58 protein-coding genes (2 of these 58 cut by a window edge) are annotated in these 56,149 nt (G+C 59.3%); 34 read left to right on the top strand and 24 right to left on the bottom strand.

All coding sequences use genetic code 11. The annotated features are described in order from the left end of the window. The 7 genes from GQR96_RS03205 to GQR96_RS03175 all read right to left on the bottom strand — a co-directional run. Positions 1-336 carry the 5' portion of an SIS domain-containing protein gene (locus tag GQR96_RS03205; RefSeq protein ID WP_065903204.1) on the bottom strand. 726 nt of this gene lie to the left of the window's left edge, so only the first 336 of its 1,062 coding nucleotides appear in the window; its start codon is at positions 334-336; its stop codon lies off the left edge, out of view. 12 nt (positions 337-348) lie between these two features. After that, complete coding sequence (locus tag GQR96_RS03200; protein WP_017899109.1) at positions 349-1,200, bottom strand: PTS system mannose/fructose/sorbose family transporter subunit IID; 852 nt, start codon at positions 1,198-1,200, stop codon at positions 349-351. Further along, positions 1,178-1,957, bottom strand: coding sequence for a PTS mannose/fructose/sorbose/N-acetylgalactosamine transporter subunit IIC (locus tag GQR96_RS03195; RefSeq protein ID WP_004886445.1), 780 nt, complete (start codon positions 1,955-1,957; stop codon positions 1,178-1,180). Before GQR96_RS03195 ends, GQR96_RS03200 begins: the two co-directional genes overlap by 23 nt. Positions 1,958-1,973: 16 nt before the next feature. Beyond that, positions 1,974-2,444 carry a PTS sugar transporter subunit IIB gene (locus GQR96_RS03190; RefSeq protein WP_023319678.1) on the bottom strand — a complete coding sequence of 157 codons (471 nt, stop codon included), beginning with the start codon at positions 2,442-2,444 and terminating at the stop codon, positions 1,974-1,976. Between the two features lie 14 nt (positions 2,445-2,458). Beyond that, positions 2,459-2,881 carry a PTS sugar transporter subunit IIA gene (locus tag GQR96_RS03185; protein ID WP_004886440.1) on the bottom strand — a complete coding sequence of 141 codons (423 nt, stop codon included), beginning with the start codon at positions 2,879-2,881 and terminating at the stop codon, positions 2,459-2,461. A 99-nt stretch (positions 2,882-2,980) separates the two neighbouring features. Next, positions 2,981-5,746, bottom strand: coding sequence for a sigma 54-interacting transcriptional regulator (locus GQR96_RS03180; protein ID WP_004886438.1), 2,766 nt, complete (start codon positions 5,744-5,746; stop codon positions 2,981-2,983). A 99-nt stretch (positions 5,747-5,845) separates the two neighbouring features. Further along, positions 5,846-6,676, bottom strand: a complete 831-nt coding sequence (locus GQR96_RS03175; RefSeq protein WP_065903202.1) for a GNAT family N-acetyltransferase — start codon at positions 6,674-6,676, stop codon at positions 5,846-5,848. A gap of 32 nt (positions 6,677-6,708) precedes the next feature. Between GQR96_RS03175 and GQR96_RS03170 the strand changes: the two genes are divergently transcribed. Further along, positions 6,709-7,242 (top strand): GNAT family N-acetyltransferase, encoded by a 534-nt coding sequence (locus GQR96_RS03170; protein WP_049004614.1) that lies wholly within the window; start codon positions 6,709-6,711, stop codon positions 7,240-7,242. A 70-nt stretch (positions 7,243-7,312) separates the two neighbouring features. Then, positions 7,313-8,176: a MurR/RpiR family transcriptional regulator gene (locus GQR96_RS03165; RefSeq protein WP_032455510.1), complete on the top strand. Its 864-nt coding sequence runs from the start codon at positions 7,313-7,315 to the stop codon at positions 8,174-8,176. Here GQR96_RS03165 and GQR96_RS03160 read toward each other — a convergent pair. The 5 genes from GQR96_RS03160 to GQR96_RS03140 all read right to left on the bottom strand — a co-directional run bounded on the left by GQR96_RS03160 (position 8,173) and on the right by GQR96_RS03140 (position 13,057). Beyond that, on the bottom strand, positions 8,173-8,772 hold the full coding sequence (locus tag GQR96_RS03160; protein ID WP_023291861.1) for a 2-dehydro-3-deoxy-6-phosphogalactonate aldolase: 600 nt from the start codon (positions 8,770-8,772) through the stop codon (positions 8,173-8,175). The two genes, GQR96_RS03165 and GQR96_RS03160, sit on opposite strands and share 4 nt — an antisense overlap. Further along, positions 8,759-9,631 (bottom strand): 2-dehydro-3-deoxygalactonokinase, encoded by an 873-nt coding sequence (locus GQR96_RS03155; RefSeq protein WP_065903200.1) that lies wholly within the window; start codon positions 9,629-9,631, stop codon positions 8,759-8,761. Before GQR96_RS03155 ends, GQR96_RS03160 begins: the two co-directional genes overlap by 14 nt. Continuing rightward, complete coding sequence (locus tag GQR96_RS03150; RefSeq protein WP_032455507.1) at positions 9,628-11,112, bottom strand: sodium:solute symporter family protein; 1,485 nt, start codon at positions 11,110-11,112, stop codon at positions 9,628-9,630. The genes GQR96_RS03155 and GQR96_RS03150 overlap by 4 nt, the downstream gene beginning before the upstream one ends. Before the next feature lie 102 nt (positions 11,113-11,214). After that, on the bottom strand, positions 11,215-11,607 hold the full coding sequence (locus GQR96_RS03145) for a RidA family protein (RefSeq protein ID WP_004204205.1): 393 nt from the start codon (positions 11,605-11,607) through the stop codon (positions 11,215-11,217). Positions 11,608-11,617: 10 nt separating this feature from the next. After that, positions 11,618-13,057 (bottom strand): N-acyl-D-amino-acid deacylase family protein, encoded by a 1,440-nt coding sequence (locus GQR96_RS03140; protein WP_048294130.1) that lies wholly within the window; start codon positions 13,055-13,057, stop codon positions 11,618-11,620. Between GQR96_RS03140 and GQR96_RS03135 the strand changes: the two genes are divergently transcribed. Then, positions 13,035-13,181: a hypothetical protein gene (locus GQR96_RS03135; protein WP_032426003.1), complete on the top strand. Its 147-nt coding sequence runs from the start codon at positions 13,035-13,037 to the stop codon at positions 13,179-13,181. The two genes, GQR96_RS03140 and GQR96_RS03135, sit on opposite strands and share 23 nt — an antisense overlap. A gap of 76 nt (positions 13,182-13,257) precedes the next feature. Continuing rightward, a complete protein-coding gene (locus GQR96_RS03130) occupies positions 13,258-14,478 on the top strand; it encodes an amino acid deaminase (protein WP_065903195.1) in 1,221 nt (406 codons plus the stop codon). A gap of 184 nt (positions 14,479-14,662) precedes the next feature. On the opposite strand, the gene GQR96_RS03125 is transcribed toward GQR96_RS03130, so the two are convergent. From GQR96_RS03125 to GQR96_RS03105, 5 genes are all read right to left on the bottom strand, one after another. Continuing rightward, positions 14,663-15,679: an Ldh family oxidoreductase gene (locus GQR96_RS03125; protein WP_065903193.1), complete on the bottom strand. Its 1,017-nt coding sequence runs from the start codon at positions 15,677-15,679 to the stop codon at positions 14,663-14,665. Between the two features lie 11 nt (positions 15,680-15,690). Continuing rightward, positions 15,691-17,292 (bottom strand): APC family permease, encoded by a 1,602-nt coding sequence (locus GQR96_RS03120; RefSeq protein ID WP_065903190.1) that lies wholly within the window; start codon positions 17,290-17,292, stop codon positions 15,691-15,693. Positions 17,293-17,307: 15 nt separating this feature from the next. Beyond that, positions 17,308-18,912, bottom strand: coding sequence for an aldehyde dehydrogenase (NADP(+)) (locus GQR96_RS03115; RefSeq protein WP_065903187.1), 1,605 nt, complete (start codon positions 18,910-18,912; stop codon positions 17,308-17,310). Positions 18,913-18,926: 14 nt separating this feature from the next. Next, the gene (locus tag GQR96_RS03110) at positions 18,927-19,847 is read right to left on the bottom strand and encodes a dihydrodipicolinate synthase family protein (protein ID WP_004204197.1); all 921 of its coding nucleotides are present in this window, start codon (positions 19,845-19,847) and stop codon (positions 18,927-18,929) included. 151 nt (positions 19,848-19,998) lie between these two features. Then, positions 19,999-20,823, bottom strand: coding sequence for an AraC family transcriptional regulator (locus GQR96_RS03105; protein WP_017899117.1), 825 nt, complete (start codon positions 20,821-20,823; stop codon positions 19,999-20,001). Positions 20,824-21,133: 310 nt separating this feature from the next. On the opposite strand from GQR96_RS03105, the gene GQR96_RS03100 reads away from it, so the two are divergent. The 4 genes from GQR96_RS03100 to GQR96_RS03085 are packed head-to-tail and all read left to right on the top strand — an operon-like array spanning position 21,134 to position 24,690. Further along, complete coding sequence (locus GQR96_RS03100) at positions 21,134-22,081, top strand: 4-hydroxyproline epimerase (protein ID WP_069734370.1); 948 nt, start codon at positions 21,134-21,136, stop codon at positions 22,079-22,081. Further along, positions 22,078-23,187: an NAD(P)/FAD-dependent oxidoreductase gene (locus GQR96_RS03095; RefSeq protein ID WP_069734369.1), complete on the top strand. Its 1,110-nt coding sequence runs from the start codon at positions 22,078-22,080 to the stop codon at positions 23,185-23,187. Before GQR96_RS03100 ends, GQR96_RS03095 begins: the two co-directional genes overlap by 4 nt. Further along, a complete protein-coding gene (locus tag GQR96_RS03090) occupies positions 23,184-23,447 on the top strand; it encodes a (2Fe-2S)-binding protein (protein ID WP_004204189.1) in 264 nt (87 codons plus the stop codon). Before GQR96_RS03095 ends, GQR96_RS03090 begins: the two co-directional genes overlap by 4 nt. Continuing rightward, positions 23,428-24,690: an FAD-dependent oxidoreductase gene (locus GQR96_RS03085; protein WP_101839057.1), complete on the top strand. Its 1,263-nt coding sequence runs from the start codon at positions 23,428-23,430 to the stop codon at positions 24,688-24,690. Before GQR96_RS03090 ends, GQR96_RS03085 begins: the two co-directional genes overlap by 20 nt. Before the next feature lie 3 nt (positions 24,691-24,693). Here GQR96_RS03085 and hpaR read toward each other — a convergent pair whose 3' ends face one another. Next, positions 24,694-25,134: a homoprotocatechuate degradation operon regulator HpaR gene (gene hpaR / locus GQR96_RS03080; RefSeq protein ID WP_015704296.1), complete on the bottom strand. Its 441-nt coding sequence runs from the start codon at positions 25,132-25,134 to the stop codon at positions 24,694-24,696. Between the two features lie 287 nt (positions 25,135-25,421). On the opposite strand from hpaR, the gene GQR96_RS03075 reads away from it, so the two are divergent. The 16 genes from GQR96_RS03075 (at position 25,422) to GQR96_RS03000 (ending at position 40,839) form a co-directional block, all read left to right on the top strand. After that, on the top strand, positions 25,422-26,054 hold the full coding sequence (locus tag GQR96_RS03075) for a fumarylacetoacetate hydrolase family protein (protein ID WP_064795081.1): 633 nt from the start codon (positions 25,422-25,424) through the stop codon (positions 26,052-26,054). Next, complete coding sequence (locus GQR96_RS03070; RefSeq protein ID WP_048294123.1) at positions 26,051-26,815, top strand: fumarylacetoacetate hydrolase family protein; 765 nt, start codon at positions 26,051-26,053, stop codon at positions 26,813-26,815. Before GQR96_RS03075 ends, GQR96_RS03070 begins: the two co-directional genes overlap by 4 nt. Then, on the top strand, positions 26,812-28,278 hold the full coding sequence (gene hpaE / locus GQR96_RS03065; RefSeq protein ID WP_002887494.1) for a 5-carboxymethyl-2-hydroxymuconate semialdehyde dehydrogenase: 1,467 nt from the start codon (positions 26,812-26,814) through the stop codon (positions 28,276-28,278). The genes GQR96_RS03070 and hpaE overlap by 4 nt, the downstream gene beginning before the upstream one ends. Position 28,279: 1 nt before the next feature. Next, positions 28,280-29,137 (top strand): 3,4-dihydroxyphenylacetate 2,3-dioxygenase, encoded by an 858-nt coding sequence (hpaD, locus tag GQR96_RS03060; RefSeq protein WP_002887492.1) that lies wholly within the window; start codon positions 28,280-28,282, stop codon positions 29,135-29,137. 9 nt (positions 29,138-29,146) lie between these two features. Beyond that, on the top strand, positions 29,147-29,527 hold the full coding sequence (locus GQR96_RS03055; RefSeq protein ID WP_017899124.1) for a 5-carboxymethyl-2-hydroxymuconate Delta-isomerase: 381 nt from the start codon (positions 29,147-29,149) through the stop codon (positions 29,525-29,527). 108 nt (positions 29,528-29,635) lie between these two features. Then, positions 29,636-30,439 (top strand): 2-oxo-hept-4-ene-1,7-dioate hydratase, encoded by an 804-nt coding sequence (gene hpaH, locus GQR96_RS03050; RefSeq protein WP_004204180.1) that lies wholly within the window; start codon positions 29,636-29,638, stop codon positions 30,437-30,439. 10 nt (positions 30,440-30,449) lie between these two features. Then, positions 30,450-31,247, top strand: coding sequence for a 4-hydroxy-2-oxoheptanedioate aldolase (hpaI, locus tag GQR96_RS03045; RefSeq protein ID WP_053810798.1), 798 nt, complete (start codon positions 30,450-30,452; stop codon positions 31,245-31,247). 21 nt (positions 31,248-31,268) lie between these two features. After that, entirely contained in the window at positions 31,269-32,627 is a 1,359-nt protein-coding gene (hpaX, locus tag GQR96_RS03040; RefSeq protein WP_002887477.1) for a 4-hydroxyphenylacetate permease, read from the top strand. Between the two features lie 9 nt (positions 32,628-32,636). Then, a complete protein-coding gene (hpaA, locus tag GQR96_RS03035; RefSeq protein ID WP_004204176.1) occupies positions 32,637-33,527 on the top strand; it encodes a 4-hydroxyphenylacetate catabolism regulatory protein HpaA in 891 nt (296 codons plus the stop codon). 223 nt (positions 33,528-33,750) lie between these two features. Then, the gene (gene hpaB, locus GQR96_RS03030; protein WP_002887473.1) at positions 33,751-35,313 is read left to right on the top strand and encodes a 4-hydroxyphenylacetate 3-monooxygenase, oxygenase component; all 1,563 of its coding nucleotides are present in this window, start codon (positions 33,751-33,753) and stop codon (positions 35,311-35,313) included. A 19-nt stretch (positions 35,314-35,332) separates the two neighbouring features. After that, a complete protein-coding gene (locus GQR96_RS03025) occupies positions 35,333-35,845 on the top strand; it encodes a 4-hydroxyphenylacetate 3-monooxygenase reductase subunit (protein WP_017899127.1) in 513 nt (170 codons plus the stop codon). Positions 35,846-36,140: 295 nt separating this feature from the next. Next, positions 36,141-38,291, top strand: a complete 2,151-nt coding sequence (locus GQR96_RS03020) for a carbon starvation CstA family protein (RefSeq protein WP_004204173.1) — start codon at positions 36,141-36,143, stop codon at positions 38,289-38,291. A gap of 110 nt (positions 38,292-38,401) precedes the next feature. Continuing rightward, the gene (locus GQR96_RS03015) at positions 38,402-38,605 is read left to right on the top strand and encodes a YbdD/YjiX family protein (RefSeq protein ID WP_002887451.1); all 204 of its coding nucleotides are present in this window, start codon (positions 38,402-38,404) and stop codon (positions 38,603-38,605) included. 11 nt (positions 38,606-38,616) lie between these two features. Further along, positions 38,617-39,573 (top strand): GTPase, encoded by a 957-nt coding sequence (yjiA, locus tag GQR96_RS03010; protein WP_017899128.1) that lies wholly within the window; start codon positions 38,617-38,619, stop codon positions 39,571-39,573. A 400-nt stretch (positions 39,574-39,973) separates the two neighbouring features. After that, positions 39,974-40,519, top strand: coding sequence for a YfaZ family outer membrane protein (locus tag GQR96_RS03005; RefSeq protein ID WP_004204167.1), 546 nt, complete (start codon positions 39,974-39,976; stop codon positions 40,517-40,519). Next, positions 40,519-40,839 (top strand): hypothetical protein, encoded by a 321-nt coding sequence (locus tag GQR96_RS03000; RefSeq protein ID WP_004204165.1) that lies wholly within the window; start codon positions 40,519-40,521, stop codon positions 40,837-40,839. Before GQR96_RS03005 ends, GQR96_RS03000 begins: the two co-directional genes overlap by 1 nt. A 48-nt stretch (positions 40,840-40,887) precedes the next feature. Here the strand turns inward: GQR96_RS03000 and GQR96_RS02995 are convergent, their stop codons facing one another. Together GQR96_RS02995 and GQR96_RS02990 are read right to left on the bottom strand one after the other, a co-directional pair. After that, on the bottom strand, positions 40,888-42,258 hold the full coding sequence (locus tag GQR96_RS02995) for an NAD-dependent succinate-semialdehyde dehydrogenase (RefSeq protein WP_032455494.1): 1,371 nt from the start codon (positions 42,256-42,258) through the stop codon (positions 40,888-40,890). Between the two features lie 159 nt (positions 42,259-42,417). Further along, on the bottom strand, positions 42,418-43,320 hold the full coding sequence (locus GQR96_RS02990) for an Rpn family recombination-promoting nuclease/putative transposase (protein ID WP_017899130.1): 903 nt from the start codon (positions 43,318-43,320) through the stop codon (positions 42,418-42,420). A gap of 215 nt (positions 43,321-43,535) precedes the next feature. Between GQR96_RS02990 and GQR96_RS02985 the strand changes: the two genes are divergently transcribed. The 8 genes from GQR96_RS02985 to GQR96_RS02950 all read left to right on the top strand — a co-directional run bounded on the left by GQR96_RS02985 (position 43,536) and on the right by GQR96_RS02950 (position 50,189). Beyond that, entirely contained in the window at positions 43,536-44,351 is an 816-nt protein-coding gene (locus tag GQR96_RS02985) for an AraC family transcriptional regulator (RefSeq protein WP_065903224.1), read from the top strand. A gap of 47 nt (positions 44,352-44,398) precedes the next feature. Then, positions 44,399-45,061: a LysE family translocator gene (locus GQR96_RS02980; protein WP_023319662.1), complete on the top strand. Its 663-nt coding sequence runs from the start codon at positions 44,399-44,401 to the stop codon at positions 45,059-45,061. Continuing rightward, positions 45,054-46,346, top strand: a complete 1,293-nt coding sequence (locus GQR96_RS02975; RefSeq protein WP_023319661.1) for a DUF445 domain-containing protein — start codon at positions 45,054-45,056, stop codon at positions 46,344-46,346. The genes GQR96_RS02980 and GQR96_RS02975 overlap by 8 nt, the downstream gene beginning before the upstream one ends. 53 nt (positions 46,347-46,399) lie before the next feature. Next, complete coding sequence (mdtM, locus tag GQR96_RS02970; RefSeq protein ID WP_065903178.1) at positions 46,400-47,647, top strand: multidrug efflux MFS transporter MdtM; 1,248 nt, start codon at positions 46,400-46,402, stop codon at positions 47,645-47,647. 25 nt (positions 47,648-47,672) lie between these two features. Beyond that, complete coding sequence (locus GQR96_RS02965) at positions 47,673-47,912, top strand: DUF2164 domain-containing protein (RefSeq protein WP_004204157.1); 240 nt, start codon at positions 47,673-47,675, stop codon at positions 47,910-47,912. A gap of 97 nt (positions 47,913-48,009) precedes the next feature. Next, a complete protein-coding gene (locus GQR96_RS02960; RefSeq protein ID WP_065903175.1) occupies positions 48,010-49,161 on the top strand; it encodes a double-cubane-cluster-containing anaerobic reductase in 1,152 nt (383 codons plus the stop codon). A 9-nt stretch (positions 49,162-49,170) separates the two neighbouring features. Beyond that, positions 49,171-49,938, top strand: coding sequence for a putative 2-hydroxyacyl-CoA dehydratase activator YjiL (yjiL, locus tag GQR96_RS02955; RefSeq protein ID WP_065903173.1), 768 nt, complete (start codon positions 49,171-49,173; stop codon positions 49,936-49,938). Then, on the top strand, positions 49,935-50,189 hold the full coding sequence (locus tag GQR96_RS02950) for a putative Se/S carrier protein (RefSeq protein ID WP_065903171.1): 255 nt from the start codon (positions 49,935-49,937) through the stop codon (positions 50,187-50,189). The genes yjiL and GQR96_RS02950 overlap by 4 nt, the downstream gene beginning before the upstream one ends. Here GQR96_RS02950 and GQR96_RS02945 read toward each other — a convergent pair. The 4 genes from GQR96_RS02945 to GQR96_RS02930 all read right to left on the bottom strand — a co-directional run bounded on the left by GQR96_RS02945 (position 50,186) and on the right by GQR96_RS02930 (position 53,106). Beyond that, a complete protein-coding gene (locus GQR96_RS02945) occupies positions 50,186-51,250 on the bottom strand; it encodes a DUF2955 domain-containing protein (protein WP_004204153.1) in 1,065 nt (354 codons plus the stop codon). The genes GQR96_RS02950 and GQR96_RS02945 overlap by 4 nt on opposite strands. Beyond that, entirely contained in the window at positions 51,240-52,307 is a 1,068-nt protein-coding gene (locus GQR96_RS02940) for an HlyD family secretion protein (protein ID WP_004204152.1), read from the bottom strand. The genes GQR96_RS02945 and GQR96_RS02940 overlap by 11 nt, the downstream gene beginning before the upstream one ends. Positions 52,308-52,313: 6 nt before the next feature. After that, on the bottom strand, positions 52,314-52,778 hold the full coding sequence (locus tag GQR96_RS02935) for a MarR family winged helix-turn-helix transcriptional regulator (RefSeq protein WP_004204151.1): 465 nt from the start codon (positions 52,776-52,778) through the stop codon (positions 52,314-52,316). Positions 52,779-52,941: 163 nt separating this feature from the next. Then, positions 52,942-53,106: a DUF1127 domain-containing protein gene (locus tag GQR96_RS02930; protein WP_004204150.1), complete on the bottom strand. Its 165-nt coding sequence runs from the start codon at positions 53,104-53,106 to the stop codon at positions 52,942-52,944. 177 nt (positions 53,107-53,283) lie between these two features. On the opposite strand from GQR96_RS02930, the gene GQR96_RS02925 reads away from it, so the two are divergent. Both GQR96_RS02925 and GQR96_RS02920 read left to right on the top strand, forming a co-directional pair. Next, positions 53,284-54,696: an aminotransferase-like domain-containing protein gene (locus GQR96_RS02925; RefSeq protein ID WP_004204148.1), complete on the top strand. Its 1,413-nt coding sequence runs from the start codon at positions 53,284-53,286 to the stop codon at positions 54,694-54,696. A 304-nt stretch (positions 54,697-55,000) separates the two neighbouring features. Next, positions 55,001-56,149 carry the 5' portion of a UvrD-helicase domain-containing protein gene (locus tag GQR96_RS02920; RefSeq protein WP_069734368.1) on the top strand. It continues 702 nt past the right edge of the window, so the window shows 1,149 of its 1,851 coding nt (coding positions 1-1,149); it begins with the start codon at positions 55,001-55,003; its stop codon lies off the right edge, out of view.

Genomic DNA, 56,149 nt, shown 5'->3' with positions numbered 1-56,149 from the left:
TGAGGACTGTACCTTACGCATCGCCTCCAGCGTCGACGCGCTTTTTCCGCTCTGTGAAATCGCCACCACCAGATCGGTATGCGGGTCGATAGCTTCGTAATGGGTAAAGTTGTACGGCTCTTTAATGTCAACCAGCACGCCGAAGCGTTGTTCAAAGAAATAGCGCGCGCACAGCGCAGCGTTCAACGACGATCCGGTCGCCAGCAGCAAAATTCGGCGTACCGGGTGCTGGCGGGCAAAGGTCTCAATCGCCGCCAGCTTTTGCCGGTAGTCGCGCAGGATCTGCGCCAGACAGGCCGGCTCTTCGCTGATATAGGTCATCATTGTTGGTTGCATAGCTCACTCCCGTTAAAACAATCCGATCCACGAACCCAGAATGCCCACCAGCGCCATTCCGCCGATAATAGAGAGCGGTTTAACCTTGCGCCCAAGCAGCCAGTAGACGATGCCGAAACTCACCAGCGGCAGCATGCAGGGCAGAATGTCGTTGATGATGTCCTGCACCTGGGTTTTGGCTTCCCCGGTCCCGAAGGAGACAGGGATGGTGATATCGATCATTGAGGCGGTCATCGCCCCGACCACCATCAGGCCGATAATCGATGCCCCGTAGGTCAGGCTCTCCATCATTCCGCTCTTCTGGATCCGCTGCAGGACGCCGGTGCCCAGCACGTAGCCCCAGCGGGTAAAGCACCAGCGCGCCAGAATGTGCGGCACGTTAAATACCAGCAGAAACAGGATTGGCCCGAGAATATTGCCTTTTAGCGCCAGGCTGGTGCCGATACCGGTGGCGATCAGGCGCAGCGTGCCCCAGAAGAAGGAATCACCCAGCCCGGCCAGCGGCCCCATCAGCGACGCTTTGACGTTATCAATGGCATTGGCATCCATATTTTTCTGCTGGCTATTTTTCTCCTCCATCGCCGTGGTGATTCCCAGCAGCAGGGTGACGATATGCGGCGTGGTATTGAAGAACACCAGATGGCGTTTCAGCGCCCCGGCCAGCTCCTCTTTGCGCGGATAGAGCTTCTTCAGCACCGGGATCAGCGCGTAAACAAAGGCGAGATTCATCTGTCGCTCATAGTTCCACGAGAACTCCATCTGGAAGGAGCGCCAGAACACCCGGCGTAAATCACGCGGCGTAATTCGCGTTTCTTCCTGCTCCTGCGGCTGCAGGGTCTCTTCAGAAATCATCTTCGTCGTCATCGCTGACTCCTTGTTCTGTCGTGGTACGAGGTGCGCTAAATGCGGTGACGTTAACCATCACCACCGCCACGATGGCGCCGAGAATGGCGATACCGGTCACCGGGATTTTCAAATAGGCCATCAATACAAAGCCGAGGAAAAAGTACGGCGCCACTTTCTTGTTAATCAGCAACCTGGCGAGCATCGCGAAGCCGAGAGCCGGAATGATCCCGGTGGCTACGCTAAGCCCGTGTTTGATAAATTCCGGGATCGCATCGAGCAGAGATTTCACCGCGTTGCTGCCCACCAGGAATGAGACGGTCACCACCGTGGCAAGCATTAGCGACAGGCCGAATCCGGCGATCAAATGCATCCGCTCAATGCCGCGCGTATCCGCCCGTTCCGCATAGCCGTCCGCTTTCTGGCTGAGCAACGGAATGAACATCCCCAGATAAACGTTTTTCAGGATCAGGGTCAGGGTGGCGATAGGCAGGCCGAGCAACAGCGCCGTTTCCGTGCCCGCGCCGGAGGTGATAGCGAACGCCACGCCGAGAATACCGCCGGTCACCACGTCGGGCGGGATCGAGGCGCCAACGGAGAACGAGCCGATAAACGCCAGCTCTAGCGTCGCGCCCATGATGACGCCGGTCTGCACATCCCCCAGCACCAGACCGGTCAGCAGCCCGGTGACGATAGGCCGGGAAATCAGCGACGTCCCTAAGGCATATTCCGATTGCGCGATAAACGCCACCAGACCCAGTAAGAGAGCCTCTACCATAATCTGTCCTCCGGAATTACACGCATTCCGTAAAAAGCTGTTTGCGATCGTTCGGGACCTGGCGAATTTCCACCTCGACGCCTTTGCCCACCAGTTGTTGCAACTGCTCTATTTCCTCCGGCAGTAAATTAATCGCCTTAGAAATATTTTTACTGCCCTCTTTGGCCTTAATCCCACCGAGATTAATACTTTTTATTTCCTCAACGGCGCTGGCAATACGCCAGGCGTCATTGACCGATTCCACAACAATAAATAAATTATATTTATCGGTAACCCCGCTTTTTATCGCTTCAATAGAATCATTTATATTTTTAATCACCAGCTTTACCGAGGGTGGTTTAGCAAGCTTAATGGTGGTTTTCCGAAGTTCATCCTCAGGGACACTGTCGTTGGCGATTAAAATACAATCGGCACCGACATATTGGGTCCAGGAAAAGGCTACCTGGCCGTGAAGTAATCGATGGTCAACCCTTAATAACGTAATCATCATGCATCCTCATTTCAGAAGTCTTTATCCATAGTCATCGCCCCGGCAATACTCTGATTGCAGTACTGAATGCTCTCTTTGGCGTTGATTAATGCTTCAGAAATTAATTTTTCGGTATTCTCTTCCGCTGCAGAAATAAGCAGGTCAATAATTAACGGTAGATTTAACCCAGATAATAAATGGAAGTGCGGGCGCGATAAAAAACGCACAAACTCATTATTGACGCTACCGGCGAAAATATCCGTAATCACTATCAGCTCATCCTGCGCCGGGAAACGCGCCAGCAGCGCCTCCACCTGCTGCGTCAGATCGACCTCCTCTTCTACATAGGCGCACAGAGTATGAATATCCGGCTGTTTACCGAGGATCAGCTCCACAGAGTTCAACAAACCGTTAGCAAAGGTGCCGTGGCTGGCAAAAATATAGTGTCGTTTCATCCTTACCTCGAAAGCGCATTCCACTGCTTTCTTAATTGCAACCGACGTGCCAGAAACAGTGGCGCGTCGGCTAACGTAAGGATAAAAGGGGGAGAAGCGTTAAAACTCTTGATCTTCCTGAATAAATTCCGTTTCCCGCGTCAGGATGTCGTGAATGTAATAGAGCTCGACAACGGGAATTTTGACACTATATCCGCTCTCTATGACACTAAAGGCCTCGCGCAGCGTAGCCAGCTCGCGCTCCGGACACTGCCTTCCCGAATAATGGGTTGGGGAAGCGTGGCGAATTAACCGCTCTATCAGACAGCTGATGTGCACATACAGCGCTACCTTACGTTCGTTGGGCACCTCGTACCCGGCCAGATGCTCATAGCGCAGCAAAAACTGCTCAACCTGGTTGATCACCTTCGCGGTATCAAGGATCGTCACCGACTCAATCACTCGCCGCAGCGAGAAGTTTTTCAGGATCAGGTTGTTGATCTCGCTAACCTGCTCCGCCGTCGCCAGTTCGCCGAAGATACGCATCAGCGGGCGACTTCCTTCGCCGGAAATCAGCGAATCCAGCGAGATCCACGGGAGATCGGCAAGATGCGGATCGAGGGTGCCGACGATCGCCAGCACCTCGTAGCGGCTGAGCATCGGCTCCCGCCGCGCGGGATCGGCAAGGGTCTCCACATCACAGGCCACAATATCAATGCCAAGCGCTTCAGGGATGCTGGCTTTTAACAGCGCCGACAGGTTCGCCGCCGCGCCCAGTCCGGTGGCGCAGGTGGTCAAAATCGCCCGCGGTTTATCGGTCTGCGGGTAATAGAGCTGGTGCTCAACCGCCAGATCATCGCCGATCTCGCGGACGATATCTTCCAGCATATCGCCGTGCAAAATCCGCTCCCCGACGTACATCGCCATGCCGGTGGAGACATTGTTAATAATCGCCACCGGCGTGTTCAGACGACGATTAAAATGGCTGTGAATAGCGTTCAGGGATCCCATATCGACCAAAATGATCAGCCCTGACGCCAGCGCGTGGCGCTCAATGTAGGCCATCACCTGATTAGCGATAGCCTCCGGCGTCACGTCGAGCGGCATGTCGAATGACTCAAACAGCGGGCTTTTCAGCAAGCGGTTCGCCACGCTGGCAATGCTGCTGGCGGTGGCGTAACCGTGAGCGAGAATAATCGCCCGGGTCACCTGCTGCTGGCTAATAGCGCCATTTTTCTGGAACCACAGCACCAGCAACAGCAGGTCAATACGTTGGGGCTCAATATCCAGCTTCAGCGCCAGCGCGTCGAGGATCGCTTCGCAAAAGCGATACAGCAGCGGGAATTTGTTTGCCAGAAAATCCGCCAGCAGACGGATTTTCTCATTGCTCATCGTGGACGGCGCCTGACGGGATCGATGGATCAGGTAGTGGCTCAGGGCGTAAAGACAGTTACCGTTAAACTGGATATTGAAGCGTTTTTCCAGGCGATAATACTCCTCCCGCACCTGATGGGCGATCAGCAGCAACATCTGCGAGCTACTGGCATCCTGGTTATCAAAGATCAGCCGATCGAAGAGGGTTTCAATCTCCTCCCCCATGCTTCTTTGCGCCTCTTCCCAGACCGTTTTTTTATTCAGCACCGCTTCATGCAGCGCCAAAATCCGACACTGAACGTCATAGATCAGCCCCTGAATCGGGTCGCGCGCCCGCAGCAGCCAGACCAGGCTGGTCTGCGGCTCGATTAGCAGCGGCTCCTGCTGACCCATCGCTTCACTGAGCGCCGGCGTCGCCGCCATGATCGTTTCCGGCAGATCGTGCAGCGTCACGGTCAGCATCTCGCTGCCCGGAGACCTGGCCCAGGCTGATGCCACGGCGTACTTCACCACATTCTTCAGTTCGCCGACGTTGCCCCGATAAACGTACTGCGTCAGGACCTGCAAAAGCCGCGGCGTTAGCTGCAGCCGGGCGGCCAGCGTCCGGGCCTCCTGCCAGAAAAACTGCAGCGTTAGCGCCTCCTTCTCCTCGCGGCTGCGGTGTTGAAGATCGGGCAAGCTGACCAGGATCGGAATACGACGAAGAAAGGTGGTCAGAAAAGTGCTGTGAATCTCTTCGGTGGTGGCAAACACCAGCCGCAGCGAAATCGGCAGGCCTTGAGCGGTCTCCCCCACCCGGTAGATCTCCTTGCGATCCAGCCAGGTGAACAGCTTCTCCTGCCCCTGAGCATCCAGGCGGTGGACCTCGTCGAGAAACAGCATCCCGCCGTTTGCCGCCTCGAACGCCCCGGCTTTATCGCTCTGCGCGCCGGTAAACGCGCCTTTGACGTAGCCGAACAGGTTGGCGGCCAGCAGCTCCGGATTACTGGCATACTGCGCGCAGTTGAAGCTCACGAAGGGCGCATCGGGCGCCAGCAGGCCCTGGGCGATCGCGAACTCGTGCATCAGCTCCGCCATATAGCTTTTACCGGTCCCGCTGTCGCCGGTGATCAGCAGCGGTAGCCCGCCGTTGGGATAAAACAGCGCGGTTTTCATCTGCTCAATCGGTTTACGCAGGCTGCCGTCATGGCCGGTCAGCAACGAAAAATGGTCCGCCTGTTCCGGCTGGCGGTCACTCTCCGCGAGCAGCTCCGCCATGCTGGCGTACTCGCTGCGGGAAAGGGGGAAGAACTGCTGGCAGAAGGCTTTTTTATGCAGAAAATAGACCGGCCGGGTGTTGATCTTCACCAGCACGTCCTGGGCGACCAGCTGATTGAGATAATGGCTGGCGGTATTTCTTTGCATCGCGAAACGTTGAGCCAGCCAGCTGGCGGTGAACACTTCGCTCAGGTTATCCGGATCGAAAAAATCGGTCTGATTTTGCAAAAAAGCCAACAGTTCCGTTTTACGCATTACATCCCCCTCGTCGCCATTACGAAGAGATATGATGCGGCAAAAGAGAGGCTTATCGGCGCCCTGTGCTGTTTTTTGCGGCCCAGCGCACACTCCCGCTTAAGCGAACTTTGCTGCGGTCAACTCCATCGTCATTTCATACTGCTGCAGCGATAGCGGTGAATATCCCGCCGCGGCAAACAGCGGCGTAAAGGTTTCCGGGACCGTCACCGAAGTGCCGATACCCGGGAACTGCTGCGCCAGCGCCATCAGCAGCGCCCGTGCCAGACCCTGGCGACGGGCGGCGGGTTCAACCCATAAAAACTGCAGTACAGGCCGTGAACCCGAGGTGCCCAGTACCGCGAAGGCGCGCTGTTCCAGCGTCACGACGCGGCATGGCAGGGTGGCGAAGGTAAGCGGATCCATCAGCCAGGGGAGCTGACTGTTACTCTCCTCAATGACGCGTCTAAGCAGCGCCAGGGTGGGATAAGGCTGTAACACGCCTGGCGCCGCAGCCTGAGGCTCTGCGCTCAGGTAGCCGCAGAGCCCATAGCGCCGCGTAAAGCCTAACGACTGATACAGCGCGACGGCCGCGTGGTTATCGCGGATCACCTCCAGGGAAACCGTCTCGATCTCCTGCAGCTGCAGAAGCATCAGCAGCTCCTGCATCAATTTCCGCGCAAGACCTTTGCCGCGCCAGGCCGGACGCAGGGCAAAGGCCGCCAGGCGAGCCATATTCCCGCGACGCGCGACGATCGCGATCGCCGCCGGTTCATCTCCGGCCAACCAGATACGGGAATCGATCAGGCTCATCCCCTCGGCGCTAAAGCGCTGAACAAATCCCTCCACCGACTGGGTCACCGGTACCAGATAGTCTGCAAAACAGGCGTTAAGAATATCCGTTAACTGCACGCTGCTGAACTGCGTGGCGGGAACGGCGGTCAGCTCCATACTTTTCTCCCGAAGGCTGCTATGCTGAGGTGATGAAAACTAACACTATAACTGCCGGCGCCGAATTACGCCTGACCGAGGAGAGGGATATCGCCCTTCTGCCGGCCATTGAACGTTCCGCCGCTCAGGCATTTCGTCAGATCCCCGCTCTCGCCTGGCTGGCGGACAGCGAGGTGATTAGCGTTGCGCGCCATCATGATTATCTGGAAACGGAACATAGTCTGCTGGCGGTGGCCGCCGGGCAGCCGGTGGGTTTTATTCTGACCGAACCGCTCGACGATGCCTTATTTATCGCCGAAATCGCCGTCCACCAGGACTGGCAGCATCAGGGCATCGGGCGGATGCTGCTGGAGCAGGTTATCGACGGCGCCAGGCAAATGGCTTACCCGGCGGTGACCCTCACCACCTTCCGCGACGTGCCGTGGAATGCGCCGTTTTATACCCGCCTGGGATTCGCCATGCTCGATGAGCTGACCCTGCCCGCCGGGCTGGCGGCGAAAAGAGAACAGGAGACCCGGCACGGCCTGCCGCCGGAGACGCGCTGCGCCATGCGCCTGGCGTTGTAGACGCCAGCGCTGAATTTAGCGGCGATATATGGTACAAAGTACCAATCAAAACTTACCTGTTGCTACCCGTATGTCCTGGTCAATCGATATTATTTCCTGTATTACCGATCGCTTTGTGGAACTCACGGCGACCGAAAAACGCATCGCGCAGTTTATTCTTGATGATGTCGCGGCGGCGGCGGAGCTACCCATCGCCGAGATAGCGCGTCTGACTCAGACCAGCCAGGCGTCGGTCACCCGTTTTGCCCGGGCGCTCGGCTGTAAAGACGTCCGTGAGCTGAAGATGAAGCTTGCGCAATCCCTTGCGGTCGGCCAGCGGTTTATCCTCGATGTTCCGGACCTCGAAGGCGTACAGGGGATCTATGAGTCAATCATCAGCGTGCTGGAGACCAATCGGCGGGCGCTGGATATCGAGGCGTTGAAGCGTGCGGTGAGCTGGTTGAGTGAAGCGCGGCAGATCCTCGCCCTTGGAATGGGCGGCGGGTCAACCATCTGCGCTCAGGAGATTCAATATCGCCTGTTTCGTCTCGGTCTTCCGGTCGTCAGCCAGAGCGATGGTCTGCTGGTACGCATGATGAGCTCGGCGGTGACGCCGCAGGATGTGGTGATTGTGCTGTCTCTGGGCGGCTATACCCAGGAGATCATCGAGAGCGCGGCGATTGCCAGCCAGTACGGCGCGAAGGTCATTGCGATTACCCCCGCCGGGACGCCGCTGGCGGAGCAGGCGGATCTGGTGCTGCCGCTGCTGGTGCGCGAAAACGACTATATCTTCAAGCCCAGCACTTCGCGTTATGCGATGCTGGCGATGGTCGATGTGCTGGCCACCGAACTGGCGATGGCCAACAAAACGCAGGCAAAAGGCAAATTACGGCGTATTAAGCTGGCCCTCGACAGCCACCGCGGCGGCGTCGATCGCCAGCCTCTTGGCGACTAGCCACCGGCAGCGGCGATAAACCTCTCCGCCTGCAGGCGGGTACGTTCCACGGCCTGTCCGGCGCGATAAAGATCGCTGCCCAGGCCGGCTCCGGCGCACCCAGCCCGCATCCAGGTTGCCAGATTTTCCGGCGTCACGCCGCCCACCGCCAGCACCGGCACCTCCGACGGCAGCACCGCTTTCAACGCCCGAATGTAGTCCGGACCGAAAGCAGAAGACGGAAATATCTTCAGCCACTGCGCCCCGGCATCCAGCGCGTTAAACGCCTCAGTCGCGGTGGCGCAGCCGGCACAAACCTGCATTCCGTGCGCCACTGCCTGACGGATCACCGCAGGCTGGGTATTCGGCGTCACGATAAGCTTCGCCCCGGCCTCAGCGAGAAAATCGACCTGTTCCACGCGCAGTACCGTTCCCGCGCCTATCATCGCCTGCTCGCCAAACCGCGCAACCATCTGCGGAATACTCTGCTGCCAGTCTGGCGAATTGAGCGGGATTTCGATATAGCGAAAGCCTGCATTGATTAGCGTCTCAATATGATCTGCCGCCTCAGCGGGTTGAATGCCGCGTAAAATCGCCACCAGCTTAATCTTGTTCATGCATTATCCTCGCCATGCCAGCCAGCAATGCCTCATCGCCACTGCAGCTGTTAACCGTCATTCCGCGCGCCTTCATCGCCCGACCGTAGCGGGCATTCAGCGCCGGGTCGCCAACCAGCGTGACGGCAGAAGTACGGAAACGCTGCCCCAGGGTCGCCACCTCCGCGCCAATCAGCAGCCCGGAGAGGTAATCGCTGACCGAGCTCGCCGCCAGACCGCCCAGCACCCGGGCGGCCCTGGCGACAAACAGTTCGCTAATCAGCGACGGCTGCGCCAGCCCTTTTTCCAGCCCCCGTTCAAACGCCATCTCGTCCGGCTGCTGGGCAGGCAGCCCTTTGCCGATCAGCGATTGCGTCATCAGCAGATGATGCAGTTCGCCGGTCATCGCCGTGGCAAAATAACGCACCGCGCCGCCCGCCACCTGTACCCATTTGCAGTGGGTGCCCGGCAGCACGTAACACTCCGCCGGCGCCAGCTGGCAGGCCCCCAGCAGCTGCGTCTCTTCGCCGCGCATCACGTTGAAATCCCCGTCCTGTTCAATCTTGAGGCCGGGAATAATCCACACGCCTTCAGCAACGGCGCATAGCTGCCGCAAAGGCGCGTCGATCGCCGCCGGACAGTCCAGATACGGCACCGCCTGCCAGCCCGCGTCGCTGCCGATCATCCCGGCCATCAGCACCGGCAGCGCCTGTGCGCCGCGCCAGGGGGCCAAATGCTCCGCGAATACATCGGCAGGCGATCGTCCGTTCAGGCGGGTAATACCCAGCGGCAGCTGCTTGGTTTCGACGCACTGGCCGTTGCGAATCAGCCAGCCGCGCAGCTGGGTAGAGCCCCAGTCGACGGCAATATAATTCTTCATTGTGCTTCTCCTGAGACCTGCACCGCCGTCTTCGCCGGGATCGCCTCCCCTTCCCGCTCCTGGGTAATCATTTCCAGCGCCTGCTGACGGCTGATTTTGCTGGCTGGCGTCATGACGGTGACAAAAATAGCGGAAACAAAGCTGCCAACGACCGACGGAATGCACGGATTGCCCCAGTAAGCCAGCCAGTCGGCCTTAACCAGAACCACAATAGACACCAGCATGCCGCTCAGCAGTGCGGTGAGCGCGCCCTGCCAGTTAAAGCGCAGCCAGAAGCGGCCGAGAATGGAACAGACGAAGAGCCCGGACATCAGCATGGAGATCATTTTGGTGATATAGCTGATGATATCGTTCGAGGTCAGGGCGAAGATCATCGCCAGGCCGATGACGAACGCCAGCATCCAGCGAGAGAGCGTTATCGCCTTATGCGCCGGCGGCATTTTTCCGGTCACGAGGGTATAGACATCCCGCATCATGATGGCCACGGCGGCTATCGCATCGGAGCTGGCCGAAGACATGGTGGCGGAAAGTCCGGCAATCAGCACCACCAGCCCGAGGATCGCCGGTAAGAAGCTGGTGGCGAACAGGAAGGCGTAGTTACTGTTCTCAAGATGGGGGTTCATCGTCCAGGCCGCCATGCCGATGATCGCCGGCAGCACCGAGAAAAACAGATACAGCACGCCGGTATAGACAAACGAGCGCCGCACCGAAGAGACGTCTTTTCCCGAGTAAATACGCTGGCGATAGGAAGGGGTCGCCAGCACGCCGACGCCGATGACCATCGCCAGCGATAGCGCCGGAATGGTCCCCAACTTATCGACCGCAAACAGGCTCATCGCCTTGGGATCCATCGCCTGAACGATGGCATCCCATCCCCCGACGTGAACCACCGCCAGAATCGCCATCAGGATAAAACCGAAAAACAGAATTAATGCCTGAATGGTGTCCGTCCACACCACAGCAGAATAACCGCCGATAATGACGTAAATCGCAAACGCCATGGCAATAATAATTTTTGCCACCGTCAGATTAATTCCTGTCGCCCAGGCTAAATACATACTCCCGCCAAGAATATGTGCCCCCAGCCAGCCAATTGAGGCAATAAATATCATTATCCCGACGAGGTTTTTAATTAAATGGCTGCCACCTGTGTAATAAGAAAGCTCTTCGCTCATGGTCATAAAGCGCAGCTTGCGCACCGGCGCAAACAGCCAGGCCACCAGTAAAATACCGATGGCGCCGCCCACGCCGTAGAGCATCCCGGCCCATCCATTGCTGTAGCCGAAGCCGACAGCGCCCATGCTTGAACCGGTTCCCACCATGGTCGCCACGGTGGATCCCAGCGTCAGGAACAGCGGCAAAGAACGGCCACCGAGTAAAAAATCCTCACCGCTTTTTTGATGACGGGACACGTACCAGCCAAGCCAAATCATGGCCAACGCGTAAATAATAAAGCCGACTAAAAAGACATGACTATTCATAATTCACATCCTGCCAGTTAATTTTGTAAAGGTAAAAGGCTACGAAGCGCTGAATTATTTCAGCGCTCAAAATGACTGTTTATATTTCTGGTTACTAACTTTTTATGCGCGAGAAGCGTTATAACAGGTCACATCCACTTCGACTTTACAATCCACCACCAGGTCCGCTACGCAGCAGATGCGGGCAGGCGGGTTGTCGCCAAAGAACTCACGGAAGACTTTATTGAAAGACTGAAAATAGCGCGCATCGGTAAGGATCACTTTAACATGCACCACGTCGGCCAGGGTGTAGCCCGCTTCGGTCATGATATCTACGCAGTTCTGAATCGCCAGACGCGACTGGTCGACAATCCCGCCTTCCACCACTTCCCCGTCCTTCATCGGCGTCTGGCCGGAAACGTACAGCCAGCCTCCCGCTTCCACCGCCCGCGCGAACGGCAGGTGCTGCCCGCCAGTACCGGTACCGCCCTCTACGCCATAACGTTTAATACTCATTTTTCACTCCTCAGTTCATTCGGCGGCGCAGGAAACGCCCCGCGCGCCCGATAATCTTTTTATCGCTGCCGTAGCTCATCACGCCGTTAACCATCACCGCCTCAATACCGTCCGCCGGACGTTTCGGGTCGGAGAAACTGGCGACATCGCGCACCGTCTGCGGGTCAAACAGCACCAGGTCGGCGTAGTAGCCCACTTTTACCAGCCCACGATCCGCCAGCTGGAAGCGCGCCGACGACAGCCCGGTCATTTTGTGGATCGCGGTAGTCAGCGGAAACAGCCGTTCATCGCGGCAGTAGTGGCCCAGGACCCGCGGAAACGCGCCCCACAGCCGCGGATGCGGCATCGGGTCGTTCGGCAGCCCGTCGGAGCCAATCATGGTCACCGGATAACCCAGCACCCGCCGTACGTCCTGCTCGTCCATGTTGTAATAAATAGCGCCTGCCGGCATCAGCCGCGCCGCGGCGTCGTGCAGGCTCACCTGCCATTCATCGGCGATCTGCTGCAGCGTTTTTCCGGCCTGCTCGGGCTGTGCTTCCGACCAGGTGATGACGATATCGAACTCATCGGTGACCTGCTTCATATCCAGCGTCGACGAGCTGGCGGAATAGGGGTAACAGTCACAGGCGATCTCCTGGCGTTGGCGCATCTCATCGAAGAAAGCCAGCGTCTCCTTCGTGCGACCCCAGTTTTTCGCGCCGGCGCACTTATGGTGCGAGACCACCACCGGCACGTTGCCGTGGCGACCAATGCGGAACGCCTCGTCGAGCGCCTCCAGAATCGGCTCGAACTCCGAACGCAGGTGGGTGGTGTAAATTCCCCCCTCTGCCGTCAACTCCTCAGCGAGCGCCATCACTTCTTCGGTGGTCGACTGGAAGGCGCTGGCGTAGGCAAGTCCCGTACTCAGTCCTAATGCGCCCTGGCGCAGCGCATCGCGCAACTGTATGCGCATGCCGGCGATTTCCGTCTCGCTCGCCGGGCGGAACAGGTCATCCATATGGTTATTGCGCAGCGCGGTGTGCCCAATCAGCGTCCCGACGTTAAGCGATGGTCGCGCCGCCTCTACCGCATGGGCATAGGCTTCGACGGTGGGATAGATAAAGTGCTGTCGTTCGCCGAGAAGATTCATCGGGTCCGGCACCTCGCCGCGCATGGTGGCGGTTGCCGCGCTGATCCCGCAGTTGCCGACGATCACGGTTGTCACCCCCTGGCTGAGCTTAGGCAGATACTCCGGCATGCGGATGACGTTGATATCGTCATGGGTGTGAACATCGATAAAGCCAGGCGCCAGTACCCGCCCCTGACCATCTATTTCCTGCTCCGCCGCGACGTCCAGCGCCGGAGCGATAGCCATTATTCGGTCGCCCTTCACCGCCACATCGGCACGGTATTGCGGCCCGCCGCTCCCGTCGATCACCGTGACGTTTTTGAAAAGCCAGTCAACTTTCATAGCAATTACTCCCTTTCGACATACCGACAAGTTAACCATTTACAAGTGCAAAAAACAGTGGAAAACTACGCAAAAACCAGATCGTTTTGTGATACTTTTATTCAAAACAAACAATAATAATTAATTAAAAACATAATTATCAAATAGTTATAACTGATACCCAGCAAATCACCGATTATAAAACCCGAAAGGATAGTGTTATGAAATACCATTCAGCACCGCTCATTCCGCACAAATCCGCCCTCATGTCCGCGCCGGCTAATCTCCTGGCGGAAGAGGGCTGTCTGCCTGCCGCGCTGCTAAAAAAGTCGGCGCTGGAAAAAAATATTTCATGGATGCAGCGCTACGCCGATGCTCGCGGCGTATCGCTGGCGCCGCATGGTAAAACGACAATGACGCCATGGATATTTCAGGCGCAGCAGCGAGCGGGAGCCTGGGGGATCGGCGTGGGCAGCGCCTGGCAGGCCAGCGCGGCGATGGCCTGCGGCATCCAACGCGTCCTGATGGTCAATCAGCTGGTCGGCAAAGCCAATATGCAGGTGGTCGCGCAGCTAAAAGCCCACTATCGGACGGTGGATTTTATCTGCTGCGTCGATAGCGAGGTCAACGTCCGCGCCCTCTCCACGTTCTTCGCAGACCAGGGACAAACGCTGGATGTGCTGATTGAACTTGGCGTGCCGGGCGGGCGCTGCGGCTGTCGTAGCGTGGAGGACGCGCTGGCATTGGCACAGCGGGTCAGCGACCTGCCGGGGCTACGGCTACGCGGTCTGGAATTGTATGAAGGGGTGCTGCACGGCGACGATCCGCAACCGCAGGTGGAAGCGCTATTACAACAGGCCGCGGCGCTTGCCTGCCGCATGGAGCCGCTGGTTGACGGCGAATTTATTCTCACCGGCGCGGGCACCGTCTGGTATGACGTGGTATGCAATATCTGGCTGGCGGCGGCAAAACCGCGCCGCTGCCATATCGTTATTCGCCCTGGCTGTTATATCACCCACGATCGTGGGATCTACGATCTCGCTCAGCAAGCGCTGATCGCCCGCGATCCGATTGCCTGCGATCTCGCCGGCGATCTCACTTCAGCGCTGGAGCTGATGGCGATGGTGCAATCGGTGCCGGAGGCGGATCGCGCGGTAGTAAATTTCGGCAAGCGCGACTGCGCTTTCGACGCCGGGCTGCCGCAGCCGATCGCCCATTATCGTAACGGCCAGGAGTTAGCGCTGCGCGCGGAGTCGATCGTCAGCACCGGCATCATGGATCAGCATTGTATGCTGCGCCTGGCGCCGGGCAGCGATGTGCAGGTTGGCGATATTCTGCTGTTCGGCACCTCGCACCCGTGTCTGACCTTTGATAAGTGGAAGACGTTGCTGCTGGTCGATGACGACTACAACGTGCTGGACGAGCTCGACACGCTGTTTTGACAGGCATCCCGGGCGGCGGCGCTTCGCGCCTTACCCGGGCTACATAGCTCGCGACGTTCGGCAGCCCGGCTAAGCGTAGCGCAAGTCGGGGAATGCACCGGGGGCTACACAACCCGCGACGTTCGGTAGCCCGGCTAAGCGTAGCGCAAGCCGGGGGATGTACCGGGTGGCGGCGCTCCGCGCCTTACCCGCCCTGGCGCAAGGCGCAAATCTCATCATATAAGGCGCGGCTGATAGCCACTCCCTGCTGCTCACTCTGCTGGCGACAGGCGAACCGCCGCTCGCCCGGTAACCGTGCCCCTTGCTCCTGCATCCCGCTGAACAGGGTTTCGGCGCGCGCCAGCTGCTCTTGTGCCTGCGCGCCGAGAAAGCGCTGCGGATCCAGCGCCAGAATCAGCTCTCCGCCGTAGGGTAAACCGCCCGCGCCGTTATCCCACGCCAGCGATTCGGCGCTGGTCATATCGCCGATAAGCGGCCCGGCCAGCAGCTCAACCATTGCCGCCAGCGCCGAGCCCTTATGGCCGCCGAAGGTTAACATCGCGCCGTTCAGCACCTCTGTGGCATCGGTGGTCGGCTGCCCCTGGCTGTCGATTCCCCACCCTTCCGGTAGCGCTTTGCCGGCGCGCTGATGCAACTGGATCTCGCCGCGCGCCGCGGCGCTGGTCGCCATATCAACAATAAACGGCGGCTTGTCCCGCCGCGGCCAGCCAAAGGCGATAGGGTTGGTGCCGAACAGCGGACGGGTGCCGCCCGCCGGGGCGACCCAGGCGTGGCTTGGCGTACAGGCTAGCCCCACCAGCCCTGCCTCGGTCAACGGCTCAATATCGGCAAACAGCGCGGAAAAATGGACGCAGCGGTTAATCGCCAGCGCCGCAATGCCGCTGTGCCGCGCTTTCTCCAGCAGCAGCGGCAACGCGCGCTCGTAGGCCAGCAGCGAAAAGGCGCCCCCTGCATCCGCCCGCACAATCGCCGGCGCCTGATCGTGGATTTGCGGCTCGGCATCAGGCGATACCTTACCTTTACGCAAGGTATCGACAATGCCCAACAGCCGCCACAGGCCGTGGGAAGCGCAGCCGTCGCGCTCTCCGGCGGCCACATTACGGGCGATAGCCGCCGCGTGGTCGGCGCTAAATCCATTGGCGCTGAGTACCTCCAGCGCCAGGTCATAAGCTTCAGGTAACGATAGAGTTACCAACTCCATACTGTTCTCCTTTACTCTTCTTCGTCTCCGCTAAAGTTAGCCTGCGGCAGGCAGCTGCGCGCCCCCCAGTAGTAAATCCCCAACGACATCGCCGCCACCAGCACCGTATCCCAGGGGTGACCGATAACATTAAGCCCGCCGAAGCTGCCCAGCCAGGAAAAGAGGATAATCAACGCATAAAAAGCGATCAGCCACAGCGAAGACTTCACCTGCTGCGCCAGGCTCACGGTATGTTCCGGCACCTTGCCTTTGCACATCACGTACACCACAAACATCACGATCTGCAGCCCCAGCAGCCACGAGAGCGTATTCCAGCCGGACCAGTAGACGATCAGCGCCGAGACCATAAACGACACTGGGCCGATGATGGCGAAGGCGCGCACGCGGAACGGCCTCGGCAGATCCGGGGCGTTGCGGCGCAGCCCGGCGGCAGTAACCGGGGCGATGGCGTAGCTCAGCACCAGGGCAGCCGACACCACGCTAATTAACTGTTCCCATGAGGGGAATGGCAGCGTCCAGAAAATCGACAGCCCGAAGGTCAGCCACAGCGCCGGGCGCGGAATACCGGACGCTTTATCGATATGGGTAAAGGCTTTAAAAAAGGTGCCCGCCTTCGCCCAGCCGTAGATCACCCGCGGCGTCGCGTTCATGTAGATATTGCCGGTGCCGCTCGGGGAGATGATCGCATCGCTAATGACCATAAAGGCCAGCCAGCCCATGCCGAGGGTAATGGCGATATCGCGATACGGCAGCGAGAACTGTTTGCTCACCTCGGCCCAACCGCCGGTCAGCATCTCGGTGGGGATACTGCCAAGGAACGCCAGCTGCAGCAGCACGTAGATAATCGTTGACAGCACCACTGATAAAATCAACGCAATAGGGATAGTCCGCTGCGGCTTTTGCACTTCGCTGGCCACCGAGATAATCGGCGTCAGTCCCAGATAGGCGAAGATAATCCCTCCGGCGCTGATCGCCGCTTCCACCCCGGACATACCGAACGGCGCAATGCCCTGCGCGTGCAGGTTCTCCGGTTTAAAGAAGGCGAACAGCGTCACCACCACCAGCAGCGGCACCAGAAACTTGAGCACGCTGATGAAGTTGTTCGAGCGGGCGAAGGTCTTGACGCTGTAGTAATTCAGCGCAAAGAAGAAACAAAGCAGCAGGAACTGCACTACCCACCCCAGCAGCGTCGGCGAGCTGGAGCCCGGCAGGGTCAGCGCCGGAAACCAGGCCGCGGCGTATTGCCGGGCGGCGACGATTTCTATCGAGATCAGGCTGGAGAAGGCAATCAGGGTGATGAACCCCAGCAGATAGCCCATCAGCTCGCCGTGGGAAAAGACCGGGTAGCGGATAATGCCGCCGGCGCGCGGCAGCGCCGCCCCCAGCTCACAGTAGACAATCCCCAGCAGCAGTACCGCAAAGCCGCCGATCACCCACGACGCGATCCCGGCCGGACCGGCAATGGATGCGACGTGGCTGGCGGCGAATAACCATCCCGAGCCGAAAATCGCGCCCAGGCCGATAAAGGTGAGGTCGGTCAGGGTCAGCTGTTTTTTAAACTTACCCGACTCAGCAACGCGGGTTTGACTGTTATGCGTAGTGTGAATGGTCATGGTGATGCCCTTGCGTCAATGAGAGGAGGAAATCGCTTCCCGGGTCCACTGGCCGTTGACCAGGCGCAGCAGGTTCAAAGGGTTCGCATCCTGCAGCGCCGGCGGTAACAGTTCGGCCGGCGCATTCTGCAGGCAGACCGGGCGCAGAAAACGCTCAATCGCCCGGCTGCCGACCGACGTCCCGCGCGCATCGGTCGTCGCCGGCCACGGGCCGCCGTGGACCATCGCATCGCACACTTCCACGCCGGTGGGATAACCGTTAAACAGCACCCGTCCGGCCTTCTCGCACAGCAGCGGTAGCAGGTTCGCCGCCAGCGGGCCGTCGTCCGCTTCCGCGTGCAGCGTCGCGGTGAGCTGTCCCTGCAGCGCTTTCACCACCGCCTGTAGCTGGACCGCGTCGTCCACTTCCACCAGCAACGATAGCGGGCCGAAAACTTCGGTCTGCAGCAGCGTATCCTGCGCCAGCAGATCCTCGACCTGAGCCTGCCACAGCTGGGTCTGCGCCTGCCCGGCGCCGGCGGCGAGGCCGCTCGCCAGCCTCTCGATACGCGGGTGCGCCGCCAGGGCCGCCACGCCCTGGCGGTAGTGCTGGAGGGTCGGCGTATTGAGCAACACCTGCGGCGCAGAGCCCGCTACCGCCGCGCACAGCGCCGACTTAAAGCGTTCCAGCCCGGCGCCGCGCAGCGCCAGAATCAGCCCCGGACGGGTACAGAACTGGCCGCCGCCGAGGGTGAATGACGCCACCAGCTCGTTCGCCAGCGCCTCGGCCCGCGTCTGCAGCGCCTGCGGTAGAATAATCAGCGGGTTAATCGCCGACATTTCAGCAAACAGCGGGATTGGCTGCGAACGCTGCTGCGCCATTTGATACAGCGCCTTACCGCCGGCCAGTGAGCCGGTAAAGCCAACGGCCTGAATCGCCGGATGGCGGACTAATTCGGCGCCGATATCAGTCCCGAAAATCATATTGAAGACGCCGCCGGGTAACCCGCATCGCGCGACCGCCCGGACGATCGCTTCAGCGGTCAGCTCGGCGGTGGCCATATGGCCCGGATGGGCCTTCACCACCACCGGGCAGCCCGCCGCCAGCGCCGAGGCGGTATCGCCGCCAGCGGTGGAAAAGGCCAGCGGAAAGTTGCTGGCGCCAAACACCGCCACCGGCCCTAACGCCTGCTGATACTGGCGCAGGTCCGGGCGCGGCAGCGGTTGACGGTCGGCTAAGGCGGTATCAATACGAGCGGCGAAGGTATCCCCGCGCTGGATCACGCCAGCAAACATCCGCAGCTGGCCGCTGGTGCGCGCCCGCTCGCCCTGCAGCCGCGCCAGCGGCAGCGCGGTCTCCTGTTCGGCGAGTGCAAAAAACGCTTCCCCCAGCGCGTCCAGCTCATCGGCAATGGCGCAGAGAAAGCGCGCCCGCTGCTGCGGCGTGGTTTGTGAATAAACGGCAAACGCCTGCTGTGCCGCCTCCGCGGCCTGGGCGGCCTCCTCGCGTGAAGCCGGATAAAAGCGATGGCCGGTGGCTTCCCCATCCACCGCCCGCAGGCTCAATAGCGTCGCCTCGCCGCTGGCAACGCGGCGGCCGGCAATAAACTGCCGTCCCGCCATGGTCTGAGATGCATTCATACTGACTCCTGGGTTCAGAGGCCGACGTCCGGCAGGGCTGGACGAGTCGCCAGCGCCTGTTCCACGATCGCCACCACCTGCTGGCGCGTTTCCCCTTCCAGCGCCAGACGCGGCGGACGGGTCACGGCGCTGCCGCGTCCGAGTAGCTCTTCGCACAGCTTGATGCACTGCACCAGATCCGGACGCGCATCGAGATGCAGCAGCGGCATGAACCAGCGGTACAGCGCCATCGCCTCTTCGTAACGCTGTTGGCGGGCGAGACGGAATAACGTTTCCCCTTCGCGCGGGAAGGCGTTGGACATTCCGGAGATCCACCCTTCCGCGCCGACGGCGATACTTTCCACCACCACGTCATCCAGCCCGGCAAACAGCACGAAGCGATCGCCAACGGTGTTACGCAGGTCGATAAAGCGGCGGGTATCGCCGGAGGAGTCTTTAAAGCAGACGATGTTGTCGCAATCGGTCAGGGTGGCGAGAATGTCCGGCGTCACGTCGTTTTTGTATATCGGCGGGTTGTTGTAGACCATGATCGGCAGGTCGGTGGCGGTGGCCACGCTGCGGAAGTGGGCGGCGGTTTCATGCGGTTTTGAGGAGTAGACCAGCGCCGGCATCACCATGATCCCGTCGACGCCGACGCGCTCCGCCTCTTTCGCCATCTTCTGGGCAAAGGCGGTGGTGAACTCGGCCACCCCGGCGATCACCGGAATTTTGCCGCCGGCGGCATCTTTCGCCACTTCGATAATCTGCAATTTTTCATCAGTGCTCAGGGAGGTGTTCTCCCCGACGCTGCCGCACACCACCAGCCCGGAAACGCCATCTTTGACCAGGTTTTTCATCACCGCGTGGGTGGCGTCTAAATCGAGGGAGTAATCGCTACGAAACTGCGTGCTAACCGCCGGGAATACGCCGCTCCAGTGAATCGCTTTATTGCTCATGCTCGGTTCCTTGTCGTCATTTTGTTAAGTCGAGGTGAATGATTGGTGAATATTCACTGACAGATTGACGCGTCGCGGAACCGGCGGCTTGTCGGTTTTCCCTTAATCCGATGACGAAATTAGCATAGTCGACAAAAGTGTGAGCCAGCCGTTATCCCTGCAGCGTCAGGCGAAAATCGCGCGGCGTCGAGCCGGTCATCGCTTTGAACTGGCGGCTGAAGGCGCTGTGATCGGTATAGCCGCACTGCAAGGCGATATCGGTAATCGGCGTATCGCCGGCCAGCAGTTCGGTGGCTTTTTCCAGACGCACTTTGTGGATCATCTGCCGCGGGGTGAGATGAAAGATCCGCTTGCAGTAGCGCTCGATCTGCGCAATCGACATCCCGCTTAGGGCGGTCAACTCTTCCATGGCGATCGGCCGGTGATAGTGGCGCCGGATATGATCGTCGACGATCGCCAGCCGCTGCCACGCCGGATGGCGGGCGTGGGCCTCCTGCAGATCGTGAGAGATCCCGGCCATGCCGATCACCTGACCGCGGACATCGCGTAGCGCCAGCTTCTGCGTCAGGCACCAGCCTCGTTCCCGGCCATTGTAGAGATGCATTTCCAGCTGGTCGCGCAGGGTCACGCCCTCCCGTAATACCCGAAGATCCTGTTCGGTGTACCCCTGCCCCAGCGTGGAAGGAAAGACGTCGGCGGAGGTTTTCCCCAGCAGCGAGGAGACGGTTTTGAAACCGCAGCGGCGGGCCAGCGTCAGGTTCGCCAGCAGATAACGCGCCTCGCGGTCTTTGATAAAAAAGACCACGTTGGGGATGGCATTGAGCAGGGGGGCGATCAGCGCCAGGGCATTGAGCAGCGCCGGCATATTCTCCGGCCGCTGGCGCGCCAGCCCTTCGCAGATCTGGCTCAGCTCATCGACCGCCAGCTCCGGTTGATTAACAGCGCGCGGCGGCGCCGCTTCAGAAACACCGATCATAGGGCTTCCTCATGGTAAGTGACCGAAGGATATTTATTCACTTCCTGTTAACACCTCAAGCGGTAACCGCCGGTTTTGCGATCCTGGATCCGCTTTACGCCTTCCCCTGGTTTATCCACTGGCGCAATCGCCACTTTCGGTTTACCACGCCATTAACCAAATGATTAATAAGAAATAACTATGTAACGTATGCACATCACCCCGGCACGATTATGCCGATTTCGTCATTATCTCTGCCGAAAGCGCTCAAGCCGCCCGCCCCGGGTTGCGCCAGCATGATGAAACATGTTGTTAACTTTCGGAGAGCAGAATGACCGCGCCACGCCCCCCTATTACGCTGAGAGCCATTGATTCACACACCGGCGGCGAACCCACCCGCCTGATCGTTGACGGCTTCCCCGACCTCGGCGGCGGCAGCATGGCGCAGCGCCGCGACCGTTTCGCCCGTGACTTCGATCGCTGGCGTCAGGCGGTGATTCTCGAACCGCGCGGCAACGATGTGCTGGTCGGCGCGCTGCTGTGCCAGCCGGTCTCGGCGGCGGCCACCGCTGGCGTCATTTTCTTCAACAACGCCGGTTTTCTGAATATGTGCGGCCACGGCACCATCGGGCTTATCGCCTCGCTGGCGTGGCTTGGCCGTATCCAGCCAGGCGTACATCTGATTGAAACCCCGGTCGGCGACGTAAGCGCCACATTGCACGACGATGGCAGCGTATCGGTGCAAAACGTCCCGGCCCGCCGCTGGAAAAAGCAGGTCCGCGTGGAGACCGCACTCGGCCCCGTCGTCGGCGATATTGCCTGGGGCGGCAACTGGTTTTTCCTGATCAACGATCACCCGTTCGCTATTAGCCCGGCGCATATCCCACAGCTCACCGACTACGCCTGGGCGGTGCGCGAGGGGCTGGAAGCCGCGGGGATCCGCGGCGACGACGGCGGCGTTATCGACCATATCGAGCTATTCGCCGATGACGATGCCGCCGACAGCCGCAGCTTCGTACTCTGTCCGGGAAAGGCCTGGGATCGTTCGCCGTGCGGCACCGGCACCAGCGCCAAGCTGGCCTGCCTGGCGCAGGATGGCAAACTGCAGCCGGGAGCGATCTGGCGCCAGGCCAGTATCATCGGCAGCCAGTTTACCGCCAGCTACCAGCGCGCCGCCGCAGGCATCATCCCCACGATCCGCGGCGAAGCCTGGGTGTGCGGCGATAATCAGTTGATCCTCAACCCGGACGATCCCTTTTGCTGGGGGATCGCCCCGTGAAGCCGTGCGATGTCATCGTGATCGGCGCCGGGATCATCGGCGCCGCTTGCGCGTGGCAGCTGGCGAAGCGGGGGCAGAGCGTGACGCTTATCGACGACGGTCAGCCCGGCGCGACAGCGGCCGGTATGGGCCATCTGGTGTGCATGGATGACGACCCCGCCGAACTGGCGCTGTCGGCGTGGTCGCTGGCGCGCTGGCGCGCCATCACGCCGCGGATGCCCGACGCTTGCGCCTGGCGCGGCTGCGGCACGCTGTGGCTGGCGGAAAGCGAAGAAGAGATGGCCGTCGCGGGCGAAAAACAGCGGCGGCTGGCAGGCTATCAGGTCCACAGCGAACTGCAGACCCCACAGCAGATCGCCGGGCGCGAGCCGCTGCTGCGCAGCGGGCTGGCCGGCGGGCTATGGGTGCCCGGCGATGGTATCGTCTACGCGCCGAACGTCGCCCGCTGGCTGGTGGCCGATGCCGGAGACCATCTCACCTGCCTGCACGACAGCGCGCAGGCGATTACCGAACCACAGGTACAGCTCGCCAGCGGCAAACGGCTACAGGCGCGGGCCATCGTGGTGGCCTGCGGCCTTGAAGCCAACGCGCTGTTAGCGGAAAACTGGCTGCGACCGAAAAAAGGCCAACTGGCGATTACCGATCGCTACGGGCCGCGGGTGCATCACCAGCTGGTTGAGCTGGGTTACGGCGCCAGCGCCCACGGCGGCGGCACCTCGGTGGCCTTTAACCTGCAGCCGCGGCCCACCGGCCAGCTGCTGATTGGCTCGTCGCGCCAGTTTGATAACCGCGAGCGCCAGCTGGATCTCCCCTTGCTGGGGCTGATGCTCGATCGCGCCCGCCATTTTGTGCCGGCGCTGGCGACGCTGAATATCATCCGCTGCTGGAGCGGCCTGCGCGCCGCCTCACAGGATGGCAATCCGCTGATTGGCCCGCATCCCACGCGCCGCGGTGTATGGCTGGCGCTGGGCCATGAAGGGCTGGGCGTCACCACCGCCCCGGCGACGGCTGAGCTGCTGGCGGCGCAGATCCTCGGCGAACGCTGCCCGCTGGCGCCTGAGGCCTGGCTCCCGACCCGTCTGTATCATCAGGAGGCGATCGCATGAATAACACGCTCAATATCACCGTCGATGGCGAAGCGCTGACGGTGCCGGAAGGGATCAGCGTGGCGGCGGCGCTGGCGTTGACCGGCGATCCCACCACCCGCCAGGCGGTTAACGGCGACCCCCGCGCGCCGTTTTGCGGCATGGGGATCTGCCAGGAGTGCCGGATCACCGTCGACGGCCGGCGGGTGCTGGCCTGCCAGACCCTGTGCCGGGCCGGCATGCAAATAGAAAGGAGCCGCTATGCACACGCTGCGCTGTGACATTTTAATCCTCGGCGCCGGCCCCGCCGGCATGGCAGCCGCGCTCTCTGCCGCCGCCTGCAATAAGCAGGTCATTATTCTCGACGATAACCCCGCACCCGGCGGGCAAATCTGGCGCGCCGGCCCGCAGACGACGCTGCCCGCCCTGGCCCGGCGCTACCGCGACGCCATCGCCGCGTCTGCCGCCATCCGGATGGTGAACGGCGCGCGGCTGATTGCCCGTCCCTCCGCGCGCAGCGTGCTGTTTGAAACCGCCGACGGCGGGGGCGTGGTTGACTGGCAGAAACTGATCCTCTGCTGCGGTGCGCGCGAGCTGTCGCTGCCCTTTCCCGGCTGGACCTTACCCGGCGTGACCGGCGCGGGCGGCCTGCAGGCGCAGATCAAGCAGGGCCTGTCGCTGAAAGGAGAAAAGGTGGTGATTGCCGGCAGCGGCCCGCTGCTGCTGGCGGTGGCGGATACGGTGAATAAGGCCGGAGGCCAGGTAACGAATATCATTGAGCAAGCGGCGCTCCCGGCGCTGCTGCGCTTCGCCAGCGGGCTGTGGCGCTGGCCGCAGAAGCTGCGCCAGTTAGCGACGCTGGCCCCGAAAGGCTATCTTAGCGGCGCCCAGGCGATCCGCGCCCACGGCACAACGCGGCTGGAGGCCGTGACATTGCGCCAGCGCGGCGTCGAGCGGACTATCGCCTGCGATCGGCTGGCCATCGGCTACGGGCTGGTGCCCAATATCGAGACGGGGCTGCTGTTCGGTTGCGCCACGGCGCAGGAGGCGATCCAGGTTAACCGCTGGCAGGAGACCAGCATCGCGGATGTCTACGCCGCCGGGGAGTGCACCGGTTTCGGCGGGAGCGAGCTGGCGCTGGTGGAGGGCGAAATCGCCGGGTATGCCGCCGCCGGTGCCAGCCAGCAGGCCCAGGCGCGATTTGCCCGTCGCGCCCGCTGGCAGCGCTTCGCCGACGCCATAAACCGCGCCTTCCGGCTGGCGGAATCTTTGAAAAACGCGGCGACGCCGGAGAGCCTGCTGTGCCGCTGCGAGGATGTGCGCTGCGGCGATGTGGCGGCAGCCGGAGGCTGGCCGCAGGCCAAACTTACCCAGCGCTGCGGAATGGGCGCCTGTCAGGGGCGCACCTGCGCCGCCAGCGCCCGCTGGTTATATGGCTGGCCGCTGCCGCAGCCGAGAGAACCGCTGGCCCCTGCCCGCGCGGAAACGCTTATTGCCCTCGCCAGGTTGAGCGCCGAGCCGTAACCGCTACTCTTCTTCATCACCGCGCCCGGCAGGGACGCCAAGCGCAATAAACTCCTCCAGCAGCGTGGTCAACTGACGCATCTTCTCCGCCGTAAACTGCGCTTCTATCTGCCGGTAGGCCTCTTCCACCTGCGCCTGGGCGCTCTCATACAGCGCCAGCCCGGCGGGCGTCAGCGACAGGTAGAGCTTGCGCTGATCGTTGACCGGTTTTAAACGCAACACTAAACCGTCGCGCTCCATGCGCGTCAGAATCCCGGTCAGGCTGGGGCGCAAAATGCAGGCGCGCCAGGCCAGGTCGTGGAAATCCATCGATGGGTTTTCCGCAAGGATACGCACAATACGCCACTGCTGTTCGGTCAGGTTGTGGCGTTTGACGATCGGCCGGAAATGGGCCATCGCCGCTTCCCGCGCCTGCAGCAGCGCAATGGTTAATGAATCATGCATGGTATCCCCTCAACAACGCTCACCAAAACTTATTAACAATTTAATAATTAGCCCTAATCCTGCCATGTACAACCGGTTTCTGCACCTGAAAAGTACAAGCCGTCATTAAAAATAAATGTATCTATATGATAAATAATAAATAAATAAAAAATATGTAAATATTGTGTTAATCCGATCACAAAACATTCACTTCTATTTGCCAAACCGGCGCGCAAAGAATAAAAGATGATCATTAACATATTAATGAAATTCCTTCGAATCGATAATCAGTACCAGAGGAGTGGTGAATGAAAGGTACCATCTTCGCCGTTGCGCTCAATCATCGCAGCCAGCTCGACGCCTGGCGCGAAGCGTTTCAACAGGCCCCCTACAAGACGCCGCCGAAAACCGCGGTCTGGTTCATCAAACCCCGCAATACCGTGATTGGCGATGGCGAAGCCATTCCCCATCCGCAGGGCGAGACCGTACAAAGCGGCGCGACGGTGGCGCTGATTGTCGGCAAAACCGCGCGTAAAGTGGCGGCGGAAGAGGCGGCGCACTATATCGCCGGCTACGCGCTGGCTAACGACGTTAGCCTGCCGGAAGAGAGTTTTTATCGCCCGGCGATTAAAGCCAAATGCCGCGATGGCTTCTGCCCCATCGGCGCGCTGTCGGCGGTGCGCAACGTCGATAACCTGACCATCATCACCGAAATCAACGGCCGCGAAGCGGACAGCTGGCATACCGGCGATCTGCAGCGTAACGCCGCGCAGCTGCTGAGCGCCTTGAGCGAGTTCGCCACCCTCAATCCCGGCGACGCGATCCTCATCGGTACGCCCCACTCCCGCGTCACGCTGCGCTCCGGCGACCGGGTACGTATCCTCGCCGACGGTTTCCCGACGCTGGAAAACCCGGTTGTCGCAGAAGGAGAGCTGGCATGAAACAGGCACGCATTGAATGGCAGGGACAGGTACGCGACGTGCTGGTCGATGAACGCGACCAGGTGCGCCTGGACGATGGCACGGTATTAAAAGAAGGTGAATTCCGTTGGCTGCCGCCCGCCGACGGCACGCTGTTCGCGCTGGGGCTGAATTACGCCGACCACGCCAGCGAGCTGGAGTTTAAACCGCCAACCGAGCCTTTGGTGTTCATCAAAGCGCCAAACACCTTTACTGGCCACCAGCAGCAGTCGGTACGCCCGGATAACGTCGAATACATGCACTACGAAGCCGAGCTGGTGGTGGTGATCGGTAAAACCGCGCGCCGCGTCAGCGAAGCCGAGGCCATGGACTATGTCGCCGGCTATACCGTGTGCAACGACTACGCGATCCGCGACTATCTGGAAAACTACTATCGGCCGAACCTGCGGGTGAAAAGCCGCGACACCCTGACGCCGATCGGCCCGTGGATCGTCGGCAAAGAGGCGATCCCGGATCCGCATAATCTGGCGCTGCGCACCTGGGTCAACGGCGAGCTGCGCCAGCAGGGCACCACCGCCGATCTGATCTTCAGCATCCCGTTCCTCATCGCTTATTTAAGCGAATTTATGACCCTGCAACCGGGCGACATGATCGCCACCGGCACGCCGAAAGGGCTATCCGACGTGGTGCCCGGCGATGAGGTGATCGTTGAAGTCGAGGGCGTGGGCCGCCTGGTCAACCATATCATCAGCCAGCAAGCGTATGAGGAGACACTGTCATGAAAAAGATTAACCATTGGATCAACGGTAAAAACGTTGCCGGCGCAGACTATTTTCATACCACCAACCCGGCCACCGGCGAGGTACTGGCTGAAGTCGCCTCCGGCGGCGAAGCCGAAATCAACCAGGCGGTAGCGGCGGCGAAAGAGGCCTTCCCGAAGTGGGCTAACCTGCCGATGAAAGAGCGCGCGCGCCTGATGCGCCGCCTGGGGGATCTGATCGATCAGAATGTCCCGGAGATCGCGGCGATGGAAACCGCCGATACCGGCCTGCCTATCCACCAGACCAAAAACGTGTTGATCCCGCGGGCGTCGCATAACTTCGAATTTTTCGCCGAAGTGTGCCAGCAGATGAACGGCAAGACCTATCCGGTCGACGACAAGATGCTGAACTACACCCTGGTGCAGCCGGTGGGCGTCTGCGCGCTGGTGTCGCCATGGAACGTGCCGTTTATGACCGCCACCTGGAAGGTGGCGCCGTGCCTGGCCTTAGGCAATACCGCAGTGCTGAAAATGTCCGAGCTGTCTCCGCTGACCGCCGATCGTCTGGGCGAGCTGGCGCTGGAGGCAGGGATCCCGGCCGGCGTGCTGAACGTGGTGCAGGGGTACGGCGCCACCGCCGGCGACGCGCTGGTGCGCCATCATGATGTGCGCGCCGTCTCCTTCACCGGCGGCACCGCTACCGGGCGCAACATCATGAAAAACGCCGGCCTGAAAAAGTACTCCATGGAGCTGGGCGGCAAATCGCCGGTGCTGATTTTTGAAGATGCCGATATCGAGCGCGCGCTCGACGCCGCGCTGTTCACCATCTTCTCGATCAACGGCGAACGCTGCACCGCCGGCTCGCGCATCTTTATTCAGCAGAGTATTTATCCGGAGTTCGTCAAGCGCTTCGCCGAGCGCGCCAACCGCCTGCGCGTGGGCGATCCGACCGATCCGAATACCCAGGTCGGCGCACTGATTAGCCAACAGCACTGGGAGAAAGTGTCCGGTTACATTCGCCTCGGCATCGAAGAGGGGGCCACCCTGCTGGCCGGCGGCGCGGATAAGCCGTCCGACCTGCCGGCGCATCTGAAAGCCGGCAACTTCCTGCGCCCGACGGTGCTGGCGGATGTCGACAACCGCATGCGCGTCGCACAGGAAGAGATTTTTGGCCCGGTCGCCTGCCTGCTGCCGTTCAAAGACGAAGCGGAAGGGCTGCGCCTGGCTAACGATGTGGAATACGGCCTGGCGTCGTATATCTGGACCCAGGACGTCAGCAAAGTGCTGCGTCTGGCGCGCGGTATTGAAGCCGGGATGGTGTTCGTCAACACCCAGAACGTGCGCGACCTGCGTCAGCCGTTCGGCGGCGTGAAGGCCTCCGGCACCGGCCGCGAAGGCGGCGAGTACAGCTTTGAAGTGTTCGCCGAAATGAAAAACGTCTGCATCTCGATGGGCGACCATCCGATCCCGAAATGGGGAGTCTGATATGGGTAAGTTAGCGTTAGCAGCAAAAATCACTCACGTGCCGTCGATGTATCTGTCTGAGCTGCCGGGGAAAAACCACGGCTGCCGCCAGGGCGCGATCGACGGGCATAAAGAAATTGGCAAGCGCTGCCGTGAAATGGGCGTCGATACCATCATCGTGTTCGACACCCACTGGCTGGTCAACAGCGCCTATCACATCAACTGCGCCGACCATTTTCAGGGCGTCTACACCAGTAACGAACTGCCGCATTTTATTCGCGACATGACCTACGACTACGACGGCAACCCGGAGCTGGGCCAGCTTATCGCCGACGAGGCCGTAAAGCTCGGCGTACGCGCCAAAGCGCACAATATTCCGAGCCTGAAGCTGGAGTACGGCACCCTGGTGCCGATGCGCTACATGAACAGCGATAAGCACTTCAAGGTGGTGTCTATTTCCGCCTTCTGTACCGTTCACGACTTTGCCGACAGCCGCAGGCTGGGCGAGGCCATCCTCAAAGCCATTGAGAAATATGACGGCACCGTGGCGGTGCTGGCCAGCGGTTCGCTGTCGCACCGCTTTATCGATGACCAGCGCGCCGAAGAGGGGATGAACAGCTACACCCGCGAGTTCGATCATCAGATGGATGAGCGGGTGGTGAAGCTGTGGCGCGAGGGCAAATTTAAAGAGTTCTGCACCATGCTGCCGGAGTACGCCGACTACTGCTACGGCGAAGGCAACATGCACGACACGGTGATGCTGCTCGGCCTGCTGGGCTGGGATAAATATGACGGCAAGGTGGAGTTTATCACCGAGCTGTTCGCCAGCTCCGGCACCGGCCAGGTTAACGCCGTGTTCCCGCTGCCGGCGCAGGCGTAAGGGGGCCCCATGCCGCATTTTATCGCCGAATGTACCGACAACATCCGCGAGCAGGCCGATCTGCCCGGGCTGTTCGCCAAAGTCAACGAGGCGCTGGCCGCCACCGGCATCTTTCCGATCGGCGGGATCCGCAGCCGCGCCCACTGGCTCGATACCTGGCAGATGGCCGACGGCAAGCAGGATTACGCCTTTGTCCATATGACGCTGAAGATCGGCTCCGGGCGTAGCCTGGAGAGCCGTCAGGACGTGGGAGATATGCTGTTCGCGCTGATCAAATCCCACTTTGCCGCGCTGATGGAGAGTCGCTACCTGGCGCTGTCGTTTGCCATGGAAGAGCTCGACCCGACGCTGAACTACAAACAGAACAACGTGCACGCGTTATTTAAATAATGTGCAAATTGCCCGGTGGCGCTGCGCTTACCGGGCCTACAACGGCCATGAATTTGTAGGCCGGATAAGCGAAGCGCCATCCGGCAATACAATGCCACAGGAATCTCTATGCTCGATAAACAGACCCGAACCCTGATTGCCCAGCGGCTGAATCAGGCCGAAAAACAGCGTGAACAGATCCGCGCGATCTCGCTGGATTATCCGTCGATCACCATTGAGGACGCATACGCCGTCCAGCGCGAGTGGGTCGAGATGAAGATCGCCGAAGGCCGCGTACTCAAAGGCCACAAGATCGGCCTGACCTCAAAAGCCATGCAGGCCAGCTCGCAGATCAGCGAGCCGGACTACGGCGCGCTGCTTGACGATATGTTCTTCCACGACGGCAGCGATATCCCCACCGACCGCTTTATCGTGCCGCGTATCGAAGTCGAGCTGGCCTTCGTGCTGGCCAAACCGCTGCGCGGCCCGAACTGCACGCTGTTTGATGTCTACAACGCCACCGACTTCGTTATTCCGGCGCTGGAGCTTATCGACGCCCGCTGCCACAACATCGATCCGGAAACCCAGCGCCCGCGCAAAGTGTTCGACACCATTTCCGATAACGCCGCCAACGCCGGGGTGATCCTCGGCGGCCGCCCGATTAAACCCGACGAGCTGGATCTGCGCTGGATCTCCGCCCTGCTGTACCGCAACGGCGTGATTGAGGAGACCGGCGTCGCCGCCGGGGTGCTCAATCACCCGGCCAACGGCGTGGCCTGGCTGGCCAACAAGCTGGCGCCGTACGATGTTCAGCTCGAAGCCGGGCAGATTATTCTCGGCGGCTCCTTTACCCGTCCGGTACCGGCACGCAAGGGCGATACCTTCCATGTCGACTACGGCAATATGGGCGCCATCAGCTGCCGCTTTGTCTGAGGAGAGCAACATGAACAACGCTTTTAAAGCGGCGCTCAAGGCCGGGCGTCCGCAAATCGGCCTGTGGCTTGGGCTGTGCAGTAGCTACAGCGCCGAACTGCTGGCCGGCGCCGGCTTCGACTGGCTGCTGATCGACGGCGAACATGCGCCCAACAATGTACAAACGGTGCTGACCCAGCTTCAGGCCATCGCGCCCTACCCTAGCCAGCCGGTGGTCCGCCCATCGTGGAACGACCCGGTGCAGATCAAACAGCTATTGGATATCGGCGCGCAAACCCTGCTGGTGCCGATGGTGCAGAATGCCGAAGAGGCGCGGCTGGCGGTCAGAGCCACCCGCTACCCACCTGCCGGCATCCGCGGCGTCGGCAGCGCGCTGGCCCGCGCCTCACGCTGGAACCGCGTGCCGGATTATCTCCACCAGGCCAACGACGCCATGTGCGTCCTGGTACAGATTGAGACCCGTGAAGCGCTGAAAAATCTGCCGCAGATCCTCGGTGTCGACGGGGTGGACGGGGTGTTTATCGGCCCGGCGGACCTCAGCGCCGATATGGGTCACGGCGGCAATCCGCAGCACCCGGAAGTACAGGCCGCCATTGAAGATGCCATCCAGCAAATCCGTCAGGCCGGCAAGGCGCCGGGGATCCTGATGGCCAATGAACAGCTGGCGAAGCGCTATCTCGAACTGGGCGCGCTGTTCGTCGCCGTCGGCGTCGATACCACCCTGCTGGCCCGCGGCGCAGAAGCGCTGGCGGCCCGGTTTACCCACACCGCAACGACCACAACCGATAACAATAAATCCGTCTATTGAACGGATAATGTGGAGCGCAACATGACTACCTCTACCCTGCAACACAATGATAATAAAGCCGTTGAAGTAGAAAACCGGGTGATCAAAAAGCTGTTCCGCCGCCTGATCACCTTCCTGTTCGTTCTCTTTGTTTTCTCATTTTTGGACCGCATTAATATCGGCTTCGCCGGCCTGACGATGGGCAAAGACCTCGGTCTGACCTCCACCATGTTCGGCCTGGCGGCGACGCTGTTCTACGTCACCTACGTGCTGTGCGGGATCCCCAGCAATATCATGCTGGCGAAAGTTGGCGCGCGCCGTTGGATCGCCGGGATCATGGTGGTCTGGGGGATCGCCTCGACCTGTACCATGTTCGCCACCAGCCCGCATACGCTGTACATCCTGCGCATGCTGGTCGGCATCGCCGAGGCTGGTTTCCTACCAGGGATCCTCGTCTATCTGACCTGGTGGTTCCCGGCCTACCATCGCGCCCGCGCCAACGCCCTGTTTATGATCGCCATGCCGGTGACCATGATGCTCGGCTCGATACTTTCCGGCTATATTCTGGCGCTCGACGGCCTGTGGAACCTGAAGGGCTGGCAGTGGCTGTTTCTGCTGGAAGGCCTGCCATCGGTGGTGCTTGGCGTCGTCACCTGGTTCTTCCTCAACGACACGCCGGATAAAGCCAACTGGCTGGATAACGAAGAGAAACAGGCGCTGAAGGCGATGATCGATCGCGAACGGGAACATGCGGCGATCGTCCCGGCTTCGCCGCGTTCCACGCTGCGCGAAGTCCTGACGCCAGCGGTGCTGATGTATACCCTGGCCTACTTCTGCCTGACCAATACCCTCAGCGCCATTAATATCTGGACGCCGCAGATCCTGCAGAGCTTCAACACCGGCAGTAGCAACATCATGATTGGCCTGCTGGCGGCGATCCCGCAGTTCTGCACCATTTTCGGCATGATCTGGTGGAGTCGCCGCTCCGACCGGCGCAAAGAGCGCAAGATGCATACCATCCTGCCCTACCTGTTCGCCGCGGCGGGTTGGCTGCTGGCTTCGGCAACGCACCACAGCCTGATCCAGCTGATCGGCATTATTATGGCTTCGGTGGGATCCTTTACCGCGATGGCCATTTTCTGGACCACCCCGGATCGGGTGATCAGCCTGCAGTCGCGCGCGGTGGCGCTGGCGGTGATCAACGCCATCGGCAACGTCGGCTCTGCCGTCAGCCCGCTGTTGATCGGCATTTTGCGCGATACCACCGGCAGCTTTAGCTCCGGGCTGTGGTTTGTCGCCGGGCTGCTGATCGTCGGCGCGCTGGTGCTCACCCGCATTCCAATGAGCCAGCGTGAGGACGCCGCCGCCGCGCCGGGCTTAGCGGCGCAAAAAGGCCACTAAGGAGCGGGTATGTGTCAGCATTCCATCGCCAACATCGACATCAATAAAGATTACGACGAGAGCCTGGGTACCGAAGAGGTGCACTATCAGTCGTTTGCCCGTATGGCGGCCTTTTTTGGCCGCGACATGCAGGCGCATCGCCACGACCGCTATTTTCAGATGCACTTTCTTGATACCGGGCAGATTGAGCTGCAGCTTGATGACCATCGCTACTCGGTGCAGGCGCCGCTGTTTGTGATAACGCCGCCTTCGGTGCCGCACGCCTTTATTACCGAGTCCGATAGCGATGGTCACGTGTTGACGGTGCACGAAGAACTCATCTGGCCGCTGCTGGAGGTGCTTTATCCCGGCACGCGGGAGACCTTCGGCCTGCCGGGGATCTGCCTGTCGCTGGCGGATAAACCCGACGAGCTGGCGGCGCTGGCGCACTACTGGCAGCTGATTCGCCGGGAATCTACCGCCCAGTTGCCGGGGCGCGAGCATACCCTGGCGCTGCTGGCGCAGGCGGTCTTTACCCTGCTATTGCGTAACGCAAAGCTCGACGATCACGCTGCCAGCGGCATGCGCGGCGAGCTGAAGCTATTCCAGCGCTTTAACCAGATGATCGACAGCCACTACCATCAGCACTGGACGGTACCGGATTACGCCAGGGAGCTGCACCTGACCGAATCGCGGCTGACCGATATCTGTCGCCGCTTTGCCAACCGTTCGCCGAAGCGGCTGATATTCGACCGCCAGCTACGCGAGGCGAAGCGGCTGCTGTTGTTTTCCGATAGCGCGGTTAATGAGATAGCCTGGCAGCTGGGGTTTAAAGATCCCGCTTATTTTGCGCGCTTTTTTAGCCGCCAGGTCGGCTGCTCGCCCAGCAGCTACCGGGCGCAAAAAGTACCGGTATCGTAAGTCCCCGCTGGCGCTGCGCCTGCCGGACGATGGCCCACAGGTCGGGTCAGCGCCGCGCCAGCCGGCAAAAGCTGCAGAGATCACAAAATTCACTCCCGCCTGAAAAGTACCCGTCGTTGTCGCAAACGTCCCTTCACGACAAGCGCAATAACCGCTTCAATTAAACAACAAAAACAAAACATATATTTAACATTATTTTCCGATAAATACTGAAGAGGCCCCTATGAAACCTGAAGATTTCCGCGCCGACGCGAAACGCCCGTTAACTGGCGAAGAATATTTAAAAAGCCTGCAGGATGGCCGCGAAATTTATATCTACGGCGAGCGCGTGAAGGATGTCACCACCCACCCGGCTTTCCGTAACGCCGCGGCTTCTGTCGCGCAACTGTACGATGCGCTGCACAAACCGGAGATGCAGGATTCCCTGTGCTGGGGCACCGATACCGGCAGCGGCGGCTACACCCATAAATTCTTCCGCGTGGCGAAAAGCGCCGACGATCTGCGCCAGCAGCGCGACGCCATCGCCGAGTGGTCACGCCTAAGCTACGGCTGGATGGGCCGCACCCCGGACTATAAAGCCGCCTTCGGCTGCGCGCTGGGCGCCAACCCGGCGTTTTACGGCCAGTTCGAGCAGAACGCCCGCAACTGGTACACCCGCATTCAGGAAACCGGCCTGTACTTTAACCATGCGATCGTCAACCCGCCGATCGACCGCCACAAGCCGGCTGATGAAGTGAAGGATGTTTACATCAAGCTGGAAAAAGAGACCGATGCCGGGATCATCGTCAGCGGCGCGAAAGTAGTCGCCACCAACTCGGCGCTGACCCACTACAACATGATCGGCTTCGGCTCCGCACAGGTGATGGGCGAGAACCCGGACTTCGCCCTGATGTTCGTCGCGCCGATGGATGCCGAAGGGGTGAAGCTTATCTCCCGCGCCTCCTATGAGATGGTCGCCGGCGCGACCGGGTCCCCGTACGACTATCCGCTCTCCAGCCGTTTCGACGAGAACGACGCGATTTTGGTCATGGATAAAGTGCTGATCCCCTGGGAGAACGTGCTGATTTACCGCGACTTTGACCGCTGCCGTCGCTGGACCATGGAGGGCGGTTTCGCCCGCATGTATCCGCTGCAGGCCTGCGTGCGCCTGGCGGTGAAACTGGACTTTATCACCGCCCTGCTGAAGCGTTCTCTGGAATGTACCGGTACCCTCGAATTCCGCGGTGTGCAGGCCGACCTTGGCGAAGTTGTGGCGTGGCGCAACATGTTCTGGGCGTTAAGCGATTCCATGTGCTCGGAAGCGACGCCGTGGGTCAACGGCGCATGGCTGCCGGATCACGCCGCGCTGCAGACCTATCGCGTGATGGCCCCGATGGCCTACGCCAAGATCAAAAACATCATCGAGCGCAACGTCACCAGCGGCCTGATTTATCTGCCGTCCAGCGCCCGCGATCTGAACAACCCGCAGATCGACCAGTATCTGGCGAAGTACGTGCGCGGCTCCAACGGTATGGATCACGTTGAACGCATCAAGATCCTCAAACTGATGTGGGACGCCATCGGCAGCGAATTCGGCGGCCGCCACGAGCTGTATGAAATCAACTACTCCGGTAGCCAGGATGAGATTCGCCTGCAGTGTCTGCGCCAGGCGCAGAGCTCCGGCAATATGGACAAGATGATGGCGATGGTCGACCGCTGCCTGTCCGAGTACGACCAGAACGGCTGGACGGTGCCGCATCTGCACAATAACGCTGATATCAACATGTTGGATAAGCTGCTGAAGTAATTCGCAGCGGGAGGTCATAATGCAATTAGATGAACAACGCCTGCGTTTTCGCGATGCCATGGCCAGCCTGTCGGCGGCGGTGAATGTGGTCACTACCGCAGGCGAAGCCGGCCGCTGCGGGATTACCGCCACGGCGGTGTGCTCGGTGACGGATACGCCGCCATCGGTGATGGTGTGTATCAACGCCAACAGCGCGATGAACCCGGTGTTTCAGGGCAACGGCAAGTTGTGCATCAACGTGCTGAACCACGAACAGGAAATCATGGCCCGTCATTTCGCCGGGATGACCGGGGTGACGATGGAAGAGCGGTTTGCCCTCAGTGGCTGGCAGCACGGCGCGCTCGGGCAGCCGGTGCTGAAGGGCTCGCTGGCCAGTCTCGAAGGCGAGATTAGCCAGGTGCAAACCATCGGTACCCACCTGGTATATCTGGTGGAGATCCGCAATATTACCCTGAGCCCGCAAGGCCACGGCCTGATTTACTTTAAACGCCGTTTCCACCCGGTGATGATGGACATGGAAGTCGCGGTGTAATGGCCTCGCCTGCTCCTCCCCGGTTGGGGAGGAGCGTTAACCAACAGAGTCGCAGGCCACAATCTCCTGTGATCACAATCACATAATCCAGCCCTGTTCACTTCGTAGCCAACCGCTTACCCCCTCCAGTAACCGCTTAACCCCCTATACAACCACTCACCGATTTACCTAACTTTACGCGCGCGTAGTTCTGGCAAGATCGAAGCCAGCCTAGCTAATCAATACCTCCATTAACCCTTACTTAAAACCAGACGGCTTCGGCCAATTATTCATCTAATTAACGCCAGGTTTTACTATGGATACCAAAAAACTACTCAAGCACATACCCTGGGTGATTCTCGGAATCATCGGGGCATTTTGCCTCTCAGTCGTCGCCCTGCGCCGCGGTGAGCACGTCAGTGCCCTGTGGATCGTCGTGGCGTCGGTTTCCGTGTACCTCGTCGCCTACCGGTATTACAGCCTGTATATCGCGCAGAAGGTGATGAAGCTTGACCCGACGCGCTCGACGCCGGCGGTCATTAATAACGATGGCCTGAACTATGTGCCGACCAACCGCTACGTGCTGTTTGGCCACCACTTCGCCGCCATTGCCGGCGCCGGCCCGCTGGTGGGCCCGGTGCTTGCCGCGCAGATGGGCTATCTGCCTGGCACCCTCTGGCTGCTGGCCGGCGTGGTGCTGGCGGGGGCAGTACAGGACTTTATGGTGCTGTTTATCTCCTCGCGGCGTAACGGCGCCTCGCTGGGCGAGATGATCAAGCAGGAGATGGGGCCGGTTCCGGGCTCTATCGCCCTGTTTGGCTGCTTCCTGATTATGATCATCATCCTCGCGGTACTGGCGCTGATCGTAGTGAAAGCGCTGGCGGAGAGCCCGTGGGGCGTCTTTACCGTCTGCTCGACGGTGCCTATCGCGCTGTTCATGGGGATCTACATGCGCTTCCTGCGCCCGGGCCGCGTGGGTGAAGTGTCGGTTATCGGTATCGTGCTGCTGGTGGCCTCCATCTGGTTCGGCGGCATTATTGCTCACGACCCCTACTGGGGCCCGGCGCTGACCTTTAAAGACACCACCATCACCTTTACCCTGATTGGCTACGCGTTTATCTCCGCCCTGCTGCCGGTATGGCTGATTCTGGCGCCGCGTGACTATCTGGCTACTTTCCTGAAAATCGGCGTTATCGTCGGCCTGGCGCTGGGGATCGTTATCCTCAACCCGGACCTGAAAATGCCGGCAGTGACCCAGTACATTGATGGCACCGGCCCGCTGTGGAAAGGCGCCCTGTTCCCGTTCCTGTTTATCACTATCGCCTGCGGCGCGGTCTCCGGCTTCCACGCGCTGATCGCCTCCGGCACCACGCCGAAGCTGCTGGCCAACGAAACCGATGCCCGCTTTATCGGCTATGGCGCGATGCTGATGGAATCTTTCGTGGCCATCATGGCGCTGGTCGCGGCATCGATTATCGAACCGGGTCTCTACTTCGCGATGAACACCCCGCCGGCGGGCCTTGGCATCGTCATGCCGAACCTGCACGAAATGGGCGGTGAAAACGCGGCGATGATCGCCGCGCAGCTGAAAGAAGTGACCGTTCACGCGGCGGCGACCGTCAGCTCCTGGGGCTTCGTGATTTCACCTGAGCAGATCCTGCAGACGGCGAAAGATATCGGCGAACCTTCGGTACTGAACCGCGCCGGCGGCGCGCCGACGCTGGCCGTCGGTATCGCCCACGTGTTCCATAAAATCATCCCGATGGCGGATATGGGCTTCTGGTACCACTTTGGTATCCTGTTTGAAGCGCTGTTTATCCTCACCGCGCTGGATGCCGGTACCCGCGCAGGCCGCTTTATGCTGCAGGATCTGCTGGGTAACTTCGTGCCGTTCCTGAAAAAAACCGACTCGCTGGTCGCCGGGATTATCGGTACCGCCGGCTGCGTCGGGCTGTGGGGCTACCTGCTGTATCAGGGCGTGGTCGACCCGCTGGGCGGCGTGAAGAGCCTGTGGCCGCTGTTCGGTATTTCTAACCAGATGCTGGCCGCCGTGGCGCTGGTGCTTGGCACCGTGGTGCTGGTCAAGATGCAGCGCACCAAATATATCTGGGTCACCGTGATCCCGGCAGCGTGGCTGCTGCTGTGCACCACCTGGGCGCTGGGTCTGAAGCTGTTCAGCACCAACCCGCAGATGGAAGGCTTCTTCTTTATGGCTCAGCAGTATAAAGAGAAGATCGCCGCCGGCGGCGAGCTGACCGCGCAGCAGATTGCCAACATGAATCATATCGTGGTCAACAACTACACCAACGCCGGGCTGAGTATCCTGTTCCTGGTGGTGGTGTACAGCATCATCTTCTACGGCATCAAAACCTGGCTCAACGTGCGCAACAATAAGGTGCGCACCGACAAAGAGACCCCGTACGTGCCGGTACCGGAAGGCGGTGTGAAGACCTCGTCACATCATTAACCCTGATGCCGGATAGCGCTACGTTTATCCGGCCTACAAACAAGCGCATTAACGTAGGCCGGATAAGGCGCGAGACGCCATCCGGCTTTATTCGTTATCTGGAACTTACAATGTTTGGTAACTTAGGTCAGGCTAAAAAATATCTCGGTCAGGCGGCGAAAATGCTGATTGGCATTCCGGATTACGACAACTACGTCACCCATATGCAAACCAACCATCCGGATCAGCCGTACATGACTTATGAAGAATTCTTCCGCGAACGCCAGCAGGCCCGCTACGGCGGCGACGGCAAAGGCGGCGTACGCTGCTGTTAATGGAGGCAATAATGGCACCGATTGCAGTCACCCTACTCACCGGTTTTCTCGGCGCAGGAAAAACCACCCTCCTGCGCCATATCCTGAATGAGCAGCACGGTTTCAAAATCGCCGTGATTGAAAATGAATTTGGCGAAGTCTCCGTTGACGATCAGCTGATCGGCGACCGCGCCACGCAGATCAAAACCCTGACCAACGGCTGCATCTGCTGTACGCGCTCCAACGAACTGGAAGACGCCCTGCTCGATCTCCTCGACAGCCGCGATCGCGGCGAAATCGAGTTTGACCGGCTGGTGATTGAGTGCACCGGCATGGCCGACCCGGGGCCGATTATCCAAACCTTTTTCTCCCATGAGGTGCTTTGCGAGCGCTATCTGCTGGATGGCGTGATCGCCCTGGTGGATGCGGTCCATGCCGACCAGCAGATGGATCAGTTCACCATCGCCCAGTCGCAGGTGGGCTACGCGGACCGCATATTGCTGACCAAAACTGATGTTGCCGGCGATACCGAAAAGCTGCGCGAACGCCTGGCGCGCATCAATGCCCGGGCGCCGATTTATACCGTCATTCATGGCGATATCGATCTAAGCCAGCTGTTTAACACCAGCGGCTTTATGCTGGAAGAGAAGGTCGTTAACAGCACACCGCGTTTCCACTTTATGGCCGAGAAGCAAAACGACGTGTCATCAATCGTGGTTGAGATGGATTACCCGGTGGATATCAGCGAGGTATCACGGGTAATGGAAAACCTGCTGCTCTCCTTCGCCGATCAATTGATGCGCTATAAAGGGATGCTGTGGATCGACGGCGAGCCGAATCGGCTGCTGTTCCAGGGCGTGCAGCGCCTCTACAGCGCCGACTGGGATCGCCCGTGGGGCGATGAAACGCCGCACAGCACGCTGGTGTTTATCGGCATTCAGTTGCCGGAAGAGGAAATTCGCGCGGCGTTTGCCGGGTTACGACGCTAACCTACCCGCCTACCCGCCTGCGCGCTAAGGCGCAGGCCCCCTTCTCTCACCGCACATCGTCAAAGACAGGAACAAAACGTCGTCATCGCGTCGAAAAATGTAAATCAACGTTTTTATAAGTAACAGTAGAAACACTTTTGGAAATAATAAGAAACTAAATGAATAGGATCCTTAATAATTAATGCCCGCCCTGTTCAGTTTCTGTTTAGCTCACCCATTAAACCTCTGCTAAACAGACCAAATTTCATGATTGACCTCGCCGTAACCCAACGTCTTTACAACATTATCAAAACACACCGCTGACAAAACCAGCATAAAAAATCGACGTAAGTCACATTTGCAGAGGTAAACATCGATTGTTAAGGTGCCCTCAGACAAATTTAATGACGAGGAGCAAACCATGAAAAAGCTTAACATCCTTATTGTTGCTGCCCTGACCGCGGTCTCTGGTTCCGCCATGGCAATGGGGTTTACCGTTGAACAAGGTAAGAATTTTACCAACCTGAATATGGAAATGGGTAAATCCTCTTCCGGCCTGTATGCCGAAAGCCACTGGCTGAAGAATACCGATGACGGTAGCCAGACCGGCGGCGTTGGCGCGGGTTACAATCTGGAAGTGGGCCCGGTGATGCTCAACGCTGGCGCGAAAGCTATCTATCTGGGACCGAAAAAAGGCGATAACGGCGTCGCGTTTCCGGTCGGCGGCGGGGTGAACGTGGCCCTGACCGACAGCATCCACGTATTTGGCGAAGGGTATGTCGCGCCCGACGGCCTGAACAACAGCGTGAAAAACTATGTTGAAGCGAACGGCGGCGTGAGCTGGTCCCCGGTTGGTCCATTGACCCTGAAGGTGGGTTACCGTCACGTGAGCGTTGACGGCAAAGAGGGCCGCCCAAACCACACCCTGATTGACGGCGCCTACGTAGGCGGCGGGGTTACCTTCTGATGAAATCACGTCTCGCCGCGCTCTCTGCGCTGAGCCTGGCGTTGCTGCTGACCGGCTGCACTCAGTATACCTGGGTGAAGCCGGGTTTAAGCGATGCCGAGATGCATAAAAAGCTCACCGAATGTGAAGCGCAGGCCCTGGTCGATCTCCCGCCGGATAACGTGGTGACCGGGTCCAGTTCAGAAAAAACGGACAAAAAGCAAAAGAAACAGGATGTTGAAACAAGTTATACGGTAGAAGACGCGAATGAATATCAGCGGGAGACCTTAGTCGACAGCTGTATGTTCAAAAGCGGCTGGGATAAAGTCGAAGTGCAATAAATCTATTATAAAAAAACCTGCCGGATGGCAGGTTTTTTTATGGCCGGCCTAGCGGCGCACCACCACCAGCTTCTGGTTCACGAACTCTTTGATCCCGAGATCGGAGAGCTCCCGGCCATAACCGGAACGCTTCACGCCGCCAAACGGCAGTTCGGGCGCGGTATCGGTCAGCCAGTTGATATAGACCATCCCGGTTTCAATGGCGGATGCCATCCGTTTGGCGCGTTCGATGTCCTGACTGAACACCGCGCCGCCCAGGCCATAGTGAGAATCATTGGCAAGCGCAATCGCCTCCTCATCGTTTTTCACCACGTAGATCTGCGCCACCGGGCCAAAGAACTCTTCGAAGTACGCCGGGTTGTCACGGGTGATACCGGTCAGGATAGTGGGTTCAAAGAAGTTGCCTTCCCGCGCCACCGCTTTGCCGCCCAGATGCAGCGTGGCGCCGTTTTTGACCGCCTCGTCCACCTGCTTGCTCAAGGTTTCCAGCGCATCTTTAGAGGAGAGCGGCCCCAGCGTGGTGCTTTCATCCAGCGGATCGCCTATTTTTACCTGGCGAAACGCCTCGCTAAATTTCGTCAGAAACGACTCAGCGATGTTCTCATGCAGAATAAACCGCTTGGCGGCAGTACACACCTGGCCGGCGTTATTCAGCCGCGCCTGGACGCCGATTTTCACCGCGCGCTCGAGCTCAGCATCATCGAGCACCACAAACACATCGTTGCCGCCGAGTTCCAGGGTCGATTTCTTAATATGCTTCGCCGCCTGCGCCGCCACCACGCTGCCGGCTTTTTCTGACCCGGTCAGCGCCGCCCCCTGCACACGGTCGTCGGCGATAATCTTCGCCACCTGATCCTGAGAGATAAACAGATTGGTCCACGCCCCTTCCGGTGCGCCGGCCTCGCGCACCAGATGAGCAAAGGTCTCCGCGCAGTGCGGCACGATGCTGGCGTGTTTGGCGATAACCGGGTTCCCGGCCGCCAGGTTTGGCGCCAGGACGCGCATCAGCTGGTAATAGGGGAAGTTCCACGGCTCCACCGCCAGTAAGACGCCAATGGGGTGGTGCTCAACCCAGGCTTCACCCAGTTCGGAGGGATACTTCACCGGCGCCAGCATCGATTTGGCGTTATCGGCGTAATAGCGGGCGATTTGCGCGCACAGTTTCACTTCGCCGCGGCTCTGCTTAATGAGTTTCCCCATCTCCTGGCTGGCGATTTTCGCCAGATCTTCCACCCGGCTGTCGATCAGATCCGCCAGCTTATGCAGCACCGCCAGGCGCGGTTCGATATCCCCTTTCGCCCAGGCTGAATGGTAGAGCGCATCCGCCTGCTGCAGCGCCGCCTCCACGTCCGCATCGCTGTGCGCCGGGTACGTTTTAATAAGCTGATTGTTCGCAGGATTCACCGTCTGATAGGCCATATCGCATGTCTCCTTGTTATCGCTATTAAGGCAGTCAAAAATGCCGCTAAGGATATTAAGGGTAGTCGAGATGGCTGGCGATGCGGGTAAAGTTAGGTATATCCGGAATATTCCATAACGATGGCTAACCGGGGCGACCGTCAGGCCGCCCCGGCGTTATCAATGCGCCAGCGCGGCGACCTCATCGGCGGTCAGGCCGGTGATTTTCACCACCGTCTCGCGGGCAATGCCGTCGGCCAGCATCCTCTGGGCAATGCGCAGCGCCTCGGCATGCTGTCCTTCACGTTTGCCTTTTCTGCGCCACACTTCCTGTAATCGTTCGGCGATGGTCATCAATCTCTCCCTGTGCTGAGGAACCCGTTGCGCCACTTCCTGGATAAACCGGCCAAAGCGGCGCGCGTTGCCAGTCTGCAGCAGATAATTAAACAGCGTTTTTATCTGCCTGTCATTAGCGTCACCGCTAAGTAAAATCGTCGTCAGTTGCTCAACAATACCCATTAAATCGCGCTGGCGAATATGCTTCTGTATCAGCTCGAGTAATGCCACGCGCCGGTGACGAACGATCTCATCGTCGGGGATCACCGTGATATCCACCAGCGGAAAGGGCGAGGCATAAAGCTCCCTCGCCAGCGGTGGATCGGCAAAGCAGTCCAGCCAGTTGAGCGACCACGGGTATGGCGTGGTCGCTCCGTGATAGAACAGCATCGGCACCACCAGCGGCAGTCTGGTATGACCGCTATCCAGATGGCGCTGCATCGCGGCGATGGCGTAGCGCATCAGGCGGAAGGCCATCTGCGCATCCGGCGAGCTCTGATGTTCGATAACCACATAAATGTAGCCCTCGCCAGACGCGGTTTTGAGTGACCACAGCACATCGGAGTACCAGGCCCGCAGGCTCTCCTCGATAAAGCTTGCCGACTCCAGCTGTAAGGTATCGAGGTCGCAGCGCTGACGCAGCGCAGGCGGTAGATGGATCGCCAGGAAATCACGGGCGATGTCGGCCTGAGTGAGAAACTGTTTAAACACCGCATCATGCGGCGTCGAGGTGGTGCCCTTTGCCATCGGCTCATCCCTGCCTGCTTATCCTGCAGGGACTCTACCTCCCATGAATGTCGCTGACACCCCGGAAACCGGAGTTTTACGTTCCGCGACGAAAACATATTTCCCCGGACTGCAAGCGCGACATCCTTTTTCGACGCGGTACGCAAATCCCGGCGGGCGACAGCCTCGGCGCAGCATGCTATAAACGATTTATCCCCTCAGCAAAGGTCGATGCGGTGAACCATACCCGAGATATTCCCCAAACCTTCTGGCGAGACGATCGCCTGCCGTGGCTGGAGCTGCGCAGCACCTGGCGCAGCCGTCAGGCCTATAAGCGCCACAGCCACCCGCAGCTCTCGGTGGGGGCGATTATCGACGGTGAAACGCGCTGCCTGTGCAATGGACAGGAATATCTCCTGCAGCCCGGGGATCTGATCGTGATCCCGCCGCACGCGCCGCATAGCTGTAATCCGCTGCGTGACCAGCCGCGCAGCTATCATATGCTGTACCTGGAGGCGGCATGGTGCCATGCGCAGCGTCCGGATATTCCCCCTACCGTCAGCATGGCTTCGTCCCAGCCGCTGCTGCGCGACAGCCCTCTCTTTGCCTGCTTCCAGCAGATTGTCGCCCTGATGAGCCGCGGCCGCATTGAGCAACTGCCAGCCCGGGTGGCGCAGCTCCTGCATGCGCTGCCGCTGTGCGCCGCCGCGCCGCAGGCGCCACATCACGCCAGCGCCCTGCTGTTTCAGCGCCTGGCGACAGATCTGCCGGCGCCGCCATCGCTGGATAAGCTGGCCCACGATAGCGCGCTACGTAAAGAGACCGTTATCCGCGCCGTGAAACAGGATACCGGCCTGACGCCCACCAGTTTGATCAATATGGCGCGCATCGAATATGCGAAAACGCGCTTACGCGCCGGGGACCCTATCGCCGACGTCGGCTATCAGGCCGGCTTTGCCGATCAGAGCCATTTCCATAAAACCTTTGTCAGCTATACCGCTGCCACGCCGCGGCAGTATGCGCACAGCAGATCAATTTCCGACAATAAGTAATTTTCCATCTGGCGTAGGGTGGCCTCAGCACCATTATCGAGGCCACTATGCATACCTTATCGACTCTCTTCCCCGCCGCCTTCCCGGCGTTAGCCCTGTCCCACTTTGTCGCCCTGCTCAGCCCGGGCCCCGATTTTTTTCTGCTGGTCGGTTACGCTGTACGCTACCGGATCCGCGGCAGCCTCGGACTGTGTCTCGGCATCGCCGCCGGCAATGCGCTGTATATTGTTCTGGCCATCGTTGGCTGGGGACTTCTGCGCCATGCGCCGCTGCTGTTTTTACTCATCGAGCTGTTGGGCGCGGGCTACTTACTGTGGATTGGCAGCCTGCTGATTCGCAGCCGTCCCGCGGCGATGGCTGTAGAGAGCGTTTGCGCATCGCGTCCGGGGTTCGGCAAGCAGCTACTGCTGGGGCTGGGGTCATCGCTGCTCAACCCCAAGAATGCGCTGTTTTATCTGGCGCTGATGACTTCCCTGCTGGGGCCGGCGGTCACCCTGCTGCAGCAAACGGTGAGCGGGCTGTGGATGGTCAGCGTGGTGTTCTTCTGGGATTTACTGCTGGTGAGCGCGATTGCGCTGCCGCAGGTGCAGCGCCGCCTGAGCGCTATCGTCTGGCGGGTCGAGCGGGCGGCGGGGGCGATCCTGATGATGTTCGGTCTGTGGATTATCTGGCGATTTTTGCACGACCTCGCCGTCAGGTTATATGCTTAAGTTTATGGAAAAACTCGCTGAACTGAAACGCGCCAAACTGCTGGCGCTGTCGCTGCTGCTGATCGCCGCCGCGCTATTTATCACCACCCTGCTGCTGCCGCCGACGCCGTGGGTCAGCGCACTGAAGGCCATTTCCGAAGCGGCGATGGTCGGAGCGCTGGCCGACTGGTTTGCGGTGGTGGCCCTGTTTCGCCGTATTCCGCTGCCCTTTGTCGCCCGCCATACCGCGATTATCCCGCGCAACAAAGATCGCATCGCCGACAACCTCGGCCGCTTCGTTGAGGAGAAATTCCTCGATACCCCGTCGCTGGTGGCGCTGATCCGCCGCTATCAACCAGCGCTGATGCTCGGCAACTGGTTCAGCCAGCCTGAGAACGCCCGGCGGGTTGGCCAACACCTGCTGCAGGTGATGAGCGGTTTTCTCGAACTGACCGATGACGCCCGCATTCAGCGCCTGCTGCGGCGCGCGGTGCATAAGGCGATCGATAAGGTCGACCTGACGCAGACCAGCGCCATGATGCTGGAGGGGCTGACCCGCGACAACCGCCATCAAAAGCTGCTGGATTCGCTGATAAATCAGCTGATCGCCCTGCTGCAGCGCGACAGCTCCCGCGCTTTTATCGCCCGCGGCATCGTACACTGGCTGGAGACCGAACATCCGCTGAAGGCCAGGCTGTTACCCACCGAGTGGCTCGGCGAGCACAGCGCCGAGATGGTCACCGACGCCGTGAATACCCTGCTGGACGAAGTCACCCACGATCGCACCCACCAGATCCGCCAGACCTTTGACCGCGCGACGCAAAAGCTAATCGATAACCTGAAATCCGACCCGGAACTGGCGCAGAAGGCCGATAACATCAAAGCCTGGTTGAAAAATGATGAGACCTTCAACCGCTATCTTGGCGAAGTGTGGGGAGACCTGCGCGGCTGGGTAAAAAACGATATCAGCAGCGACGACTCGCGTATCAAGCAGCGCATCGCCGAGGCCGGCCAGTGGTTCGGTGAAACCTTACTCCGCGACGACGCGCTGCGCGAATCGCTCAACGAACACCTGGAGCAGGCGGCGCATCGGGTGGCGCCGGAGTTCGCCGCCTTCCTCACTCGACATATCAGCGACACGGTGAAGAGCTGGGACGCCCGCGATATGTCGCGGCAGATCGAGCTCAACATCGGTAAAGATCTGCAGTTCATCCGCATCAACGGCACCCTGGTGGGGGGAACTATCGGTCTGTTGTTGTGGCTGCTCTCGCAGATCCCCTCGCTGCTGCATCTGCATATTGGTTAGCAATGATACTATCTGAACAATAGCGCTGATAAATATTCCACAGGGAGGGCGAGATAATGCACCGGATGACCCACTGGCTAACCCGGCACGCCGCCGCGCTGTTCTTCCCGGCGGCGCTCATTCTGTATGATTTTTCCGCCTATCTCACCACCGACCTGATCCAGCCGGGGATCCTCCACGTGGTGCGGGATTTCAACGCCGATGTGACGCTGGCTCCAGCCTCGGTAAGCCTGTATATGGCCGGCGGCATGGCGCTGCAGTGGCTGCTGGGGCCGCTCTCTGACCGAATCGGACGGCGTCCGGTACTTCTCACCGGCGCGCTCATTTTCACCCTCGCCTGCCTGGCGACGCTGTTCACCACCTCCATGACCCAGTTCCTGATTGCCCGCTTCGTGCAGGGCACCAGCATCTGCTTTATCGCCACCGTCGGCTACGTCACCGTGCAGGAAGCCTTTGAGGAAAAAAGGTCGATCAGGCTGATGGCGGTGATCACCTCCGTCGTGCTGGTGGCGCCGATCGTCGGCCCGCTCTCCGGCGCGGCGCTGATGCATTTTATCCACTGGAAAGCGCTGTTCGGCATTATCGCCGCCATGGGGCTGGTGGCCTGGCTGGGGCTGCTGTTGACCATGCCGGAGACGGTGCGCCGGGGCGAGGTGCCGTTCAGCCCCCTGGGCGTACTGCGCGATTTTCGCAACGTCTTTCGCAACCGCATCTTTTTGCTCGGCGCCGCCACGCTGTCGCTGAGCTATATTCCACTGATGAGCTGGGTGGCGGTATCGCCGGTGATTTTAATGGACGCCGGCGGGCTGACCACCAGCGAGTTCGCCTGGAGCCAGGTGCCGGTCTTCAGCGCCGTCATCATCGCCAACCTGTCGGTGGCGCGCTGGGTAAAAGATCCCACCCGCCCGCGCTTTGTCCTCAGCGCGGTGCCGGTACAGATGCTCGGCCTGGCCATCCTGATCGTTGGGAATCTGGTATGGCCGCACGTCTGGCTGTGGTCGGTGCTCGGCACCTGCTTCTACGCCTTCGGCATCGGGCTAATTTTCCCGACGCTGTTCCGCTTTACCCTCTTTTCCAACGACCTGCCGAAAGGCACGGTCTCCGCCTCGCTGAATATCGTGATCCTCAGCGTCAGCGCCTTATCGATTGAAGGCGCGCGCTGGCTGTGGTTCCATGGCGGGAGACTGCCCTTCCACCTGTTAGCGGTGGCCGCCGGGCTCATCGCCGCCTGCTGCCTCGCCGGACTGTTACGCCACCAGCGTCAGTGTGCGCAAGCGGTCATTGAAGCCCGGCAGTCGTGACCCCTTTTACGGAGAAAGCCCCATCATGAGTGAGATTGAACTCAGCCCGGCGCAGCGTGACCTGCTGCGCGACAGGCTCAGCAAGTACTGCGAAGAGACGTTTAACCTCGAGCTGGAGCAGTTTGACGCTGAATTTTTTGTCGACTTTATCGCCCAGGAGCTGGGGCCACTGTTCTACAACGCCGGTATCGAAGAGGCCATCCGCACTCATCTGGCGTGGAGCGAGCGGATCCAGGAAGAGATGGATTTAAAGAAGGTCTATTAACGCCGCGCGCAGACGCAGGAGATCAATAAAAGCATACAAACAACAGGGTTATAATGGCGACTCTTTCAGCATCTCCCGTGTACGGGGAAGGAAAACCATGTCGCTTATCACCGATCTACCCGCCATTTTTGACCAGTTCTCGGAAGCTCGCCAGAAGGGCTTTCTCACCGTCATGGATCTTAAAGAGCAGAACGTGCCGCTGGTGGGCACCTACTGCACCTTTATGCCCCAGGAGATCGCCATGGCGGCGGGGGCCGTGGTGGTCTCGTTGTGCTCCACCTCCGATGAAACCATCGAGGAAGCGGAAAAAGATCTGCCGCGCAACCTCTGCCCGTTAATCAAAAGCAGCTACGGCTTCGGCAAAACCGATAAATGCCCCTACTTCTATTTCTCTGACCTGGTGGTCGGGGAAACCACCTGCGACGGCAAAAAGAAAATGTACGAGTACATGGCCGAGTTCAAGGCGGTCCACGTGATGCAGCTGCCGAACAGCGCCAGCGACGCAGCCTCCCGCGCCCTGTGGAAAGCAGAGATCCTGCGCCTGCAGCAGGTGATTGAGGCGCGGTTTGGCGCGCCGATTAGCGAGGCGGCGCTGCGCGAGGCTATCGTGCTGAAAAACCGTGAACGCCGGGCGCTGGCCCACTTTTATCGTCTCGGGCAGCTCAATCCGCCGGCGCTCAGCGGCGGCGACATCCTGAAAGTGGTGTACGGCGCCACTTTTCGTTTCGACAAAACCGCCCTGATTGATGAACTGCATGCCATGGCGGAGCGCATCCGTCAGGAGTGGCGGCAGGGTAAACGACTGGCCGCCCGCCCGCGCATTCTGATCACCGGCTGCCCGATCGGCGGCGCGGCGGAGAAAGTGGTTCGCGCCATCGAAGAAAACGGCGGCTGGGTGGTAGGCTATGAAAACTGCACCGGCGCGAAGGCCACCGAGCGCTGCGTGGCGGAAGAGGGCGACGTCTACGACGCCTTAACCGACAAATATCTCGCCATCGGCTGCTCCTGTATTTCCCCTAACCATCAGCGCCTGCAGCTGCTGAGCCAGATGGTGGAGGAGTACCAGGCCGACGGGGTGATCGACGTCATTCTGCAGGCCTGCCATACCTATGCCGTGGAATCGCTGGCCATTAAACGCCATCTCCGCCAGCAGCACGACCTTCCTTATATGGCGATAGAAACCGACTATTCGACAGCGGACCTCGGACAGCTCAGCACCCGCGTCGCCGCCTTTATCGAAATGCTGTAAGGAGCACGCGTGATCTACACGGTTGGTATTGATTCCGGCTCCACTGCCACGAAAGGCATCCTGCTCGCGGACGGGGTGGTTACGCGTCGTTTCCTCTGCCCGACCCCCTTTCGCCCCGCCGACGCCATCCATGAGGCCTGGGAGACGCTGCGCGCTGGCCTCGTGGAAACGCCCTTTTTAACCCTCACCGGCTATGGTCGCCAGCTGGTGGATTTCGCCGATAAACAGGTGACGGAGATTTCCTGTCATGGTCTCGGCGCCCGTCTGCTGGCGCCGGACACCCGCACGGTGATTGATATCGGCGGCCAGGACAGCAAGGTTATCCAGCTGGATGCCGGGGGCAACCTCAGCGACTTTCTGATGAATGACAAATGCGCCGCCGGCACCGGCCGCTTTCTGGAGGTCATTTCACGCACCCTCGGCGCCAGCGTCGAACAGCTGGACGCCATTACCGACGGCGTGGAACCGCATGCCATCACCAGCATGTGTACGGTATTCGCCGAATCGGAAGTCATCAGCCTGCGGTCGGCGGGGGTCGCGCCGGAGGCGATTCTGGCGGGGGTGATTAACGCCATGGCCCGGCGCAGCGCGAACTTTATCGGCCGCTTATCAGCGCAGGGGCCGCTGCTGTTTACCGGCGGCGTCAGCCACTGCGCCGCCTTTGCCCGCATGCTGGAAAGCCATGTCGGCATGGCGGTGACAACCCATCCCGACGCCCAGTTCGCCGGGGCGATCGGCGCGGCGCTGATCGGCCAGCGCCAGCGGAGGCGCGGATGACAACGTTTCTGTTTTTATTTCATTCCACGGTGGGAGTGGTGGGAACGCGCAAAGCCCTGCAGGCGGCGGGAATGACCTTCGAGGTCAAAGATATTCCCCGCCAGCTGCGCAGCGGCTGCGGGCTGTGCATCCTGCTTGAGGGGACGGAAGCCGACGCGCGAGCCTGGATCGTCCCGGAACAGACGGCGGCGTTGTATCAGCAGGACGGGGAAGCGTGGCGCTGTCTCGCCACCTTCCCACCGGCAGGTTAATCGCTTACCACAAAGCGCGTCGCCGCAAAGCAGTTCAGCAGACGGTGCATAAGAAAAACCAGGGTCAGCGTGACCACCAGCGAGACCGTCACCGAGGTGATGCGGTACAGATCGCTGAACACCAGATCCTGATAGGGATGCAGGTTCTGGCCAAACATAATGCCGATGGTGGTAATGCTAGCGAAGCCCACCCCGGCGCCCACTTTCTCCATCACGTGCAGGCGGGCGCTAAAGGCCAGCCCGAGGCCAATCAGCGGCATCATCAGGATCATGTGATTGCTGAAGTCATAGATAATCAGCTGCACCACCAGAATATAGAGACAGGCCAGCACCACCCCCGCCACGCGCCAGATCGAGCTGATCACCGCCCCGCGATAGTGCATCGGGAACAGGATCAGGATCCCGGCCATCAGCGCCGACAGCGAGTCGCTGAGATCGCAGATCTGAAACACCACGAAGATGATCGTCGCCACCGTGCCGGAGAGCAGCGACTCGTGGCGGATGCGGGCGGCGTCTTTTTCAATGCGCGGCGGCGGCTTGCGCGGTTCGACGTCCGGGATCAGGTAATGCAGCAGCGCGCTCAGCGCCACCGCCAGCACGCACGCTTCCATGTTGGAGAACATCAGGGTGTGCCAGTTGCTGGTCGGGTAGCTCATAAAGTTGAGCATCGTGCTCTGACACACCACCCCCATCGACCCCAGCAGAAACAGCGGCCCCTGGCTCATAAAGCGAAAACGCATCACGTACAGGGCGAACACCACCAGCGTCATGATCACCGGCCATTGCGACAGATAACCGACAATCAGCACCATTTCAACGCAGTTCACCGCCGCGCTGAACACAAACTGGCGGGCGACGTGGCGGTTGAACACCGGCACCAGCGACATCAGCATCAGCGGATACACCACAAAAAATACGCCGTACTGCACGTCGTAGAAGGTGGAGATGCTGAGCGCAATGGTCCCGGCCACGGCGATACGCACCGTCTGGCGAAAATCATTCGCCGTGTAGACGATATTGCCGTGCGGGGTAAAGACGTGCGCCAGGGTATTAATAGACATAGTGCAACCAGCTCACCAGATGGATCTGCAGGCCGGCGAAGGTACGGGCGAAAGGTCCCTCGCTATTGTACAGCTGCACCGTGGCGCGGGCGCCGGTCGGCAGCGGTTTCGCCAGCGGCTGATCCAGCGCGACGTGAATGCGCATTCGCTGGGCATCACGCACCCAGCGTGTGGACTGTTCCGGCTGCGACAGCTGCCCGTTAACCGCCTCCTGCCCCGCCAGAATCCCGGCATCGCTGCTGGTCACGTGCGCCGGGAAAACTTCCCCCGGCAGGGCGTCAAAAACCACCGCCGCATCGGTGTTTACCGCGGTGTGGCGCAGGCTCTTCTCACGGAAGTCAGCGACGATATCGGTATTGTTGTTGACCAGCGCCAGCACGGCTGTCGCCGCGGTGGCGTAGATCCCCGGGTTAAGCTGCAGGTTGCTAACCATGCCGTCAGTTTCCGCACGCACTTTGGTCCAGGCCAGGTTCAGCTGCGCCTCCTCCAGCGCGTTGCGGTATTTCTGCAGGGTGACGTTGCGCTTATCGTCGCGCTCGCCGCGCTGGATCAGCAGGTTCTGGATCTGCGCGTTCAGCGCCGAGACCGACTGCTCGCTGGTCTGCCAGGTGGTCCGCACTTTGTCGAGATCGGACTGCGAGACGTTCTGCATGGTGCTCAGGCGCTGATAGCGATCGAGCGTGACCTTATCGTTACGGGCGGTGTACTGCGCGGTGCGCAGGTTGGCGCGGGCGGCGGCGATTTGCGCGTCCAGCTGCTGGTTGCTCAGCTTCGCCTGTTCAAGGGCGATCTGTGCCGCTTCAACTTTATTAATGAACGGCGTCGGGTCGAGCTCATACAGCAGGTCGCCCTTTTTCACCTGGCTATTGTTATGCACGTAGACGTGCGAGACATAGCCGGAGACCCGCGACGAAACCGGGGTCACCACGCGCATGACGGTGGAGTCCGGCGTCAGCGGGATCCAGATATCGGCAACGATAAACCAGGCGAATATTCCCAGAAAAGCGGCAATACTCACCCGTACCCAGCGGGCAAATTTTTGTTCAGGCGTCATCATAGTGTGTTAGATCTTGTTATCTTCTTCGCGGATATTCCGCAAACGGCAGGCGATTTGATTTAACGTGGCGCTGAAGGTGACGAGGTCGGCCTCCGGGATGGTCTGGGTTACGCGCTCCTGATAGGTCTCGATCACGCGGCTCAGTTTTTCCAGAATAGCCCGCCCCTCGGCGGTCAGCGTCAGCAGGCGAATGCGTTTGTCATATGGCGATGTGGAACGCAACAGATAGCCCTGCTTTTCCAGTAATGAGAGGGTGCGCGTCAGCGGCGGCAGTTCAATCCCCTGCACCTCCGCCAGTTCGCTGACCGAGACGTTGTCCCCCAACTGATGCAGCTGCATCAGCACCGTCCAGCTGGACTGGGTGAGTCCCGTATCGGTGATAGCGGAGTCAATAATCGCGCGCCACTGGCGCACCACCATGGCCATCCGCATCCCCAGCGGGCGGCGGGCAAACAGTTCGTCTTCAGTCACAGCTTTTCCTCTCATTGTTGAGAAGAAAATAATACTTATCAGGGTAAGTATCAAGAAACGGAAGGTCACGTCGCATCAATTGATAAATTTCGTGAATGATTCCCCGGCATCGCCAGCGCTTACCGGGGCAAAGAAGAAGTGATGCCTGAAAAAAAAGCACTTTTTAATTGATCTGATCCCGACGCAGGCCGATATCTTTCAGCTGTTCGTCGCTCATTTTCTGCAAAGCTCTGCGCGTTTGCTCCTGAAGCCACCATTTTTTGACAAACCGTGCCAGCAATACGAAACCGATAAATGGCTGTCTTGCCCTGTTCTCATGAAATTCCATCCTCTACCTCCTCACCTTGCCAGAGACTTTATCTTCACGGATTTGGGGGGAAGGAATACAGATTCACAAAACACTTTTCTTTAACATACAGATTGGCTAAAACGTACAGCAGACCGCAATTTTTCCTGCCATCTGTACTGGTTATTCCATCTGTATGGCGACAATTAAGGATACAGCATGACCCGCTATCAACATCTTGCGACGCTGCTGGCCGAACGCATTGAACAGGGCCTGTATCGCCACGGCGAAAAGCTGCCGTCGGTGCGCAGCCTGAGCCAGGAGCACGGCGTCAGCATCAGCACCGTCCAGCAGGCCTATCAGCTGCTTGAGCAGCAGCAGATGATTGTGCCGCAGCCGCGATCGGGCTATTTCGTCGCCCCCCGCAAGGCCCAGCCGCCGGTGCCGCCGATGTCGCGTCCGGTGCAGCGTCCGGTGGAGATCACCCAGTGGGATCAGGTGCTGACCATGCTCGACGCCCGCTACGATAAAACGATCATCCCCTTCGGCGGCGGCTCGCCGGACGTGACGCAGCCAAGCCTGAAGCCCATCTGGCGCGAACTGAGCCGGGCGATCCAGCACAACCTCACTGAGGTGTTGAACTATGACGAATTGGCCGGGCGCCGCGAGCTGCGGGAGCAGATCGCCCGCCTGATGCTCGACGGCGGATCGGTGGTGACTGCCGACGATCTGGTGCTCACCAGCGGTTGCCACAGCGCGCTGTCGCTGGCCCTGCTGTCGGTGTGCCAGCCAGGGGACATCATCGCCGTGGAATCCCCCTGCTACTACGGCACCATGCAGATGCTGCGCGGACTGGGATTAAAAACGATTGAGATCCCCACCGATCCGGAAACCGGGATCAGCATCGAGGCCCTGGAGTTGGCGCTGGATCAGTGGCCGATCAAAGGGGTGATCCTGGTGCCGAACTGCAACAACCCGCTGGGGTTTATCATGCCGGACGCCCGCAAGCGCGCGGTGCTGAACCTGGCCCAGCGCCACGATATCGTTATTTTCGAGGATGATATCTACGGCGAGCTGGCTACCGAATATCCGCGCCCGCGCACGATTCACTCCTGGGATATCGACGGCCGGGTGATGCTCTGCAGCTCCTTTACCAAAACCATCGCCCCCGGCCTGCGCATCGGTTGGATAGCGCCCGGGCGCTACTACGACAAGCTGCTACAGATGAAGTACGCCGCCAGCGGCACTAACGTCCCTTCAACACAGCTGGCGGCCTTTAACTTTATTCGCGAAGGCCATTATCACCGCCACGTGCGGCGGATGCGGCAGATCTATCAGCGCAATATCGAGATCTACACCTGCTGGCTGCGGGAGTTTTTCCCCTGCGGGATCTGCGTCACCCGGCCGAAGGGCGGTTTTATGCTGTGGGTGGAGCTCCCGGAGCAGGTGGATATGGTCTGCGTCGCCAAACAGCTGTGCCGGCTGAAGATCCAGGTCGCGCCGGGGTCGCTGTTTTCCGCGGCGGGCAAGTATCGCAACTGCGTCAGGATCAACTGCGCCCTGCCGCCGACCGAGAAACATAAAGCGGTGATGGTGAAGCTGGGAGAAGCGGTGAAGGTGGCGATGGAGTGAAGCTGCGGCATTCCCACAATCTGCGAGCCGGTAACCCGGAAAAGGCGCGGTAAGCGCGCCTCCGGGCAAGATATACGCTCTTTAAACATTCTAAAATCACTCTTACAAATACGAAAAACAAAACAATTCATATAAACAATATTTCATTATTATTGAATAACAATTTTTGTGGTGCAAAACCATAAATACCAATATATATTGGCCCATTCACAAATACATGGTGGCATTTTAAGTAATGCCGTTAAAAAGCATGACTATTAACTTTTAAAGTATAAGCGTAGTCATACAGTTAGCTGAGAGCAAAATGGCAACGATCATCCCAACCATCGGAAGCTGCGGTAACAAGATTACTGCCGGAGAAAAGCGTCTTGCGAGAATTTTTGAAAGCAATCTGAGTAGCGATTGTACTTGTTGGTATGACATTCCTACTGGTGAAAAACAAACACATCCTGATTTCATCATTCTGGATCCTCAGCGAGGGCTGCTTTTTATTGAAGTGAAGGACTGGTATATTTCAAAAATAAAATCCGCTAATAAAACACATGTGATATATGAAACATCAGATGGTGACATTTCTCTAACCCATCCCATAGAACAGGTCAGACAATATTCTTACGGCGCAATTAACTATCTAAAGCGGGACCCACAACTTCTTCAGGACAACGAAAAATATAAAGGACAATTTTGCGCCCCCTACGGTCATGGAGTCTACCTCAGTAATATTACACGTAAGCAGTTAAATAAATACTTTTCCAATAGTGATATTTTTCCTTCTGATATCGTGATTTGTAAAGATGAAATCACCGAGTTTATGTCATCTGAAGAAATATCTTTACGCCTATTTTCTTTGGTCAAACATACATTTTCTAAAGAGATAAGTAATAAGCAAGTAGATCGTATACGTTGGCATTTATACCCTGAGATTCGCATCACCCACGCTCTCGATAAACCAGAGAGTTCTGCCAACCCAATATCTGTACTCCGAACGCCGAATATTATAAAAATAATGGATACTCAGCAAGAATTACTCGCCAGAAGCCTTGGTGAGGGGCATCGGATAATTCACGGCGTCGCCGGCTCAGGTAAAACCTTAATTCTCCTTTATCGTTGCCTACACCTGGCGAAAGATAATAATTTAAAGAAACTTATTCTTGTCGTGTGTTATAATATAATGCTGGCCCAAAAATTAAAATCTCTAATAAAAAGCCATCAACTTACGGTTCCGGTTGAAATTACCAACTTCCATGCATGGTGTTATAAGCAAGCAAAAATTAAAAATATTCTCCCTAACTCAAAGCAAAATTTTATAGAAAACCTTGAGCAAGCTGTTATTACTGGTTTTCAAAATAAAACAATAGCAGCAGAACAATATAGTGCGGTATTAATTGATGAGGGGCATGATTTTAAACAGGATTGGCTAAAAATACTTTCTGGAATGGTTGATAGCGAAACT

The organism is Klebsiella sp. PCX, from assembly GCF_021869705.1.
Taxonomy (GTDB): Bacteria; Pseudomonadota; Gammaproteobacteria; order Enterobacterales; family Enterobacteriaceae; genus Klebsiella; species Klebsiella quasipneumoniae.
This window is presented reverse-complemented; position numbering and strand designations above follow the sequence as displayed.

What these genes read in the sequence shown, in the direction of transcription:
- GQR96_RS02940 (WP_004204152.1), bottom strand. Translation starts at nt 52,307, where the DNA reads ATGATGACGCCTGAACAAAAATTTGCCCGCTGGGTACGGGTGAGTATT.
- GQR96_RS03085 (WP_101839057.1), top strand. Translation starts at nt 23,428, where the DNA reads ATGCACACGCTGCGCTGTGACATTTTAATCCTCGGCGCCGGCCCCGCC.
- GQR96_RS02945 (WP_004204153.1), bottom strand. Translation starts at nt 51,250, where the DNA reads ATGTCTATTAATACCCTGGCGCACGTCTTTACCCCGCACGGCAATATC.
- GQR96_RS03150 (WP_032455507.1), bottom strand. Translation starts at nt 11,112, where the DNA reads ATGAATAGTCATGTCTTTTTAGTCGGCTTTATTATTTACGCGTTGGCC.
- GQR96_RS03145 (WP_004204205.1), bottom strand. Translation starts at nt 11,607, where the DNA reads ATGAGTATTAAACGTTATGGCGTAGAGGGCGGTACCGGTACTGGCGGG.
- GQR96_RS03020 (WP_004204173.1), top strand. Translation starts at nt 36,141, where the DNA reads ATGGATACCAAAAAACTACTCAAGCACATACCCTGGGTGATTCTCGGA.
- GQR96_RS03185 (WP_004886440.1), bottom strand. Translation starts at nt 2,881, where the DNA reads ATGAAACGACACTATATTTTTGCCAGCCACGGCACCTTTGCTAACGGT.
- GQR96_RS03070 (WP_048294123.1), top strand. Translation starts at nt 26,051, where the DNA reads ATGAAACAGGCACGCATTGAATGGCAGGGACAGGTACGCGACGTGCTG.
- GQR96_RS03110 (WP_004204197.1), bottom strand. Translation starts at nt 19,847, where the DNA reads ATGAGCAATAAAGCGATTCACTGGAGCGGCGTATTCCCGGCGGTTAGC.
- GQR96_RS03105 (WP_017899117.1), bottom strand. Translation starts at nt 20,823, where the DNA reads ATGATCGGTGTTTCTGAAGCGGCGCCGCCGCGCGCTGTTAATCAACCG.
- GQR96_RS03090 (WP_004204189.1), top strand. Translation starts at nt 23,184, where the DNA reads ATGAATAACACGCTCAATATCACCGTCGATGGCGAAGCGCTGACGGTG.
- yjiA (WP_017899128.1), top strand. Translation starts at nt 38,617, where the DNA reads ATGGCACCGATTGCAGTCACCCTACTCACCGGTTTTCTCGGCGCAGGA.
- GQR96_RS03160 (WP_023291861.1), bottom strand. Translation starts at nt 8,772, where the DNA reads ATGAACAAGATTAAGCTGGTGGCGATTTTACGCGGCATTCAACCCGCT.
- GQR96_RS02925 (WP_004204148.1), top strand. Translation starts at nt 53,284, where the DNA reads ATGACCCGCTATCAACATCTTGCGACGCTGCTGGCCGAACGCATTGAA.
- GQR96_RS03200 (WP_017899109.1), bottom strand. Translation starts at nt 1,200, where the DNA reads ATGACGACGAAGATGATTTCTGAAGAGACCCTGCAGCCGCAGGAGCAG.
- GQR96_RS03120 (WP_065903190.1), bottom strand. Translation starts at nt 17,292, where the DNA reads ATGACCATTCACACTACGCATAACAGTCAAACCCGCGTTGCTGAGTCG.
- GQR96_RS03140 (WP_048294130.1), bottom strand. Translation starts at nt 13,057, where the DNA reads ATGAAAGTTGACTGGCTTTTCAAAAACGTCACGGTGATCGACGGGAGC.
- GQR96_RS03130 (WP_065903195.1), top strand. Translation starts at nt 13,258, where the DNA reads ATGAAATACCATTCAGCACCGCTCATTCCGCACAAATCCGCCCTCATG.
- hpaH (WP_004204180.1), top strand. Translation starts at nt 29,636, where the DNA reads ATGCTCGATAAACAGACCCGAACCCTGATTGCCCAGCGGCTGAATCAG.
- GQR96_RS02995 (WP_032455494.1), bottom strand. Translation starts at nt 42,258, where the DNA reads ATGGCCTATCAGACGGTGAATCCTGCGAACAATCAGCTTATTAAAACG.
- GQR96_RS02965 (WP_004204157.1), top strand. Translation starts at nt 47,673, where the DNA reads ATGAGTGAGATTGAACTCAGCCCGGCGCAGCGTGACCTGCTGCGCGAC.
- hpaI (WP_053810798.1), top strand. Translation starts at nt 30,450, where the DNA reads ATGAACAACGCTTTTAAAGCGGCGCTCAAGGCCGGGCGTCCGCAAATC.
- hpaB (WP_002887473.1), top strand. Translation starts at nt 33,751, where the DNA reads ATGAAACCTGAAGATTTCCGCGCCGACGCGAAACGCCCGTTAACTGGC.
- GQR96_RS03025 (WP_017899127.1), top strand. Translation starts at nt 35,333, where the DNA reads ATGCAATTAGATGAACAACGCCTGCGTTTTCGCGATGCCATGGCCAGC.
- hpaD (WP_002887492.1), top strand. Translation starts at nt 28,280, where the DNA reads ATGGGTAAGTTAGCGTTAGCAGCAAAAATCACTCACGTGCCGTCGATG.
- GQR96_RS03165 (WP_032455510.1), top strand. Translation starts at nt 7,313, where the DNA reads ATGTCCTGGTCAATCGATATTATTTCCTGTATTACCGATCGCTTTGTG.
- GQR96_RS03195 (WP_004886445.1), bottom strand. Translation starts at nt 1,957, where the DNA reads ATGGTAGAGGCTCTCTTACTGGGTCTGGTGGCGTTTATCGCGCAATCG.
- hpaA (WP_004204176.1), top strand. Translation starts at nt 32,637, where the DNA reads ATGTGTCAGCATTCCATCGCCAACATCGACATCAATAAAGATTACGAC.
- GQR96_RS02990 (WP_017899130.1), bottom strand. Translation starts at nt 43,320, where the DNA reads ATGGCAAAGGGCACCACCTCGACGCCGCATGATGCGGTGTTTAAACAG.
- GQR96_RS02980 (WP_023319662.1), top strand. Translation starts at nt 44,399, where the DNA reads ATGCATACCTTATCGACTCTCTTCCCCGCCGCCTTCCCGGCGTTAGCC.
- GQR96_RS03100 (WP_069734370.1), top strand. Translation starts at nt 21,134, where the DNA reads ATGACCGCGCCACGCCCCCCTATTACGCTGAGAGCCATTGATTCACAC.
- GQR96_RS03015 (WP_002887451.1), top strand. Translation starts at nt 38,402, where the DNA reads ATGTTTGGTAACTTAGGTCAGGCTAAAAAATATCTCGGTCAGGCGGCG.
- GQR96_RS02950 (WP_065903171.1), top strand. Translation starts at nt 49,935, where the DNA reads ATGACAACGTTTCTGTTTTTATTTCATTCCACGGTGGGAGTGGTGGGA.
- GQR96_RS03175 (WP_065903202.1), bottom strand. Translation starts at nt 6,676, where the DNA reads ATGGAGCTGACCGCCGTTCCCGCCACGCAGTTCAGCAGCGTGCAGTTA.
- GQR96_RS03075 (WP_064795081.1), top strand. Translation starts at nt 25,422, where the DNA reads ATGAAAGGTACCATCTTCGCCGTTGCGCTCAATCATCGCAGCCAGCTC.
- GQR96_RS03180 (WP_004886438.1), bottom strand. Translation starts at nt 5,746, where the DNA reads ATGCGTAAAACGGAACTGTTGGCTTTTTTGCAAAATCAGACCGATTTT.
- GQR96_RS03190 (WP_023319678.1), bottom strand. Translation starts at nt 2,444, where the DNA reads ATGATTACGTTATTAAGGGTTGACCATCGATTACTTCACGGCCAGGTA.
- GQR96_RS02975 (WP_023319661.1), top strand. Translation starts at nt 45,054, where the DNA reads ATGCTTAAGTTTATGGAAAAACTCGCTGAACTGAAACGCGCCAAACTG.
- GQR96_RS02960 (WP_065903175.1), top strand. Translation starts at nt 48,010, where the DNA reads ATGTCGCTTATCACCGATCTACCCGCCATTTTTGACCAGTTCTCGGAA.
- GQR96_RS02930 (WP_004204150.1), bottom strand. Translation starts at nt 53,106, where the DNA reads ATGGAATTTCATGAGAACAGGGCAAGACAGCCATTTATCGGTTTCGTA.
- hpaX (WP_002887477.1), top strand. Translation starts at nt 31,269, where the DNA reads ATGACTACCTCTACCCTGCAACACAATGATAATAAAGCCGTTGAAGTA.
- GQR96_RS03170 (WP_049004614.1), top strand. Translation starts at nt 6,709, where the DNA reads ATGAAAACTAACACTATAACTGCCGGCGCCGAATTACGCCTGACCGAG.
- GQR96_RS03115 (WP_065903187.1), bottom strand. Translation starts at nt 18,912, where the DNA reads ATGAATGCATCTCAGACCATGGCGGGACGGCAGTTTATTGCCGGCCGC.
- hpaR (WP_015704296.1), bottom strand. Translation starts at nt 25,134, where the DNA reads ATGCATGATTCATTAACCATTGCGCTGCTGCAGGCGCGGGAAGCGGCG.
- GQR96_RS03155 (WP_065903200.1), bottom strand. Translation starts at nt 9,631, where the DNA reads ATGAAGAATTATATTGCCGTCGACTGGGGCTCTACCCAGCTGCGCGGC.
- GQR96_RS03000 (WP_004204165.1), top strand. Translation starts at nt 40,519, where the DNA reads ATGAAATCACGTCTCGCCGCGCTCTCTGCGCTGAGCCTGGCGTTGCTG.
- GQR96_RS03055 (WP_017899124.1), top strand. Translation starts at nt 29,147, where the DNA reads ATGCCGCATTTTATCGCCGAATGTACCGACAACATCCGCGAGCAGGCC.
- hpaE (WP_002887494.1), top strand. Translation starts at nt 26,812, where the DNA reads ATGAAAAAGATTAACCATTGGATCAACGGTAAAAACGTTGCCGGCGCA.
- GQR96_RS03125 (WP_065903193.1), bottom strand. Translation starts at nt 15,679, where the DNA reads ATGGAGTTGGTAACTCTATCGTTACCTGAAGCTTATGACCTGGCGCTG.
- GQR96_RS03005 (WP_004204167.1), top strand. Translation starts at nt 39,974, where the DNA reads ATGAAAAAGCTTAACATCCTTATTGTTGCTGCCCTGACCGCGGTCTCT.